Annotated in this window: 62 protein-coding genes (1 of these 62 cut by a window edge); 23 read left to right on the top strand and 39 right to left on the bottom strand. The window is 40.0% G+C overall.

Features of this window, described 5'->3' with window-relative positions; translation table 11 throughout:
• The 10 genes from HMAT_RS08055 to HMAT_RS08020 form a co-directional block, all read left to right on the top strand.
• Positions 1 to 424 carry the 3' portion of an aromatic alcohol reductase gene (locus HMAT_RS08055; protein ID WP_104382229.1) on the top strand. Its footprint begins 512 nt before the window's first position, so only the last 424 of its 936 coding nucleotides appear in the window; its start codon lies off the left edge, out of view; it ends in the stop codon at positions 422 to 424.
• Positions 425 to 453: 29 nt separating this feature from the next.
• Positions 454 to 798 carry a helix-turn-helix domain-containing protein gene (locus tag HMAT_RS08050; protein WP_233789142.1) on the top strand — a complete coding sequence of 115 codons (345 nt, stop codon included), beginning with the start codon at positions 454 to 456 and terminating at the stop codon, positions 796 to 798.
• A 3-nt stretch (positions 799 to 801) separates the two neighbouring features.
• The gene (locus HMAT_RS08045) at positions 802 to 1,491 is read left to right on the top strand and encodes a metal-dependent hydrolase (protein WP_104382228.1); all 690 of its coding nucleotides are present in this window, start codon (positions 802 to 804) and stop codon (positions 1,489 to 1,491) included.
• Between the two features lie 687 nt (positions 1,492 to 2,178).
• On the top strand, positions 2,179 to 2,823 hold the full coding sequence (locus tag HMAT_RS08040; protein ID WP_104382227.1) for a flavin reductase: 645 nt from the start codon (positions 2,179 to 2,181) through the stop codon (positions 2,821 to 2,823).
• Entirely contained in the window at positions 2,808 to 3,395 is a 588-nt protein-coding gene (locus HMAT_RS08035) for a PepSY-associated TM helix domain-containing protein (protein WP_104382226.1), read from the top strand. The genes HMAT_RS08040 and HMAT_RS08035 overlap by 16 nt, the downstream gene beginning before the upstream one ends.
• Positions 3,396 to 3,431: 36 nt before the next feature.
• Positions 3,432 to 4,853: an NADPH cytochrome P450 oxidoreductase family protein gene (locus HMAT_RS08030; RefSeq protein ID WP_104382225.1), complete on the top strand. Its 1,422-nt coding sequence runs from the start codon at positions 3,432 to 3,434 to the stop codon at positions 4,851 to 4,853.
• A 276-nt stretch (positions 4,854 to 5,129) separates the two neighbouring features.
• A complete protein-coding gene (locus HMAT_RS27020; protein WP_158655669.1) occupies positions 5,130 to 5,279 on the top strand; it encodes a hypothetical protein in 150 nt (49 codons plus the stop codon).
• A 4-nt stretch (positions 5,280 to 5,283) separates the two neighbouring features.
• A complete protein-coding gene (locus tag HMAT_RS08025) occupies positions 5,284 to 5,688 on the top strand; it encodes a DUF5675 family protein (protein WP_104382224.1) in 405 nt (134 codons plus the stop codon).
• A gap of 293 nt (positions 5,689 to 5,981) precedes the next feature.
• Positions 5,982 to 6,143 carry a hypothetical protein gene (locus HMAT_RS27015; RefSeq protein WP_158655668.1) on the top strand — a complete coding sequence of 54 codons (162 nt, stop codon included), beginning with the start codon at positions 5,982 to 5,984 and terminating at the stop codon, positions 6,141 to 6,143.
• Entirely contained in the window at positions 6,144 to 6,359 is a 216-nt protein-coding gene (locus HMAT_RS08020; RefSeq protein WP_104382223.1) for a hypothetical protein, read from the top strand.
• 53 nt (positions 6,360 to 6,412) lie between these two features.
• Here the strand turns inward: HMAT_RS08020 and HMAT_RS08015 are convergent, their stop codons facing one another.
• The gene (locus HMAT_RS08015; RefSeq protein ID WP_104382222.1) at positions 6,413 to 6,667 is read right to left on the bottom strand and encodes a hypothetical protein; all 255 of its coding nucleotides are present in this window, start codon (positions 6,665 to 6,667) and stop codon (positions 6,413 to 6,415) included.
• Positions 6,668 to 6,863: 196 nt separating this feature from the next.
• Here HMAT_RS08015 and HMAT_RS08010 point away from each other — a divergent pair, with 196 nt between their 5' ends.
• Positions 6,864 to 8,858 (top strand): glycosyl hydrolase family 28 protein, encoded by a 1,995-nt coding sequence (locus HMAT_RS08010; protein ID WP_104382221.1) that lies wholly within the window; start codon positions 6,864 to 6,866, stop codon positions 8,856 to 8,858.
• A gap of 47 nt (positions 8,859 to 8,905) precedes the next feature.
• On the opposite strand, the gene HMAT_RS08005 is transcribed toward HMAT_RS08010, so the two are convergent.
• A complete protein-coding gene (locus HMAT_RS08005; protein WP_104382220.1) occupies positions 8,906 to 12,844 on the bottom strand; it encodes a response regulator in 3,939 nt (1,312 codons plus the stop codon).
• A 240-nt stretch (positions 12,845 to 13,084) separates the two neighbouring features.
• On the opposite strand from HMAT_RS08005, the gene HMAT_RS08000 reads away from it, so the two are divergent.
• The 7 genes from HMAT_RS08000 (at position 13,085) to HMAT_RS07970 (ending at position 22,443) form a co-directional block, all read left to right on the top strand.
• Entirely contained in the window at positions 13,085 to 16,201 is a 3,117-nt protein-coding gene (locus tag HMAT_RS08000) for a TonB-dependent receptor (RefSeq protein WP_104382219.1), read from the top strand.
• 10 nt (positions 16,202 to 16,211) lie between these two features.
• Positions 16,212 to 17,810, top strand: a complete 1,599-nt coding sequence (locus HMAT_RS07995; RefSeq protein WP_104382218.1) for a RagB/SusD family nutrient uptake outer membrane protein — start codon at positions 16,212 to 16,214, stop codon at positions 17,808 to 17,810.
• Between the two features lie 26 nt (positions 17,811 to 17,836).
• Positions 17,837 to 18,916 (top strand): fibrobacter succinogenes major paralogous domain-containing protein, encoded by a 1,080-nt coding sequence (locus HMAT_RS07990; RefSeq protein WP_158655667.1) that lies wholly within the window; start codon positions 17,837 to 17,839, stop codon positions 18,914 to 18,916.
• Between the two features lie 16 nt (positions 18,917 to 18,932).
• Positions 18,933 to 19,367, top strand: coding sequence for a hypothetical protein (locus HMAT_RS07985; RefSeq protein ID WP_104382216.1), 435 nt, complete (start codon positions 18,933 to 18,935; stop codon positions 19,365 to 19,367).
• Between the two features lie 30 nt (positions 19,368 to 19,397).
• Positions 19,398 to 20,018, top strand: a complete 621-nt coding sequence (locus HMAT_RS07980; RefSeq protein WP_104382215.1) for a GDSL-type esterase/lipase family protein — start codon at positions 19,398 to 19,400, stop codon at positions 20,016 to 20,018.
• A 24-nt stretch (positions 20,019 to 20,042) separates the two neighbouring features.
• The gene (locus HMAT_RS07975; protein WP_104382214.1) at positions 20,043 to 21,794 is read left to right on the top strand and encodes a right-handed parallel beta-helix repeat-containing protein; all 1,752 of its coding nucleotides are present in this window, start codon (positions 20,043 to 20,045) and stop codon (positions 21,792 to 21,794) included.
• A 133-nt stretch (positions 21,795 to 21,927) separates the two neighbouring features.
• Positions 21,928 to 22,443, top strand: coding sequence for a GNAT family N-acetyltransferase (locus HMAT_RS07970; RefSeq protein ID WP_104382213.1), 516 nt, complete (start codon positions 21,928 to 21,930; stop codon positions 22,441 to 22,443).
• A 473-nt stretch (positions 22,444 to 22,916) separates the two neighbouring features.
• Here the strand turns inward: HMAT_RS07970 and HMAT_RS27400 are convergent, their stop codons facing one another.
• Together HMAT_RS27400 and HMAT_RS07960 are read right to left on the bottom strand one after the other, a co-directional pair.
• Positions 22,917 to 23,147, bottom strand: coding sequence for a hypothetical protein (locus HMAT_RS27400; RefSeq protein ID WP_233789141.1), 231 nt, complete (start codon positions 23,145 to 23,147; stop codon positions 22,917 to 22,919).
• A gap of 56 nt (positions 23,148 to 23,203) precedes the next feature.
• Complete coding sequence (locus HMAT_RS07960; RefSeq protein WP_104382212.1) at positions 23,204 to 23,497, bottom strand: hypothetical protein; 294 nt, start codon at positions 23,495 to 23,497, stop codon at positions 23,204 to 23,206.
• Positions 23,498 to 23,686: 189 nt separating this feature from the next.
• Between HMAT_RS07960 and HMAT_RS07955 the strand changes: the two genes are divergently transcribed.
• Positions 23,687 to 23,947 (top strand): hypothetical protein, encoded by a 261-nt coding sequence (locus tag HMAT_RS07955; protein ID WP_104382211.1) that lies wholly within the window; start codon positions 23,687 to 23,689, stop codon positions 23,945 to 23,947.
• 43 nt (positions 23,948 to 23,990) lie between these two features.
• On the opposite strand, the gene HMAT_RS07950 is transcribed toward HMAT_RS07955, so the two are convergent.
• The 35 genes from HMAT_RS07950 to HMAT_RS07795 all read right to left on the bottom strand — a co-directional run bounded on the left by HMAT_RS07950 (position 23,991) and on the right by HMAT_RS07795 (position 50,757).
• Positions 23,991 to 24,638, bottom strand: a complete 648-nt coding sequence (locus HMAT_RS07950) for a hypothetical protein (RefSeq protein ID WP_104382210.1) — start codon at positions 24,636 to 24,638, stop codon at positions 23,991 to 23,993.
• Positions 24,639 to 24,662: 24 nt separating this feature from the next.
• A complete protein-coding gene (locus HMAT_RS07945; protein WP_104382209.1) occupies positions 24,663 to 25,184 on the bottom strand; it encodes a hypothetical protein in 522 nt (173 codons plus the stop codon).
• A gap of 70 nt (positions 25,185 to 25,254) precedes the next feature.
• Positions 25,255 to 26,457 carry an ArdC family protein gene (locus HMAT_RS07940; RefSeq protein WP_104382208.1) on the bottom strand — a complete coding sequence of 401 codons (1,203 nt, stop codon included), beginning with the start codon at positions 26,455 to 26,457 and terminating at the stop codon, positions 25,255 to 25,257.
• Positions 26,450 to 26,620, bottom strand: coding sequence for a hypothetical protein (locus HMAT_RS27010; RefSeq protein WP_158655666.1), 171 nt, complete (start codon positions 26,618 to 26,620; stop codon positions 26,450 to 26,452). Before HMAT_RS27010 ends, HMAT_RS07940 begins: the two co-directional genes overlap by 8 nt.
• A gap of 241 nt (positions 26,621 to 26,861) precedes the next feature.
• Positions 26,862 to 27,062, bottom strand: coding sequence for a hypothetical protein (locus HMAT_RS27005; protein WP_158655665.1), 201 nt, complete (start codon positions 27,060 to 27,062; stop codon positions 26,862 to 26,864).
• A gap of 28 nt (positions 27,063 to 27,090) precedes the next feature.
• On the bottom strand, positions 27,091 to 27,351 hold the full coding sequence (locus HMAT_RS27000) for a hypothetical protein (protein WP_158655664.1): 261 nt from the start codon (positions 27,349 to 27,351) through the stop codon (positions 27,091 to 27,093).
• A gap of 26 nt (positions 27,352 to 27,377) precedes the next feature.
• The gene (locus HMAT_RS07935; RefSeq protein ID WP_104382207.1) at positions 27,378 to 27,620 is read right to left on the bottom strand and encodes a hypothetical protein; all 243 of its coding nucleotides are present in this window, start codon (positions 27,618 to 27,620) and stop codon (positions 27,378 to 27,380) included.
• Positions 27,621 to 27,956: 336 nt separating this feature from the next.
• A complete protein-coding gene (locus tag HMAT_RS07930) occupies positions 27,957 to 28,241 on the bottom strand; it encodes a hypothetical protein (protein WP_104382206.1) in 285 nt (94 codons plus the stop codon).
• A 68-nt stretch (positions 28,242 to 28,309) separates the two neighbouring features.
• Complete coding sequence (locus tag HMAT_RS07925; RefSeq protein WP_104382205.1) at positions 28,310 to 28,747, bottom strand: hypothetical protein; 438 nt, start codon at positions 28,745 to 28,747, stop codon at positions 28,310 to 28,312.
• Positions 28,748 to 28,852: 105 nt separating this feature from the next.
• Complete coding sequence (locus tag HMAT_RS07920; protein ID WP_104382204.1) at positions 28,853 to 29,632, bottom strand: DUF4099 domain-containing protein; 780 nt, start codon at positions 29,630 to 29,632, stop codon at positions 28,853 to 28,855.
• 24 nt (positions 29,633 to 29,656) lie between these two features.
• Positions 29,657 to 30,247, bottom strand: a complete 591-nt coding sequence (locus HMAT_RS07915) for a M23 family metallopeptidase (protein WP_104382203.1) — start codon at positions 30,245 to 30,247, stop codon at positions 29,657 to 29,659.
• Entirely contained in the window at positions 30,237 to 30,650 is a 414-nt protein-coding gene (locus tag HMAT_RS07910; protein WP_104382202.1) for a hypothetical protein, read from the bottom strand. The genes HMAT_RS07915 and HMAT_RS07910 overlap by 11 nt, the downstream gene beginning before the upstream one ends.
• A gap of 23 nt (positions 30,651 to 30,673) precedes the next feature.
• Entirely contained in the window at positions 30,674 to 32,713 is a 2,040-nt protein-coding gene (locus tag HMAT_RS07905) for a TraM recognition domain-containing protein (protein ID WP_104382201.1), read from the bottom strand.
• 72 nt (positions 32,714 to 32,785) lie between these two features.
• The gene (gene traN / locus HMAT_RS07900) at positions 32,786 to 33,625 is read right to left on the bottom strand and encodes a conjugative transposon protein TraN (RefSeq protein WP_104382200.1); all 840 of its coding nucleotides are present in this window, start codon (positions 33,623 to 33,625) and stop codon (positions 32,786 to 32,788) included.
• A gap of 12 nt (positions 33,626 to 33,637) precedes the next feature.
• Positions 33,638 to 34,828: a conjugative transposon protein TraM gene (gene traM, locus HMAT_RS07895; protein WP_104382199.1), complete on the bottom strand. Its 1,191-nt coding sequence runs from the start codon at positions 34,826 to 34,828 to the stop codon at positions 33,638 to 33,640.
• 117 nt (positions 34,829 to 34,945) lie between these two features.
• Positions 34,946 to 35,371, bottom strand: coding sequence for a hypothetical protein (locus HMAT_RS07890; protein ID WP_104382198.1), 426 nt, complete (start codon positions 35,369 to 35,371; stop codon positions 34,946 to 34,948).
• Positions 35,349 to 35,969, bottom strand: a complete 621-nt coding sequence (traK, locus tag HMAT_RS07885; protein WP_104382197.1) for a conjugative transposon protein TraK — start codon at positions 35,967 to 35,969, stop codon at positions 35,349 to 35,351. The genes HMAT_RS07890 and traK overlap by 23 nt, the downstream gene beginning before the upstream one ends.
• A gap of 14 nt (positions 35,970 to 35,983) precedes the next feature.
• Positions 35,984 to 37,120, bottom strand: coding sequence for a type IV secretion system protein (locus HMAT_RS07880; RefSeq protein WP_104382196.1), 1,137 nt, complete (start codon positions 37,118 to 37,120; stop codon positions 35,984 to 35,986).
• An 11-nt stretch (positions 37,121 to 37,131) separates the two neighbouring features.
• Positions 37,132 to 37,914, bottom strand: a complete 783-nt coding sequence (locus HMAT_RS07875) for a hypothetical protein (protein ID WP_104382195.1) — start codon at positions 37,912 to 37,914, stop codon at positions 37,132 to 37,134.
• A gap of 4 nt (positions 37,915 to 37,918) precedes the next feature.
• A complete protein-coding gene (locus HMAT_RS07870) occupies positions 37,919 to 38,599 on the bottom strand; it encodes a hypothetical protein (protein WP_104382194.1) in 681 nt (226 codons plus the stop codon).
• Entirely contained in the window at positions 38,596 to 39,255 is a 660-nt protein-coding gene (locus HMAT_RS07865) for a hypothetical protein (protein WP_104382193.1), read from the bottom strand. Before HMAT_RS07865 ends, HMAT_RS07870 begins: the two co-directional genes overlap by 4 nt.
• Positions 39,252 to 39,914 carry a hypothetical protein gene (locus HMAT_RS07860; RefSeq protein WP_104382192.1) on the bottom strand — a complete coding sequence of 221 codons (663 nt, stop codon included), beginning with the start codon at positions 39,912 to 39,914 and terminating at the stop codon, positions 39,252 to 39,254. The genes HMAT_RS07865 and HMAT_RS07860 overlap by 4 nt, the downstream gene beginning before the upstream one ends.
• Before the next feature lie 33 nt (positions 39,915 to 39,947).
• Positions 39,948 to 42,428, bottom strand: coding sequence for a TraG family conjugative transposon ATPase (locus tag HMAT_RS07855; RefSeq protein WP_104382191.1), 2,481 nt, complete (start codon positions 42,426 to 42,428; stop codon positions 39,948 to 39,950).
• A complete protein-coding gene (locus tag HMAT_RS07850) occupies positions 42,409 to 42,708 on the bottom strand; it encodes a DUF4133 domain-containing protein (protein WP_104382190.1) in 300 nt (99 codons plus the stop codon). Before HMAT_RS07850 ends, HMAT_RS07855 begins: the two co-directional genes overlap by 20 nt.
• Positions 42,708 to 43,022 (bottom strand): DUF4134 domain-containing protein, encoded by a 315-nt coding sequence (locus tag HMAT_RS07845; protein WP_104382189.1) that lies wholly within the window; start codon positions 43,020 to 43,022, stop codon positions 42,708 to 42,710. The genes HMAT_RS07850 and HMAT_RS07845 overlap by 1 nt, the downstream gene beginning before the upstream one ends.
• A gap of 28 nt (positions 43,023 to 43,050) precedes the next feature.
• Positions 43,051 to 43,365, bottom strand: a complete 315-nt coding sequence (locus tag HMAT_RS07840; RefSeq protein WP_104382188.1) for a DUF4134 family protein — start codon at positions 43,363 to 43,365, stop codon at positions 43,051 to 43,053.
• Positions 43,366 to 43,368: 3 nt separating this feature from the next.
• The gene (locus HMAT_RS07835; protein WP_104382187.1) at positions 43,369 to 43,716 is read right to left on the bottom strand and encodes a hypothetical protein; all 348 of its coding nucleotides are present in this window, start codon (positions 43,714 to 43,716) and stop codon (positions 43,369 to 43,371) included.
• Positions 43,713 to 44,081: a hypothetical protein gene (locus tag HMAT_RS07830; protein WP_104382186.1), complete on the bottom strand. Its 369-nt coding sequence runs from the start codon at positions 44,079 to 44,081 to the stop codon at positions 43,713 to 43,715. Before HMAT_RS07830 ends, HMAT_RS07835 begins: the two co-directional genes overlap by 4 nt.
• Positions 44,078 to 44,713 carry a ParA family protein gene (locus HMAT_RS07825; protein ID WP_104382185.1) on the bottom strand — a complete coding sequence of 212 codons (636 nt, stop codon included), beginning with the start codon at positions 44,711 to 44,713 and terminating at the stop codon, positions 44,078 to 44,080. The genes HMAT_RS07830 and HMAT_RS07825 overlap by 4 nt, the downstream gene beginning before the upstream one ends.
• Positions 44,714 to 44,740: 27 nt before the next feature.
• Positions 44,741 to 45,940, bottom strand: coding sequence for a relaxase/mobilization nuclease domain-containing protein (locus HMAT_RS07820; RefSeq protein ID WP_104382184.1), 1,200 nt, complete (start codon positions 45,938 to 45,940; stop codon positions 44,741 to 44,743).
• An 81-nt stretch (positions 45,941 to 46,021) separates the two neighbouring features.
• Entirely contained in the window at positions 46,022 to 46,435 is a 414-nt protein-coding gene (locus HMAT_RS07815) for a plasmid mobilization relaxosome protein MobC (RefSeq protein ID WP_158655663.1), read from the bottom strand.
• Between the two features lie 453 nt (positions 46,436 to 46,888).
• Complete coding sequence (locus HMAT_RS07810; protein ID WP_104382182.1) at positions 46,889 to 47,869, bottom strand: toprim domain-containing protein; 981 nt, start codon at positions 47,867 to 47,869, stop codon at positions 46,889 to 46,891.
• 576 nt (positions 47,870 to 48,445) lie between these two features.
• Positions 48,446 to 49,270, bottom strand: a complete 825-nt coding sequence (locus HMAT_RS07805) for an RteC domain-containing protein (protein ID WP_233789140.1) — start codon at positions 49,268 to 49,270, stop codon at positions 48,446 to 48,448.
• A gap of 163 nt (positions 49,271 to 49,433) precedes the next feature.
• On the bottom strand, positions 49,434 to 49,955 hold the full coding sequence (locus tag HMAT_RS27715) for a helix-turn-helix transcriptional regulator (protein ID WP_371412042.1): 522 nt from the start codon (positions 49,953 to 49,955) through the stop codon (positions 49,434 to 49,436).
• 454 nt (positions 49,956 to 50,409) lie between these two features.
• A complete protein-coding gene (locus tag HMAT_RS07795; protein WP_104382179.1) occupies positions 50,410 to 50,757 on the bottom strand; it encodes a hypothetical protein in 348 nt (115 codons plus the stop codon).
• 656 nt (positions 50,758 to 51,413) lie between these two features.
• On the opposite strand from HMAT_RS07795, the gene HMAT_RS07790 reads away from it, so the two are divergent.
• Genes HMAT_RS07790 through HMAT_RS07775 form a run of 4 tightly spaced genes read left to right on the top strand, consistent with a single transcriptional unit; the run spans position 51,414 to position 57,668 of the window.
• Entirely contained in the window at positions 51,414 to 51,782 is a 369-nt protein-coding gene (locus HMAT_RS07790) for a hypothetical protein (RefSeq protein WP_104382178.1), read from the top strand.
• 19 nt (positions 51,783 to 51,801) lie between these two features.
• The gene (locus HMAT_RS07785) at positions 51,802 to 53,019 is read left to right on the top strand and encodes a TlpA disulfide reductase family protein (protein ID WP_104382177.1); all 1,218 of its coding nucleotides are present in this window, start codon (positions 51,802 to 51,804) and stop codon (positions 53,017 to 53,019) included.
• A gap of 10 nt (positions 53,020 to 53,029) precedes the next feature.
• Positions 53,030 to 56,281, top strand: coding sequence for a SusC/RagA family TonB-linked outer membrane protein (locus HMAT_RS07780; RefSeq protein WP_104382176.1), 3,252 nt, complete (start codon positions 53,030 to 53,032; stop codon positions 56,279 to 56,281).
• A gap of 10 nt (positions 56,282 to 56,291) precedes the next feature.
• Positions 56,292 to 57,668, top strand: coding sequence for a RagB/SusD family nutrient uptake outer membrane protein (locus tag HMAT_RS07775; protein ID WP_104382175.1), 1,377 nt, complete (start codon positions 56,292 to 56,294; stop codon positions 57,666 to 57,668).
• The last annotated feature ends 3 nt before the right edge of the window (positions 57,669 to 57,671 follow it).

Below are 57,671 nucleotides of genomic sequence, written 5' to 3'. Positions count from 1 at the left end.
CGGTGTATTGGACCTGGAGAAAAAAGTGGTCAATGCGATCGGTGGCTGGGATGCCGTTGTTACTGTAACCACACCCGAAGATATCGGAATGCTAACAGCCGAAATATTTTTTTCAGAGCCGCTTTTTGAAGATACGATCGTTTACATAGGTGGAGACACTTTAACCTATGGACAGTTGGGAGATATCGCAGAATCATTATCGGGACAAAAGTACGAACGTATACTTTCTGATGTCAATGAATTACAGAATGACCTTCAAAATGACCCCACTAATTTTGTTAAAAAATACCGTTCAATTTTCGGCGCAGGTCGTGGAGTATCCTGGGATTTTGATAAGACATTTAATTTCAAAAATGGGATTGAGACAACCTCTGCAAAACAATGGGCAGAAAAAAATATCGACTGGGAATCTTATAATAGTTAAGAACTAATAATCATTCTTAATGAACTGTTATGACCGGTAAATCTGTTGGAATAGAGAAGTTTGAAATTGATATGACGTCATTGCAAAACTGCGTAACGTTATTGAACGGCAAGTGGAGGCTGCGTATTCTCTATTCTATATTATGTAATGGTCAAAGAAATTTCTCGAGTATAGAAAGAGATGTCAGTGGGATATCTGCCAAGATGCTGAGCAAGGAGCTGAAAGAACTGGAAATTAACCAGCTTATTACCAGGAGAATTTTAGGTTCGCGACCTATTGCTGTACAATATGAATTGACAGATTACGGAAATACTTTAAAAAAAGTAATCATCACACTCATAGACTGGGGTAAGATAAAGAATAGAATCAAATAAAAAATGAAAATAACATTTTACGGACACGCTTCATTGGGAATTGAAGTGGGAGGAAAACATATCATTGTCGATCCCTTTATAACAGGGAATCCACTAGCCTCTAAAATCGATATCACAAAACTCAAAGCGGATTATATATTGTTGACGCACGCTCATTTTGATCACGTTTTGGATGTTGAAGCCATTGCTAAAAATACCGATGCCGTGATCGTTTCAAATCCCGAGATCACGACATATTATGAGAAAAGAGGATTTAGGTATCATTTTATGAATCACGGCGGAAGCTGGAACTTTGATTTTGGTAAAGTAAGATACGTCAATTCAATCCACTCCAGCAGTTTTGCGGACGGTACCCACGGCGGAAATCCGGGTGGGTTCGTCATAGATACTGAAGATGGAAATATTTATATAGCGGGAGATACCGCTTTGACTTATGATATGAAATTGATTCCGCTGCGTACCAAATTGGACCTGGCAATTCTACCCATTGGCAGTAATTTTACAATGGATGTTGAAGATGCAGTAATAGCCTCCGACTTTTTAGATTGTGATAGGATTTTGGGTTATCATTTTGATACAAATCCTTTTATTGAGATCAATCATGAAGAATCAAAACGATTATTTTCCGAAAAAGGCAAGGAATTGCTGCTCTTAGATATTGGAGAGTCAATTGAGTTGTCAGGTAAGAATTAAATTCTTTAATAGAAAAAAGACCTTTTAAATGCGCTAGCTTTTGATCCTGAAGCGCCAATCGATTTTGAATTAGCATAAAGTAGAATCAAAAATAATATTCAAATCACATAATATGGGTTAATTAATTTTGAGTATGATTTTGGTACTCTTGTTTAAGATAATCCATATTATTACCAATTTATTTACTTCCGGAAATCCAATGGCTAAGGCAATTGATATCAATCGCTTCATTAGCAAATTACACCTTCAACATATATAGAATATGACTTAAATATCCAAATAATTGCGAAAAATACAGATGTAGCTATTGTTTCAAATGAGGATATTATTACTTGCAGTGTGCAGGGTTCAAATCTAAATTTATTGAACATGGAGGAAGCCGGAAATGGATGTATTAGCAAAACAATATTGATAAGGTCTTGTGATTATTTTTTATACCATATTTTCTACAATGTCATGCTTAAAATAAAAGACAACTTTAAAAATTCGCCTTAATTTTTACTGCAAAAAAAGTATGGTGTCCAACTATACAGAGATTAATAAGAGGAGATGTTTCCTTTTTTTTAAAAAATTAAAAAAAACACTTAAGGTACAGATAAAAAAACAGTGTATGCGGATAATTTCGTATCCAGCATTTCTATGTAAACAATTTAAATAACTACTATAGAGGGGTTTAGCCCATAAAAGATGAAAACAACAAGCATAAAGTGGCTCTGGGGATTTTTACCATTAGTCCTGGCATTATCAGGTTGTAGTAATGATCCAAAGCCACCTGTCAAGAAAACGCACAACATCACGCAAAATACTGGATGGCAGTCACAGTACGATCACATTGACCCAAAAGATCTACCTGACAATGCTATCGAGCTTGTCAGTGAGCAATGGATGGTGGTTACGGCAGGCAAAGAAAATGCATTTAACAGCATGGTGATCAGCTGGGGGGGACTAGGTTTTATATGGGAAAAACCAGTTGTTTTTACTTTCATAAACAGCAGCAGATATACTTATCAGTTTTTACAACAGGAGAGTGGCTACACATTGGCTGTCTTCCCAGAAAAATACCGAGGAGCATTACACATTTTAGGTAGTAAATCAGGAAAGTCTAACGACAAAGTGAAAGAAGCAGGTCTTACACCGATAAAGACGCCTTCCGGACTAATATCCTATAAGGAAGCAAGGATGATTATTGAATGTAAAAATATAATGATACAGGATTTAGACTATAATAAGACAGTTCCGTCCTATAAAATTGCCGATATGTACAAAAATGCACCGATGTCCCATCACAATATGTTTATATCTGAAATTACCAATATATGGCTAAAGAAATAATTAACAATCCAACCTGGGGTAATATTTTACGCAAGTACAGCCGCAATCTACATGGTCACTTATCCTTCTTTTTTTCAGGAGTGCTTTTCATTTACGTTGTTTCCGGGATTGCAATGAACCACCAAAGCATTTTTAACCCCCAGTATGACGTTTCCGTCCAACAGTACAAAGCTGAAGGACAATTTCCGCGCAGTGCAAATTTTACTAAAGACGAAATCGTAAACCTGCTGAAACCCGTGTCCGAAGACCAACATTACAAAAAACATTTTTATCCCAATCCCCAAACACTTAAAGTGTTCCTTTCTACCGGATCCTCCTTTAGCGTTAATACCGTAAACGGGCAGGTGGAATATCTAGGGATAAAAAGACGCCCGTTTTTCTTCCAATTATCTTTTCTGCACTATAATCCAGGTACATACTGGAAGTATTTTTCCGATGCATTTGCCATCAGTATCATCATCGTCATCATCACGGGGTTGATTATGAACAAAGGCGACCGCGGTTTCTTCGGTATCCGGGGTATTGAATTCGTTATCGGCATTATCATTCCTTTGTTGTTTCTGATTTTTTGATAAGAAGACGAATAGATAATAAAATTCTAAAATATAATGATTGAAACAGTTATGGCTGTTATACACATCGATAGCATTGCAACTATATCTCTGGAAAGATTGCTTGCTATCCCTATTTCGCTATTACAGATAGGTGGCCCCATTGACAAAACTGGGCCTATTATATTCCTAATTGGGGCGTTGGGACTTTTATTCTATATCTTGTTCGGTGTTATTTTAAAAAACAAGATGACATCCGTAGGTATAGACATGTCTGACAATCCCAATACTGGTGCAGATGCGGAATTCATTTTATTGGTTGGTTCTGAAACTGGTGGCACCCGTGTCTTTGCGAAGGAATTAATGAACCAATTGGCAAATAGAGGTTTAAAATCCTATTTGGCCGATCTGAATGACTATACGGAATATCCAAAAGCCAAGTATCTTATGGTGCTTACATCCACATATGGAGAAGGTGATGCTCCTTCAAGTGCTTCCCGTTTTTTAAATAGGCTACAGAAAATTCCGCAGGGACAGCAAATAAATGTTTCGATAGTTGGCCTAGGGTCGACGGATTACGCCGATTTTTGCGGTTATTCTGAACGGATATTCAGAGCTCTGAAAGAGCAAAGCTGGGCTGATATGCCAATGCCGCTGTACAAAGTAAACGATAATAATGTCGAAGAGTTCTGTGAATGGATAAAAGCACTAGTAAACTACTATTCCTTGCCATTAATAGCATCTCCAGCTCTATTTTCTGTCAAACCCAAACAATTAAGAACCTTTGTATTTATTGATAGGTATTTTTCCGAAGATGAACAATTGTTCAGGGTCCGCATCAAGCCAGATACTAATGTCAACTTTACAAGCGGTGACCTTTTATCCATTTATCCTGCCGACGATAATAGGGAACGTTTCTATTCTGTTAGCAGGATAGGCGATGCTATAGAATTAGTAGTTCGTGAATTTCCTGGCGGACTAGGAAGTACTTTCCTTAAAAATACAGTTTTAGGCAATTCAGTTAAGGCCAGGATAATGGAAAATCCTAAATTTCATTTTCCTGATAATAAACGCCCAGTAATCATGATAGCTAACGGAACGGGCATTGCACCTTTTAGAGGAATGATAAATGCGAACAGACGAGTTCCTGTTCATCTGTTTTATGGTTCAAGGCAAAAAGATGTATATGACAATTTTTTGAAACAGGAAATGGATTACTACTTGCAGAGCGGCAAACTTTCAGGGCAATATTTGGCTTTTTCCCGAGCTGAAGAAAAGCTATACGTTACAGACCTTATTAGGCAACAATCTGGTCTGGTGACACAGGTTTTGCAAGATAAAGGTACTATAATGATCTGTGGTTCGCTGGCTATGCAAAAAGATGTTTTGGAAGAGATTTCTCTGGCATGTCAGGAACTTTTACAGGTGGAAATACAGACATATTTGGACAGCGCTCAGATCGTATCGGACTGCTATTAACCGAATTGTTGTATTGCTAAAGGATATTGGGATAAAAGCTCATTAAAAGAAAAAAATCTTTTAAATTGGCAACTTGATTTCCGGGAAGAATGGTCTTACGCACAGACAACACTGCTTAATATTAACCTAAAGATAGATAATGTTATTTATATTTAAAACAGACAAATAATCCCATTTAACCCCATTTGGATACAAGTAAGCCCACATCAGCCCATTCTGGACAAGCCCTGATTTTTGTCTATGCACCTTTGTTTCGTAATCCAATTATAGACAATCATGGCAAGACAAGTAAGTTTAGTGAAATTTGAAGGAAAGATCCCCGATCTTGCCTTCTACAAGTTATTTCAATTCGTCAATGGCGGATACTACTTTTTATCCAACGGTATATACAATGCGTTGACCTTTGTTCAAGTGATCCAACCGTAAGCCTATGAAAACCAAGCACACCCTCAAGCTCGTACGGAAATACGGGGCTGAGGGAACAAATGGAACGATCACCTTTAATGGCGAGCATATCTGCCATACCATCAAACTGCCAGATAGCAACAACATCCAGCGGATCAGCTGTATTCCGATCGGTCAATATAAGCTCGAAAAAATCCGCTATCAGTGGCATGTGGAGCAGATCGGTATCCCGCATGTACTCAACCGTGAAGGTATTCTTATTCATGCGGCTAATAGCGCACTGGATGAACTGCAAGGTTGTATCGCTCCAGAGACAAAGCTCACAGGTGAAGACAGAGGCGATTACAGCGGCAATGCATTGGCAAAGCTTAAAGTGCTGGTGTATAGCCTGTGGGATATGGGGGATGAAGTGTATTTGAGTATTCGATAGCAATTTAGGAGGACATGAATTGGTAACTGCATTCCTTTGTGTCATCTTCTTCGCAAGCTGACGGCATAAATTAAACTCGCTACGCTCAGACAATGATTTATACTATAGTCATCTTGGCAGTCGGTATGCCATGCTTTCAATTCTTTGTCTTCCTTTATTGTACGAATAAAGGAAGTATGGAGGAGGCCGGGATAGTTGTTAGTAGCAATTGCACGAAGGAATATAGCATATGGCCATAATCCTGCCTATTTAGTGTAAAAGAAATGAAAAAAATCTTTAACAAAATAGGATAGGTGCTGCAGCTGGTGCTGGCGGCTCCTGTTAAACTACCGGAAAAGGTAGGCAATGTTTTGAAATACCTTACCCTGGGGCTGGGGATCATGGAGACAGTATTGGATGATGCTAAATCGCAACCGGAGGTGAAAGACGGAAAACCTCCATCGGGGCTGATTTAAATGAAGAAGACGGCACTGCCGAAACTAAGGCTGAGAGGAGTGCTAGGGATGAAATTGAATGATATCCGCGTCTCGGTCAGCGGTGGTACCATCTGCTCCATCTGGGCCAGTATCTCGCTGGGTGATGTATTGCAAACAGCCCTTACAGCTGCATTGGGGACATTGGTCAGTTTCGCAACGAGTAGGCTACTGGCCAAATGGGGCAAGCGGAAATGATGGGTGGGAATTAAGGCGCACGAGAGCGTGCGCCGTTTTGTAAGGCAAAATCTTTACTTTTTACTTTTTTTTATTTCCGAAAACTGTCGATCCACATCTTTTTTAGCGAATAGGTCAGTTCCTTCCGCCATCGTCGTTGCCGAGCCGCAGGCGATTCCCATCTGCAGTACCTGCGTGGAGATTTCGCCGATATTGACCACCTGATTTCGGAATAAAGTGACCACCTGTTCCGGCGGAAAATGAGGATGGTATTTCGGACGAAACTTACCTGTTGTCACCGTTAGTTTTAGAGCTGCAGCTGTAACCATATTTTTGGGGAAGTTTCCATTGCTAAAGTATAAACTTCCACCTCAAGGGGAAACCTTATTTTTTGTCTTCATCCATTTTATAATATTACTATTATAGTTTAAAGTGGTACACTTTCGTTCAATAATTGATTAACTCGGTGCAGTTTTTTTAGATGATTTCTATCTTGCTTGGTAGTTAACCACTTATAGATCAACTATGAAATTATTTATTTTGTCATTCGTATGGCTATGTTTTGTTGCATGCAACAAAATAACAGCTTCAAAAGAAGATGCGGCCTTTCTGAAATCAGAAAGCCACAGCACCAGTGCCAGTTTAAGCGCAGCAGTATCAACCTATCCTTTGCCAAGTGGCCTGCCAAATCAGTACAAGTCAACGGCCTTTACAGTTAGTGCAAGTGGAAATCCAGTCGGCCTATATAACGCCGGAAATAACGGCTGGGGAAATAGTGTTAGTTATGGTTACTTTGATTTCAGCGGTACTGTATCGATATCGATTACGCCCTCAAGCGGATTCAGCAGCTTCAAATTAGTGCCTTCATCATTGGGTATCACGGGAGTGAGATCCGGCAACACGATTACTTTCAGTCTCTCTCAGCCGACCAATATATCACTTGTATTGGACAACGATTACCAAGGAAAGGTGCTACATTTATTTGCGCAGGAGCCCGAAGCTGATATTCCATCTGCGACAGACCCCAATGTACTGTATTATGGTCCGGGATATTACGATTTGAGCGCACAGCCGCCATTAACCTTAAGTTCCGGAAAAACCTTATATATCGGCGGCGGAGCCGTTATCAGAGGAAGGGTAAAAATAGATAATGCGTCAAATGTGACAATAAGGGGTAGGGGCATTCTGCTCAATGATTACAATAGTCCCACGGATGATATTGCCCTGGCTTTGGGGACAGTAAACAACTCCACAGTAAAAGATATCATTGTCAATCGAAACATAGGAAGCTGGACTGCCGCCATGCACAATTGTTCATTCGTCAATGTAACTAATTATAAAGCTGTCAGCCCATATTTTGCTAGTTCCGATGGATTTAATATCAACAGTAGTCACGATATTACTTTTGATAAATCTTTTATCCACTCTGCAGATGATGCAGTCGCCATCAAAGGAATGTCGGATCAAATTCCCGCAAATTCACTGCCCGTTTATAATATAATCTACAAAAATGCACAATTATGGGCTGATGCAAATAACACAATCGGTATCGGTGCTGAGACACGCGCAGCCTATTTTCAGAATATTAAGTTTCAAAATATAGATATCCTATATAATTACGATGACAAAAATCATCCGGATGTTCTCCCTGATCGTTCCGCTATCAATATTTTTGCCTTACATGGCACCTATTTTAATGACATAACCTTTGAAGATATCCGTGTAGAAAGAGCAAAAAGACTAATAAATGTTCAGATGGATGAAACATTTTATTTTGGTTCGTTGACTGGAAACTGGAATTGGCCCGGAGCAATGACAAACATACTTTATAAGAATATTACATCCACATCTGGCGGTAGTAACGAAATCAAATTAATCGGTTGGAATGACAGCCATCGTATTGAAGGAGTGACACTGGAGAATGTTAAGATTAACGGTAACTATGTTAAAGATTTTAAGGATAGTCATCTGACGCTGAATCAGTATGCGAATTCGGTTAAGATTATCAGTCCATCGGGTACAGTTAATAGCGATGTATATAATGCATCGACCGATTTTTCGTCGGTACAGGGAACCCGCAGGTGGTACTATAAATACTGGCAGGCTGGAATAGGAACAAGTTTGATGAGCTGGAATCCGGACGGATCCAATCATTGGCGCGGTTCGGGTAGCTATGACGCCATATGGAACGGTAGCGGTAACATCTATATTCATCCCGATAATAGCCAGCCGATACTTGTTTGGAATGCGCCAAAATCGGGTACCGTAAAAATTACCGGATTGGTTCGTAAAAATGATACCGGGGGCGGGGATGGTGTAAACGTAAGCATTTGGAAAAATAATGTGATGATTTGGCCATCCAGCAGTTGGCAGACTGTCGTTTATAATAATACTACTGGATTTTGGCATGACATTAATGTACCTGTCACTTTTGGCGACGAATTATCCTTTCGTGTGGATCAGCGTTCCAATTCAGGCTGGGACACTACATACTGGAATCCAGAAATTGCATATCAATAAGCATTTTTGCTATCCATTTCAATCGTCAGGATTGAAATGGATAGTGACTATTTAGCCTTTCTATAGTGACTTGGCGTTATACCAAAGAAATCCTTAAACTGCTTGCTAAAATAGTTTGCATTGGAATAGCCTAACTTATATGCAATTTCAGAAATACTAAAAGATGGATCTTTTAGTAGTGTTTTAGCATAATCAAGCTTAACTTTGATAATGAAATCAGTGGGAGTGAGATCTGTTATCTTCTTCAGCAAAAGATACAGTTGGGTTCTACTGATTCGCATCTCTTGAGCGAGTTGAGGGACTGAAAAATTATTTTCCGCAATGTTTCTAACGATAATTTCCTGCACTTTTAAAATAAATGTCTCTTCCTGTGAGTTTGCTTCTTCTTTGATACGCAATGGTTCAGCCTGACTGTAGTAGTGGCGTAAAGTAGCTTTATTTTTTAATAAACTACCCATTTTAGCCAATAGCTCCTGTGTGCTGAACGGTTTATTGATATAACCATTAGCAGCTAGTTCATAACTTTTAATTTTATTGGCAATGGTGTCATAAGAAGTCATTAAGATTACCGGAATATGTTTGGTCTTCGGATTGCTTTTCAAATGCTTGCACAATTCATATCCATCCATGATAGGCATCATAATATCGCTGATCACCATGTCGATCGGATTATTTCTAATGTATTCCAAAGCTTCTTGTCCATTGTGAGCAATGACGACATGGTAGGATTCCAGTAGTTTATTTTTAAATAGTTCTGCCAGATCAGTGTGATCTTCCACCAAAAGAATTTTATGTGTATTGCTTTCCGGCGGAACATCAGATCTTATCTGGCTGTTATCCGTGTAGATCACGTCGTCTATGAGCTCCATTGTTGCATGCAATTCGAGATCTGGGTCATCTGGAAGCTTTGATTCAAAATTATCCACCGGTATTGTAAGCGTAAATTGTGTTCCAGCTTCTATACTGCTCTTCACATCAATCTGTGCGTTTATACGCTTTGTGAGTCCTACAACTAAAGCGAGTCCAATGCCATTATTGTCATAATAATTGCCGCTTGACTTTTGCCTGAAATAAGGTTCAAATATTTTTTCGATCTGATCTTGTGGTATATAGCTGCCCGTATTGCTCACATGAATAACAACTTCATTGGTATCTTTTGAAACGCATAGTACAAGAGCTATCTGGCCACCCACCTCACAGTTTTTGAACGCATTGCTCAGCAGGTTGCTGATTATTTTTTCCAGTTTGTCAAAATCGAGGTCGACATTTACTTCTGACGCTGGGTGTTCAAATCGATATGCAATGTTTTTACGGTCAAATAAAGGCGCAAACATCGAAAAGATATTTTGACAAAATGTGATCAGATCCCCATTAATGGTATTTAATGGCAAATTACTGCTTTCAATCTCCCTAAATTCCATTAATTGACTTATCAAGAACGTAAGCCGTTTAACATTTTTTTGGGAGATTTCATATTCCTTGATGTTTTCAATCTTATGATTGGAAAAAAGGTCTTCCTGTATCGCCATAATAATGGCTAAGGGAGTCTTGAGTTCATGGGACATGTAGGTGAAAAAATCAAGCTTACTTTTATTCAGTTCCTCTAATTTAGACTTTTCTACTTCAGCCAGTTTTATCTTCAAGATTTTCAAATGCCGTCTTTTTAAGAACTTTCTAAATAGGATGAGGGCTACAATCAGCAATGCTCCATATACACAGAGCATAATATTGCTCAGCAGGAAATGGGGTTTGATTTTGATCAGCAATTTTTTTGTTGCGATGATGTTATTGTTCAGATCTACTAACTTAACATGGAGTTCGTAATTTTTTGATTTTAAGGAAGTAAAAGTTATTGTTCCTGAAGCTTTCGAAAGTTCATACCAACGCTTGTCAATGTCTTTTAAAGTATAATATATGCGATAGTTTTCGCGGCTTTGCGGATCGAAATTTACTTGGTTCACCTCAATCGAAATCATATTTTGATCATAAGGCAGCACGATCTCATCCGTGTGATCAATACCTTTTTCAAAATACTTTTTGTTTCTGAGTTGGCTGATATTAAATATTTTAAAATCAGAAAAGTAGAGTAAAGGTTTATGTGCAGGAAGTGGGTCAAGCTGTGGCGCCTTAAAAAAACATATTCCGTCAACAGATCCAAAATATAAGGTATCATTGTAATAGTAGGCGGAACGCTCGTTAAACCAAGACGTGTTTAAACCCCAACTGACATTGAAGTTTTTAATGGACCGGTCGGTATCAATACAATATAAGCCACTTGTTGTTGATAGCCAATACCGCTTCGAATTGTCTTTCTTGATACCATGTATTTGAATATTTATTTTCCCTCTACCGGGATAAGGCAGTAGATGACCATTGCTATCAATAAAATAAAGATAGTTTTGCTTTGTTCCCAAAAGAACATTTTCTCCATCAAGGAGCATGGAAAGGAATTGTACCCTATTTCCCTTCTCAAGTTCTTTCTTATATATTTTAGTTGTCTTTTTGCTCCAGTCATAACATAAGATCTCATCGAGGCAGCAAATCCATACTAAATTATTTTTTACAGCGATGTCATTGATCGTCGAGGTCGTTTTAAGTAGGGTTGTAAAATTATCTTTATGGCGATCATATATGCTTACAAAACCATCTGTCCCCACAAGTAGATAATCCTGGTTGAAGTTTCGTATGGAGAATATTCTATTATTTGGCAGCGATGATGCTTTGTTCTTATCATATTGGTAATGCCTGATTTTGTTGCCTTGATCAGCTAGGCAGTACAGACCGTTTGATTCTGACCCAGCCCAAATATTGCCCTGCGCATCTTCTTCCAGTGATATGATATTATCACTGATGTTGCTGTTTTTCTGATTGAACCTTTTTATTATCTGCGATTGCCCATTGTATACATTTATCCCGATGGCGTTGGTTGCCACCCAAAGCTGCTTTTTAGACGACATGAGTATATTGTTGATCACAATTCCACGGGCTCTTTCCGGATTGGTGACGTGTAAAAAATCTAGCCAAGAGTCATTTTTTGAAAGACAGAATGCTCCATTAAAATAAGTCCCCAATATCATGTCATCGAGCTTACTTTTGTAGATCGCACAGACAGTTGAATTAAGCTCATTGTCAAAATTCTCTATTAACATCCGATACGCTGTATACTGGTTGATATAGTCAAATACGGCCACGCCTTTGTTGTGTCCTATCCAGAGTCTTCCCTCTGCGTCTTCGGCAATACTACATACATTTTGGATCTGTGTGGGCTGCGGTAGCTGTGCCTTAAATTTATTTTGGATGGGATCGAAGCGCAGGATACCATGCCTTTTAGTTCCTACCCAAGTCAGATTTTTACTATCACAGTACAGAGAGGTAATCAGGACATCCCTGTCATAGCTTTCCGCGAAATTAAAACTGGCTAAAACATTTCCTTTTTTGTCACATTTGGCAACTGTGGTGAAAGTAGCTCCCCACAGATTACCTTGATTATCCACCTGAATCCTATTAAAATATACATTTTTATTGAGCACAGTAATCTTTTGTTCAGCCCATTTATATAACGTATTGTTGCATAGTATTACAACGCCATCTATCGTCAAGGCCAAGGCTTTCGACGTATTATGCAATTCGGTTTTGATCAATAGTCTATATTTGTTGGTGCTGAAATCATATCCATATATGCCATTATCCGCAGCAATGATCATTTGCTGTTTGAATGATTTAATTTCGATGATTTTACCCGGTTGAAAGATTGAGTCACTAATGGACTTTGGATTGTCCATGACGTGGGCGCCATCATATAGGTTAATGCCATCGCTCGTTCCGATCCAGATACGGCCAATAGGATCTTCAGAAATTGCGGTTACCCGATTTGAGAGAAGGCCATTTTCTTGTGTGAGCTTATTATATTTTCTGATATGCTGTGCCTCCAGTGATAGACAGGTGAACAGCAGATAATAAAATATGAGAAACGTTTTTTGAGTCATTTTTCTTTAGGCTTTGCTTATTCATCAAATAAACAACTATGTATAGATTATTAAATATAATATCGTTTATTTAATTGTAATATCGTTCAGTGCCTCAAAAAAAATTGATAAAAAATTAAATTCATCCATATTTAAACCAGATTATCTTTTTTAGTTGGAATAACTCCTTATTTTCGGGACAACGTTGCGGATCACCTTATTCTGCGGCACAATATAACCAATAACCAAATTTAGGAAGAGATGAACCGAAAAAAGTTAAACCATAATGTGCTCTATTTTCTCTTTGTTTTTCTATTAGAGACACCTGTCGTTCATGCGGCGTGGAGAGCGAAAGCAATTTCTGTAGATCGCTATTGCGAACAGGAGATTCGCAGCGGACGTGTCATGGACCAGCAGGGAGTTCCACTTGCTGGTGCTAATATTAAAATAACGGGAACGCAGATAGGTACCAAGACCGATAGTGAGGGACGGTTTAGTATTAACGTTCGTTCTGGACAGAGTTTGCAAGTTTCATTTTTGGGTTATAAACAGACTGTTATTCAGGTCGAATCGGGCATGGGCGAACTGATGATCAAACTTGAGCAGGACAGTTTTGGACTACAGGATGTTGTTGTCGTAGGATTTGGAAAGCAAAAGAAAGTAAATCTCACGGGAGCAGTTACCTCCGTTTCCATGACTGATATAGAAAGCCGTCCCATTACAAACGCTTCCATGGCATTAGCTGGAAAAGTGGCCGGACTACAGGTTACGCAAAATTCAGGACAGCCAGGTGCTGATGGCGGTACCCTAACCATCCGTGGCATTGGTACATTAAACAATGCGTCGCCGCTGGTCATCATAGATGGGTTTGAAGCAGCAATTAACGATGTGGATCCAAAAGACATTGCCTCCATATCCGTACTAAAAGACGCAGCATCGGCATCGATATATGGCAATAAAGCCGCTAATGGTGTTATTTTGATTACGACAAAAAGGGGGCAGGAAGGAAAACTGAAAATCAAATATGATGGATATGCCGCAGTTCAACAGGTGACTCGTTACCCAAAATTGCTGAATTCCTATGTTTATCTTACACTACTAAACGAAGCGAAAACTAATTCAGGTTTCCAGCCACAATATGATGATGAATACATAAGCCATTATAAAGATATTAAGGATCCTGTACGCTATAGGGATTACAATTGGGCAGATTTTTATTTTAAGCCCGCATTACAGCAAAACCATTATTTGCAGCTTAGTGGCGGCAAGGAAAATATTGTATATGCTATTTCCGCAGGATACCTCAATCAAAAAGGTATTGTTGAGGGGACGAACTACGATAGATATAATTTCCGGTTCAATACACAACATTCATTTTTGAACAATAAAGCACGTCTGGGGCTTACTGTCTCGGGATATATCGGCAAGTCAAAGGACCTGATCGAAGGGGCTGGGGCGACGATTGCCCGAATTACCCAAATGGCGCCGTTTGTAGTTCCAAAGATAGAAGGGTATGGATGGACTGACTGGTTCTACAGCGATGCGATTAAAGAGGCAGGAGGAGGGCAGACCTTCGACAATAGCAATTTGAATACAATCGCAAATTTGACTGTTAACGTTACGCCTCGGCTCACATTTGAAAGTGCATTGAGCTATGTGACCAACAATGATCGGCAGCTGTCTTATGCGCCAAATGTAGATTTATTTCTGGTTACTCGAGCGGCCGACGGAACCAGCATCATTGGAAAAAACAATTCCAGAGAATCTTCCATTAGCAAAAGCTCAAATAAATACGGTACTATTTCCAGCTGGGCAAACCTTAATTATGCCTATGACTTAGCAAAAGATCATCATTTTAAAGCGCTGGCCGGTTTTCAGCAATTTCAATGGAAAGGCAATTATTTCCAAACATCAATCAGGCGACTGTCCGCCAATCTGCCTTACTTTAGCGTGGGTGACCCCTCCTCTGCCAAAAATAGTGATTGGGGAAGCAAGGAAACCTCCGTTGGATTTTTTGGAAGGTTAAACTATGATTATAAAGGCAAATATCTATTTGAGGGTAACTTGCGGTATGATGGCGCTTCCAAATTTGCACGGGGCCATAAATGGGGTACATTTCCTTCTTTTTCTGCAGGATGGCGCCTGTCGCAAGAGCGTTTTTTCAAGAATATTACCTTCGTTCAGGATCTAAAGATACGCGGCTCCTGGGGGATACTCGGCAATCAAAATATTGGCAATCCCTATGCTGGTGCAGATATATTAGCATTAGGGGGAAGGCAGAACAATTATATTTTTAACAACCTGGACAATGTAGGTGCTGCTGTTTCGGTCATAGCCAATAAAGGGCTTACCTGGGAACAGACGACACAGACTAATATCGGTGTTGACCTACAGATTTTTAAGGATTTTAGTGTAACAGCCGACTATTATATTAAAAATACTAGCGGCATCCTGCTGCAGCTGCCTATTTCCAGCACATTTGGTTTTACAGACGTCCCCTTCCAAAATGCAGGAAAAATGCGCAATAAAGGGCTTGAGCTGACACTGGGATACCATAAGAAAGTCAACGAATGGCTATTTAAGGCGAATGTTGCTGTGGCCCACAATCAAAATCGCGTCACTGATCTAAAGGGAATGAGTCCAATTATTTACGATGGTGCAATATTAAAAGAAGGGGTAGAGTCTACTTCATTATTTGGGTACGACATCGAGGGCATTTATCAGAGTGAAAGTGAGATACAGCAGCACCTCCGGACCTTCGACGATGATGGGTATTCCTTATTAAATTCATACGCAGGCCTGCGGGCCCTTCCTGGAGATGTTAGGTTGAAGGATCAGAATGGTGATCGGATTATTAATGATAAGGATAAGGTCGTACTGGGTCATACTGCTCCCGATTATGTATTTTCCGCAGACCTGAATGTTCAATACAAGGGGTTTGAGCTGCGTTCTCTTCTGGAGGGCACGTCTGGCGGAAAAGGATGGAGTGCAGGGCAGCTGGTTACACCATTCTTTAACGGAGGGTATAATGGAGCCAGCTGGCTTATAGATAGATGGACGCCTGAACGGCCCAATAATACCTATCAGCGTGTCTATTTTGACAATCAGCGCAGCAATCTAAAGTCCAGTTATTTCGTAGAAGACCTCTCATACCTTCGGGTTAAGAACATCGAATTTAGTTATAACCTGTCTGATCAGACACTTCGTAAGCTTTCGATCCAAGGCTGCAGATTTTTTATAAGCGGACAAAATCTGTTGACACTCACAAAGTATAAAGGCTTTGACCCGGAAGCTTCGGGCAATCCAAGAGAAGGGACAAGGATAGGAAACTATCCGCAAGTGAAAACCTACACCGTTGGCGTGAATTTGACATTCTAAACTAATCGACATGAACTCAAAACTATTGCTTTATACATTTATTATTTCAGGAATGCTATCTGCTTCCTGCCAAAGTTATCTGGATACGGTTCCCGAAGACAAAGTAACCCCCGAAAGCTTTCTGACAGGAGTAGAGCAAGCTAACACGCTATTAAACGGAGTATACAATCAATTGTATTATGATAGTCCTGATAAGATGGTTCCTTATGTCTACGACAATATGAGTGATAATTCCTTCAATTCGCATTCCTGGGATCCTGCGCCACAATTTGCATCCGGTACACAGACGGGTGACAGTGATTTCACATTGGTCAAATGGAAATATAACTTTAGAGGCATCTCACGTGCAAATTCATTGCTCAAAGGGCTCGCTGGCGCAGATGCGATCGCTAATTCGGAAAAGGCTAAAATCAGTGCAGAAGCCCGTTTTTTAAGGGCGTACTATTATTTTGACTTGGTCTGTTTTTATGGCGAGGTACCCATTTTGGACGAACAGACCGTACTAAACAATCCCGAACGGGGCAAATTGGATGCGGTACTATCGTTTATAAACAACGATCTTGATTATGCGATAGATCAGCTTCCGGTCGCATTAGGAGGAGAGCGTGCATCCAAAGGTGCAGCTTTGATGTTGAAACTTCGGGTAGCCGAATGGATGAATAAGCCCGAGCTTGTCATTTCCATGGCCCAGCAGATCCAAAAACTCGGTTATCAGCTGTATCCAAATTATTTTGAGCTTTTTCAACCCGCCGGTATTGAGCAAAACGATAACCCCGAGATTATCTTTAAAATAAACTACGCCAAAGATCTGCAGAGCAGCGAAGTCTCTAAAATTTTTGGGAATTGGAATAACTTTACGCCGACCCTGCAGATGGTTGATAGTTATTATACCGCAAATGGATATCCAATCCATGACATCCGTACCGCTGACGGCGCATTTATTGGCGGGGATCCAACTTATAACAAAGACCGGCCTTTTGACAATCGTGATCCGCGGTTGCAGCTATCCATCGTTGTTCCCGGTTCCGAGTTTAGATTGGATGGCCAAGGTTGGTATCAGGCACATTACGTACCGGCCAACTGGGATGTTGCCACATCATTTACAGTGCGCAAATTTGTTGATCCCTATCTCAAAACACTGACCAATGAAACCACAGATCGCATCGTGATGCGTTATGCAGAAGTGTTGCTCGCCTGGGCTGAAGCAGAGAATCAGCTCCATGGACCTTCTGCTCAAGTTTATGAATTGCTCGATAGAGTAAGATCACGTGTCGGGATGGTGAAGGTATCTCAGGCAATGCCCAATATTTCCCAGGCCGTTATGACAGAGGTAATTCGCAACGAGAGGCGTGTAGAGTTTTTTGCGGAGGGGAGGCGATGGTTTGATATCCGACGTTGGAAAATAGCCGAAACCGTTATGGTCGATGCATTGGGCTATGATAAATCCAAGCTTTCCTGGTATTCGGATGGCAATCTTACAGCCTACTGGCAGTATATTCCGATTGTCGTTGACCGTAGGTCTTTTAATCCCAACAGAGATTATCTGTGGCCGATACCGAATGAAGAGCTCAATGCTAATCCCAATATACAACAGAACCCAGGATATTAATGTTCAATTCCTTAAAACTGAAACGTATGAAGATAAAATCCATCTATTTATTCATGCTCCTATTGTTCATGTCCTGTACAGAAAAGATAGAGTATGTTAACCCTACATGGGTACAACAGCTGTTACCGATGAATAGCACACAAATAAAAATTGATTATTTTGACAATGAGACGATGCAGGAATTCAGCTGGGTACAGCGGGAGGGAGCTACCTATACCTTAATGCTGGGCATTGACGAGAATTTTGACAATACAATTCGATACGAAGTTGGAGCAAAAGCCAGCTATAAAATTCCCAATCAAGAATTTTTGGATGATCTTAAGAAACTAAATCCATCATTTAAGAATTCAGGTCGATTTTTTTGGAAACTAGAACAGCAAAATCACGGAAAGGTCGAAAGTGTATGGCGCTATTTTGATGCTTTGGTTTCAGTGTCCAGCTTTGTCGACCCCCGGGATCAAGAGCATTATAAGGCATTACAATTTGTCTTGCCTGGAGGGAAACTTGTCACCATGATGTCCGAGAATCTTAGGGCAACGGTTTACGCAGACGGTGCGGCACTGCCACTTTCCCGAAAACTAGCTCCACAAGACAACCCTGCAGCTCTACGAAGTATGGCCGGAGGATTTTATTCATGGGGAACGGTTGTCCGCGACGAAACCATGGCTCGGGAGAAAGCGTTAGCTAACGAAAATATTCAGGGCATTTGTCCGGATGGTTGGCATGTGCCTGCATTGCGCGAATGGAAAGAGGTCATTAATTATCTCGGGCCAAACTCAGGTAATAAAGTCAAAAATCCACAGTTCTGGATTCAAAATGGAGCCATTACCGATGAGGTTAAATTCAATATTGTGCCGGCGGGGTTTTATTGGAATGAAGGGCTTTCATTTCTCACGGATCCGGGGACAATGTGCGGATTCTGGACCTCGTCGCCAGCTTTAAAAGGCTATCAATATTCTTGGGAAACACTTTCAGCGGACCGTGCTGGGGAAGCATCAGCTGTGATTATTTACAACGATCCCGGTAATCCAGATATCAACACACAATCAAGGAGCAGTGCAGGTGGAGGTAACTTTCACTACAATGTACGTTGTATTATGAACTAAATTTAAGATAACCATTATGAAATATAAAATATATATCAGTTTCGTTTTCATTAGCGTAAATCTGTTTTTCTCCTGTAAGAATGATAATGAATTTTATGAGGTGGGCTTTCAGCCGACTACACTGCTCAAACCTGTGGCAGATTCCTTGGTGATACTGGATAAGAGTAATCCAAGTACCTTGGTTGGTTTCGAGTACTTTTCAAAAAGACCCTATATAGATTACAATCTTCTTCTTGCTGTAGACCCCACGTTGACCACTGAAAGAAAAGTGATATCTGCCGGAGTAGGTGAAAAATATTTTTTGACTCACTTTGTGCTGGATTCGCTGATGAATACAATGCATTTCAAATCTGGTGAACAAGGAGATATTTATTGGAAAGTTGAAGCCAAAAATCCCGAATTCAGTACGACCGATGAGGTAAGACGCTTAAAAGTGCAGCGGTTTAAATAACGATAAACCATAGGCTTAAAAATAGAAATTATGAATAGAAAGTATACTCCAAAGGCACTCTTGCTATTCCTGTGCTCAGTTTTGCTGGCCGGGATTCTAACAGGCTTTAAATGGATGTCTGATCAAAATGATGAAAAGATAACGATCGTTATGTTTGGTGATTCGATTACCAAGGGGGGAGATTGGGCAACATTATTAGGACGTAGCGACGTCAAAAATAGCGGTTTCCCTGGGTTTACCACCTCACATCTGGTCTGGCTATTGAAAGAAAACGTCATTGATCTATCCCCTCGCGTATGTTTTCTCGAGGGCGGTATCAATGACATAGGCGTAGGGATCCCTTTGGATCGCACCAAGAGCAATTACCGTTCGCTCATCAATGGGCTGCTGGAACATCAGATTACACCCGTCGTCCAGTCCATTCTCTACCAACAAGATAATCCGGAGAGTAAGGTTCAGGTCGATAGCCTCAACAGCTATTTGAAAGCCTATTGTCAAAGCAAAGGAATTTACTATTTGGATATCAATGGCAAACTTAGTTCATCGAAAGGTCTCAACGCACAATATACGACTGATGGCACACATATCAATCAGGATGCCTATGAGATCTGGGCGACCGAAGTCAGGAATCTTTTAAAATCTATATTATAGTATTGATCTTATAAGCCGTTTTTTATGACACGATTAACCTTTTTCAGGCTAGGAATATTGGTTCAATTACTGTTAGGTTGGACAGATTTAAGTGCAAAAATTATCAATGTTACCCAGTTTGGAGTGCTACCGGATGACGGGCAAGACGACCGTCAGGCTTTACAGTTGATTTTGGATCGTCTCCAAGATGGTGATAAAATATACTTTCCAGCGGGTACCTACGCGTTTTCATCGTCATTGAGACTCTCTGGTAAGATGGGAATTGAGATTTATGGTAGCGTCGGTAAGAATACATCTACGCTTATGGCTACCGGTTTCGATCCGTTCAGTTCCAATACCAGCTGGATAAGTTTATTGGAAGTCAGCGACTGTAAAGACCTCATTATACGCGACCTTTTTATTGATGTCGATCGGCCCGTGAGTATCAATGGAACAGTCGTAGGTACTGGCGAAAGCCCGGAGGGTACATTCTATGTACTCGATCTTTTACCTGAGTTTTCTGAATATGCGGATCGTTTAGCTGAGCTCAAGATTATGCATCAGCTCAGCTATAATGCCGATGGAACACCCAATTATCATATTTCCACGCATTGTGATCTTAAGAACGGAAATTGGCCACGCATCGAAAAGCTAAGCGCGTTACAATTGAAAATTTATAATGACCATGCTCATAAACTCAGTAAGGGCGAACAAATCAATCTGAGACTAAAGATTACGGGCAATCCCTGCTTTAGTTTTTTAGGTGTCAACACATTAACAATGCGCGATATCACCATTTGGCAATGGCCTGCATTTGCGATGTACGTATCAGACCTAGCAGATAGTCGTTATCGTTCCAGCAATATGACACTGCAACGTATTCAGATGAAACCAAAGCCCACATCCAGGCGTTTAATGTCCATTAGCGCAGATGGCATACATGTAGCCTCTATGTCGGGTACGTTTAAGGCCGAGCATTGTGAATTTGTTGGATTGGGCGATGACGCCATTAATATACATAGCCGTTTGTGCACTATCGGCAAGATCAGTGCTGACTCGGTTTTATTGATCAATGGCTGGACGAAAGCTCCTGTCGAAGATGATTGGGCTTTCAAACATGATATCATTGAGTTTCTGGACGGGAAGACAGGGTTATCTAAGGGCAAGGCAAAAGTAAGGTTCCGCGACAAAGGACAATACCAATTACAATCTATTCCAAAGAATATTAATGTAGGCGATTTTGCCGCAAAAGACACACGCACACCTTCGACCATTATACGGGATTGCATGGTTTCAAACAGCCGTGCTCGCGGATTTGTAGTTCAGTCCAAGAAAGTTGTTATCAGCAATAATAAAATATGGAATATTTCTGGTCCAGCGATCTTACTTTCCTGTGATATGGAGCGCTGGTTTGAAGCGACGACTGTGAAAAAGGCGGTTATAACGGGCAACAGAATAGATAACTGTGGCAAGTACCTCAGGTGGGACGATACACTGACAGGTTATGGCGCTATAGCCATTAAGACAGGGCATGAAATAGGAGGGATTGACAAGCCCGCGGGTGTACATCAAAATATAACCATCCAAGCAAATACGATTCGCGACTGTGCAAATTCAGCAATCTTTGTTTCTTCGACGGATGATATTAAAATAATAAAGAATCAAATCGAGAATTGCAGCAAAAGTCCCAGTATCCCATATTATGGGAAGTATGCGATATATCTAAAAAACTGTATCAACGATCAGGTTTTTGATAATAGCTTTAGCGACGTAAAGGAATTATTCGGACGAGATTAGGTTTATGAAGTTTCGTGAAATTGATAAAGGATATAAGTTTGCTTTTTGTAATTTTGGATTATCAATCGTCAGTAACTATTTAACGAATTTGTTATTCTATTTAATATTTTGCCGACATCTCAAAGAATAAAATATGAGTTTTAAAACATTTGATACTGAGAGGCTTTTCATCAGGCCGACTAACAAAGACGATGCACAATTTATCTTTGAACTTTTCAATACTCCTAATTGGCTTAAATATATAGGTAATCGAAATCTTCATTCGATAGAAGATACCGAGCGATATATTGAAATTAAAATGCTTCCGCAACTGGACAGATTGGGGTATTCCAGTTACACTTTGATAAGAAAAGAGGATGGAGAAAAGATAGGTACATGTGGATTGTATGATAGAGATGGGCTGGAAGGAATTGATATTGGATTCGCTTTTCTTCCCCGTTTTGAAAAACAAGGCTTTGCCTTTGAGGCATCTGATAGAATATTGAAGGCAGCATTTAACGATTTAGGGCTTAAGAGTGTCAATGCCATTACTCGGAAGGATAATTTATCATCCCAAAAGCTCTTAGAAAAGCTAGGCTTAAAATTAACTGGAGAAATCATGCTTCCAAATGAAAATGAAGAGCTGCTACATTATAGCATTTCGAAATAAATTGTAAAGAATAGCTTTTTAGGTCGTTATTCTGAATCGCCTAATGTAAATATTTCGATTATAGCTGTTATCAAACCTGTGGGAAATTTATGGTCTATTTTTTTTATAATACATTTGAAATTAGTTCTGTAATAAGATCACTAGCAGATCTACAAATTCTAATAGAACAAAAAAACAGATGAATTATTCGAAACCGAAAATTTGCGAAAATATGTTTTGATGGTTGAAATATTATAAAAAGCTTAAATTCACAAACAGGGTAGGCAGAATTGGGCAAACAAGTGTTAATATTCCTTAGAAATCTTTCCTGATAACTTTTTGTCGATGCTCCAATCCCCATTTTTTCATGGTTGCTATTACTTCAGCTAGAGCTTCGCTGTATGGGGTCAAGAATATTCAACACTCACGGGATTAGTTTCTAAAACGGTTCTACTCACTAATCCGTTAATCTCCAGTCCACGAAATTCTTTTGTTCAAATTCGTGGTGATATATCAGCCTCCCTCGATAATTCTCGAAGCTTTTTTTTGCCATGGGTTAAAATAGACATTAAAACCAATTTCCATTTTCCTTCCACTAAATCTAATGTCTCCTGAAGGGCCAATTTAGCTTTAATGCAAGCTTCCTCTGAATTTTTAAAAATGGTAGGGAATACGGTGTTATCAATGAAGCCATAAAAACGATAGAACTTAGAAATTATCTTCATAAGATTAAATTTTCTGATAAGAAACCTATACAGGGTATCATTTAATAGAAATGGGATTATCTAAAAGCTTTTAATATTGGTTTAATTTCAAAACCTGGCTTAAATGGAGTCAGTCCTGTAACCGATAGCCGTTGATTCAAAAAAGTTATCTGATCCGCGTTTTCAAACAATGCCGTTTCCCATTGCTTTTGGTACATCTTTGTGATGAGACATAACCTTCTCGTATGTATTTCGACGCCAAGTTTTTTCTTACTTTTTTTATTTGCGGGTAGCATCGTTTTTAAACGGTCTATTTCTGCTTGTTGAATGCTAATAAGTCTAGCCATTTCAATCAACATATTTTTATCCATAATATATATAAAGTTTTGTGTGCTTATTCAATTATAATTTAATTCAATATACCTATTTTCAGTAAGGTGAATATATAATTTAGGTGCTAAATGCTGACATATTGTTCTGCTATAAGATACCAATGCAGATCAAGTTTATTTATTTTTAACATTTAATGTTAAGCCATTTTATTAAATTTACGGTACAATATGGAAGAGGCAATTGATGTATTAGCACAAAATAATATACCTAGGCAATCCCTTAGAATCACTTATAAGGGCCAGGATTTCCAAATAAGGATTTTGGATAAGGAGTTATATAAAGGAATGATAGAAATATCTATTCTACTTGATGGAATGGTGCAAAAGCTCATAAGAAATAAGGATATATGGCATTTTGAAAATTCGGATAACGATAAGGATTTTGCTAACGATATCGGAAGATTAATTTCCTTAAGGTATCGCTTGTAGATTGTAATTATCGATTGATATAATTAAAGCTATTTATAATAGCTTATTGTCGTCTGCCCTGGTTTTTTTTATCTTCTTCATTATATGGGATGCTGCCGTAGCGGATATCCCGAATCGTTGGCTCTAGATATTGTTCTTTTTTTAAACCTGCTGCTTTTATTATGCTTTCTGGAATATTCGTATTGAGAAGTTTCAGTCCATCGTTTAAGTAAGGAAGCACTTTTTCGGTTAGATCTTTTAAGACGATTTCAGGACCTTTAGGAAAGGCAAGAAGTTTTACCATAGGTAGAGTATAGACAAAACCGCTGTAAGATTGATCTGGAATCCCATATACTATTCCTTTCAACATGATTTTGTTCATCTTAGAATTGAATTTTGCAATTTCCTTTTTCTCAATGTATTTATTGACCAGATCATCAATATATTGTTCAAGATCCATATCCCATGAAAGGCCGTTCATTAAATTATTGTTCGACCGATCAGCTGGAGGTAGGGCTGCGCAATATTTTTCCGCTTCCCTTATCAGAACTTTTCCCTGCTGGTCTTTAGGTGTGTAAAATGTAGCCCCACCGTGCCCATTATTTTTTACGTATCCAGCTTGGATTCCGTTTATGTATAGATTGGCGGTAAAGGCATGTGTTTCTTCACTGAACTGCTGGCTGTGCAGAATTCTTTTTAGTTCTATTTTCATTTTAATTTATTCAATTGAAATTCTTTATCGGGAACGACATATTAAATCCTGTCTTTGTATTGAAATAATTTCTATCTGGGAGCTGTGAAATGCGACGAATTCGGTCTGGTCATTTCCCAAACTTGATATGATGCCGTCGTAGCCAGCTTGTTCCAATAAGAGGTGGCAATCTTCACTATCCAAACTATCGTACATTTCTTCAATTTCTCCAAGTCCAATTTCTTTATTTAGTTTTCTGAGGGCTTTTTTTGCATCGAGCTGCTGACCTGATAGGATTTCCCAGATTAGGTGAGCCTGGTTTTCCAAGGAGAATATTGAATGGAGCCGAAAGTCAATGGGCTTTTTAATATCGAGGTATGCTGCGATGAGGATGTTTCCGAAAAGTAATGCATTTTCTTCTTTGTCAGCGAAGAAAAAACCATGTTTCGTATTATCCCATCCCGTATTGCTGCCTTTGAATATATCTTCAAATTTTTCAAAGGAAGCATCTGTTCCATGATAATAGGGGCGGAAATTGTCAAATAGGGGTGGCTCTTTGGGTTTCATGATCATTGGTTTAGAATTGCACATTAAGTTAGGAGCTAGCTTGGGTCTGATTTCTGGCAGGTGGGTTTGATTATCTTTTTTGCGCCGATGGTATTTTTGGTTCTTTTAAAGAGTTTGAGCCTAATTCAGCCTGTTCAAATTGCCATTTGCAGTTAATAAGGGAGGTATATAGACCATCACTTTTTGATAAGGGGAATGACCTGCCATTATTTAAGTCCTCTATCCTAAACCTGCCTTTTTTTAATTGTCCTGTAACTTTATAAACGTTATCGTTGTAGGCTATCTGATCCCCAATGAAGAGATCCGATTTTTTTGTCAATAAACTGCTTTGGTCTAAATTATTTTCTAGGGTACTTGACTTATTTATTTCAAGCTTCCTATTAAAAGTCAACAGATATTTTAATATTTTTTCAGCGTCAGCCGCAGCTGAATGAATTTCAAAAGGGTGATCAGTGAGGAGCTGTATCCAGCTTTTGACATAGGCGGCATGTTGGCCGGGATCATGACCTATCTTCAATTCCTGACCGATGAGCATGGATGCGATCTCGGCCCGTAATTCCTCACGGGCATAGGCCTCAGTACCGAATCTGTTAAATAAAGATCGGTCGAGTCTGGTATTGTGTCCTGTCCAGTGGGCCAGCTCATGTAATAAAGTTCCATAATAAAGTTCTGGTGCTGAAAACTGTTCTTTAAGCGGCATAGTGATCCTATCGGTTGTCAGATTATAAAATGCCCGATCTCCCATTTCATGAAAAATTGTTGCTTCTGTTGCTAAGACTAGTTCCTCTGCAGCTGTGATGGGGTGCCAGTTTGAATCGAGCCTTTCTATTTTTGCAAGCGGAGGAATGCCGTCTATCTGCTCTGCGTTGAATACCCATGCCGCTGTGACCATTGCTTTATCAAGCGGAACTGCTATTTTTATAGGCTTACCGTTTCCATCCAATATTTTCTTTCCTTTTTCATCCAACTGGTTTATAAGGTTATGTGTTTTTACATACTGTACCAAATGGGCCTTTTCTCCTTTTCGGACCTGCCATTCTTTGGAGGCGGCCTGTTTGAATGTCATCCATCTGGGATCATCTCTTTCGGCAGAAAGGAGTGAAAAAATATTTATGCCTTTATAACGCTTTCCAGTTATGGCATTATAAGGAAATTCAAAACCAGGGGTGCTGCTGTTCCAGGGTTTTTGCCAGGGGGCGGTGCCTTTTTTTAGTCTTTCTATAAGATCGGCGGCGACCTGTTCATGGAGCGATTTTATTTTATTGTTAGCCATTATAAACCTCCTGATCTTCAAAAGGACTGTCATCATCGAATGGCCATTCATCTGCATATTCGACGCCATAAATGATGGATTCTTCCAAGGATAACCCTATTTCTTTTCCGTGGGTATATAATTCACTAAGTTTGTTCCAAAGTGTGTCAAAGGTATTTTCCATATTGTTTCTATGCTATTTCGATTTTATCAAGAAAGGTTTTTGCTCTTTCTGTACCTTATTTAAGTTCGATATCTGAAGGACTTTCTGTGAAGGGAATTACCGCTTCGTAAAAAAATGTCTCACAATAGAATCTTTTCCAAGATATTGGTGAAAATATGAGCGAGTAGAGTTTTTATTACCCGACATAGTAACCGATTGGTGCATGTCTTGAAATACTATTCATCTAGTGGGATCAGAAAAGTTAAAGAATATCATCAATTGTAAATTCGAGTTCCATCCCTTCTACCAGTAGAGTTACCCTGCATTTGAGTTCAGGTTTTCCCATGCGGCATACTTTAAAGCGCCGGCCATCCAGATGGTAATATGGAGAGGAGGGGTTCAGATTAAGTGTAGCGAAACCGGAAGCACGGATTCTGTCTATTCGTTGGAATAATTTTTTCATGGTCAATGTTTTGAGCTTTGAATTTATCCTAGATGATTCTTTTGACAGGCGGTGCATGGTGGTCAGCTGCTGAGTTAGTAAAGGAATTTGTTGGGATCAGCTGCTGACCTCCATGTGTGGGTGTCCAAAGGTGTTTGGAAGGAGGATGCCGCAGGTACGCAGCCGGCAATCGCGTGCTGCGCCGGGGCAGAATCCGACCATTCTCCTTTGGACAATGGGATATCTTAGCTAGCAATGTCTTACTATATAGGAAGTAAAATGACTGATAACCATTTTTTAAGGTTTCCATCAGGCCATAAAACCGATCGGAGTGTTTTACCGTCCCCGTTTGCGGTCCGTTTGCTGTGCTTTATCCTGAGTCCAAGGTTGGACGATGTCCTGATTACTCGGGAGGCTATTTGCTGTTCCCTTTTCCTGCTGACTTTTTCTTCCTTGGGTCTGCTCTGGAAAGATTTTTTCCTGACGTATCTCGTTCATATTTTTATCGTACACATCAAGGGTTTTTATCTGGGGATTAGCCGCAATTGAAACTGGCACATTTTTATTTCCGATCATCATTTCGGTATGATAATAATTGCCATTGCGCAAAGTCGTCAGGACCTCCTGTAGTTTATCAGGTGATTCTATATCTTTAATAGGGTAAGTAGCAAGGGTCTTTACCAGGTCATATCCATATTCCGGACGGAAAGTCCGTAAAGGGTGATTCCCATAGGCATCGGTGATATCGAGATTAAGTTTGAGCCATATGGGAGTTTTCTGCCCTTGTTCGTTTGCCTGTGATATCTGGTCATTATTGCCTTTTAAGTATACTTCTTTTTCAAGTGATAGGCCAGATAATAATTTGTAGGCCTGTAATGCGGTGATACGATGATCCCTGGCAAGGTTAAAGGTCTGTTACCTGACAATTGGATCATTTTTTTTGTTTAAGGTGACCAGATAGCTATTGAGGAAATATTGATCACTTTCTCCGGAACGGTTGAAATTAATTTTGAACTGTAGTGTTTCAGTCCTTTCGGCATTTTGATTTTTACTTTCTAAAGGTCTCATTTTTGTTTCGATACCGAGACTAAATGTGGGGATTTCCTTACGGATGGCATTTTCCAGTACGTCATTGAGCTTTTTCCCGAATCCGAGATATTCTAAGCTTTTTTTCAGGTATTCAATGTTGTTTTCATTCATTTCAGTTATTTTAAATGTGAAAAAATGAGCTACTACCTAACAGTAGGAGCATTTTAAACTATTTGTGGTTACAGCTCGGGGATAGCGTGGGATAACATGGAGATAAAAGAAATATACTTTTTAGGTTTAATAGTCCGATAGGTTGACCGGATACCTATTAATGTTTTGAAACTGTTTACAGAAAACCTCGCAATAGGTACTTTATATTCTTCTCCGCTGTAACTGAAAAGAATATGATCTTGAAACAGGGTAAACTGAATGTCTTTTGACCTTTGCCAGAGTAGGATTTTACAATCGAGCGCGTTACCTAAAATGTCATTGTCAAAAACTCCCACAAAACGCGCATTAGGAAATCGTTTCATAAGATCCTGTAACTGATCTGTGGAAGGGGTAAGGCCTAGTGCTGTGAAGACATTGTTGCTCGGTCGGGCACTCCAGTGGGGATAAAGGTGGCAAAAGCAAAGCAGATCATGTTGGGTATGGAACAGGAAATGTTGTCTCGCCATACAGGGTTCGATAGTCCCGGTAGTATGTGTGGAGATATTCTTCAATATAATTCTACTAAATTATTAAATGCTGTTCCAGTTTATTTTTAAGGTCCTTGTCAGTTCTCATTTCAATTTGTGAACCTTTGTATGGCTGTCCTCCTGATCTCTACTGGATTCATCTTTGATCTTTGGTTTGTTCTGACCACGCATTTCGTTAATTGCTTGATTGTAACCTACTGTGTATGGATCCTGCTGTTGCTTTTTGCTGTTTAACAGATTGCCTGCTACCTTTAACACCAGATAGGACATACCACCATCCAAAAGGAGTGAGTAAATAAGTGCGGTTCTGTTTGATGTAACTCCGCCTCGGCTAGCAGCCCGACGTTGTACAACAGTACCATCTGACAGGTTTACAACAGCACCATTACGGTACTGATCTTTCTGCAGATCTGATAGGGTTTCATTGTTGATTTTTTCAGGCACTTCAACTTTATCTGGATCGGAGGAAATGAATTCTTTTGTTTCTGGGTCATATTCTATGATCCATGATTGCTTTCCCTGGGATGTCTGATAGGTTTTTTGAACATTTGTCAGTTGTCCAAGTTCCAACTGTTCTAATTCGATATCCAACAATAGCGAATGTCTCTTAGCTTCCCTATATATAGGATGCAGCTGAATGGACATATGCCCATTTTCGTCTTGATGGAGTGATAATTTAGCCTGCATCTCCTGTATATGGATGCCATCGCCATGCAGGTCCCGGAGCGTAATCAGGTCCGTTCTATTTCCTGAGATCAAGGCTTCGATATCTTCTTTGGAGAGATCGGGTTTGCCAGCCGTAATAAGACCAAGTTTTCGTAATTCCCCGATAGGAATATCGGTTTCTAAAAATTTATTGTCCATAAAAATCTGATTAATTTTAATCTTTCATCGATGAGTAAGCCCATGCAAAAACTTCCACGGGTCTATGTATATGTTTTTCCTGCGCATACTCAAGTGCAGATGCTCTCCCGTTGTTCTACCTGTATTTCCGGTAATACCAATAGGAAATCCTGCCTGAAGATATTCTCCGTTTATAACCGTTATTCTGGATAGATGGCCATAGATACTGAAAACAAAGCCATGGTCAACACATACAAATTTTCCCAGATTTTGGTGGTATCCTGTTGATTCAACTCTTCCTGGTAGGATGCAATACACAACCTGCGCAGTTGCGGCAAGGTCAATTCCATTGTGAAAGCTTTGTATTCCGGTTAAAGGATGAGTTCTCCAGCCGAAACCAGAAGAGATACTATAGTGAGCAAGGGGCATGGCTACAGTGGGCATCCCTAGTCCCTGTGGCCTTTCGAAGTTAAGTTTCTCCTTTGGGACTTCGGTACTGTCCTGCTGTTGGGCTACGCCTTCCGCTGAATATAGGGTGATCTGTTTTGGACTGTTATTTTGAGCAGTAGCTATTTTGCTTAAGAACACCAAGAGCAAAATAAAGTAGAGTCTGTATTTTCCATCCTTACCGCCCATATCCAAACTTTCTATGAGACTGCTGCGGGTAGCGGTTCAAAAGGTCTTGGACTGTTTCAGCGGCTATATCCAGTGTTTTTTTCCCATGTAAAAGTGACTCCAAATAATGGTACTGCATATTATGGACACCGTATTCTGCTGAGAATGTAATAGGAATGATAATTTTTTTATCTGTCCATTTGAGTTTATTCTCGGATAGACTGCGGTGGATCTCCACAAGTGGTTTAAGTGTCCATAAGGTTCTGGCTGCAAGTTTTTCTCTCCATCGTCCCATAAATTCCACCTCAATATCTTCTTGATGTGGATCAACAGCGGTAATTATGCCGATTTTTGCGGATCCATGTGTTCGAAAGTCGGCAATTGAGGGATCAACCATGACAATTGTTCCTATTAAATCGTTCATTTTGCGAATCTTTTGTTAGTCAATTATTTTTCTAAACCGGTTCTCCCCGTAAACTTGCCCTGGAACGTGGGATTGGGAGAAGAGGCTGGCTTGAACTTTAACACCAGCTGGTTAACTTCCTCTGTTATGCGGTAGAAATTCTCTAACAGGATTTCGTCTTTGCGTCCGGCAAAATCATAAAATATAGGTAGCTCGGGATACGATTCTTCCTCCTTCCTTATAGCTTTCAAATCAAGGTCGATGCGGCAATTGACTGCAGTAGTTTCAAACTGGCCAGTATATTTATCAACAGCGTCGGAGGCAAGGATTCCGACCATTTCGCCGGCTCTCAGTGAGGCGATCTTGCCTGCGGGAATAAGAGGTTCAAGCTTTTCATTGATGGAAAGGGATGTTTTCGTGCGGTCAATGGAGAGGCTTTCACCCATCTGTTTGACTTTTCCAAATAGGCGTTCCATCCATTCCAGCCCATCCTTGTCGCGGATCGAACCGCTGAGGATATTTCCGACAATGGAAGTGATCGTATCGGCAGTTTCCTTACCGTACTGTTGGCGGAACATGGTCAGCCCCTGGACCCCTAATATCGCTGAAACCCTATTACTTCGGGCCTGGGAAATGATGTCCTGGACTTTATATAGGTATAAAGTCGGTGCCTCATCGACGATGAGACCTACAGGAATATTTCCCCGGGTGTTGATCAGTTTGGTGATCCGGTTGATGACCACGGAATATGATGCTGAATTTGTGCTTTGTGTATTGGGATTACTTGCCAATATCAGTATAGCAGGTGCTCGGGGGTCGCTAATCTTGAGGTCGAAATCATCGCCTGAGAATACCCAAAAAGTTTCCTTGGTTGCTAGACGGCTGATAAAGATCTTTAAGGTGCCGACCTGTCCTTCGAGCTGATCAAATGCGCGCGACTTGAATGCCGTCATAAAAGGAGAAAGCAGCGATTCCAGCTCCTTATTGCTGAATAATACGGTGAATATTTCTTCATAGGAACGGTTTAGAAAAGCAAGAACATGGGGAAAACTTGAATATCTTCCGCCCTTGAATTTACTAAAAAAATAGATGCAGGCAGCGAGAAAGTTTACGGCTGATTGGGTGAAGAACTGATCACTTCCCGAAGCTTTATCCCCCTTTTTCATTGCTTCCACCAATGCTTCGGCGGTTTCTCCTGCTTCGGCAAGTGTTTGAAGATAGTCACTTCGCCATGGATTGATGCGCCTGCTTTTTTCGGGTTCCGTCAGATTGATGACATGGAATTCAAAATCTTTCAGCTTGCCCTGCTGTTTGCCTAACAAGTAATGGTAATAGGTTACTTGCCCAAGATCTGGAAATTTAAAATCGAAAACACAGAGCGTCCACTCCAGGGCAACTAGCTGGCGTATGATCGGCATGAAGATCGAGAAGCTCTTTCCTGATCCGGGTGTTCCAATGATCAAGCAGCCCCGAAATAGATTCTCGATCACGATAAACCCTTTGCGTACTTTTTTTCTGAAATAAAAGAGCATTGGAATATTTACTGCATAAGGGGTTATTTTGGGTTTTGTAGGCTGCATAAAAGATTCTTCTTCAACGTTCCATCTATCTTTACCTAACCGTGAGCTAATAATCTTAGAGATGTTGTCGAGCGCGATGTGAAGCAGGATGGTGCTAAGGAAACTGCATATAATATATCCCAGATCATACCAGCTGGTATAGGGTAAAAACCAGTGCCCCTGTTTTTCGTAACACCAGATACTTAGCGGCAAAAGTATAAGTCCCGCAATAAGGGGATAGAGGATCGTGTTCCTGGGATTTAGATCTTTTTCTTTTCTGCTCAGGGTACCAATAGAAACCAGACAGATCAAAATCAAGGTGAAAAGTTTGCTGTTGATCGGATAGTGGTAGATGAAAATCCTGCTCATACGTTCAAGAAAGTGGGAAAAACCATAACTTTCGCTAAGTGGGTGAACGATGATTTTCTCGGCATAAATGAACATGAGTATATCAATCCCAACAGAAAGATAGATGCCGAATTGCAGAAAACGATGTATCGCCTGCTGTTCTTTGGATTCTTCCATAGACTCCTAAAATTGAAAAAAACTAGTTAGGGAATTGCCTTTTTAAAGGTAGCGTTATTGTGACTGGAATAGTCAGAACCGGTCGGCTTTGAGAACGTCTTTATACTTGATTTTTAATGTGATTGTACGGCCGGAAATCTGCTTTTCGGAAAGTTCTACACTTAATATTTTGCTTGCGGGAAAGGTGATTTTTTTGAGCACGTATATATTTCGGTAGGTTCGTTTGAAAGCGGCATGCGGATATAGCTGCCAGACCGGCTTTATCTCAACAGACTGCACGTTTGTTGCCTTGGTCACTTTCCTGTCCTCAATTTTATAACGCATTTCATCAATGTCAAAAGATAGATTGCTCCCGTTGTGATAGGTTATATCCAGTAACACCAGGTCGCCTACCGTATATACATTATTCAGTTCAGCACGGATTCCATAATTTTCAGTTTTGCGGACAGGATAAGCGTTTCTTAAGGCCAGCATACTTAAGGCGTGGCTTCGCAGCTGCGGAGTAGTAATTTCCACTGGAATTTCCAGTGAACGAGTATGTTCTGGTAAGATGTTGAAGCTTGCGGGTAAACTGCTGTACGATATTCCTGCTGAGCGGTGGAGCTGGAATTGGGCAATATAACTTTCTCCAATAACTGTAATGATCCCTAAATAGGAGTTTCTTTCGGAATTATGGTCATTGGAATCAGTCACCCATTTTAATCGCAGTACATTTTCTTCAGGAAGGTCACCTATGACCGAATGGGAGGGGACATCGACATAGCGGATAGGTTCAGGAGAAATGATATGGAGGGAACTGTTACTGTCGATGATAATGTCCGGAAGCTGATCACGGTAGATGCCGGCATGCTGTTGCGCCTGTAGTTGGAGCGCGGCGAATAAGAGGGATAGTATTAAGATCAATGTTTTCATGTAAAATCAGGATTAATAGTTTTTTTGATTATTTTTCAGTTGCTGCGGATCGATCAGGTAGACCAGTGTATTGTACTTTATCTTTGCTTTGTTTTGGCGGATCACCTTGTTAAGAGCTGTACTTGTGGACTGGAACATTTTCTGTACCATACTCATGACCAGCTGACTATTGTTTTCTGCCATCTGTTGCAGTGTAATACCCTGACTGGCGTTTCCACCGAGTTCTTTTGTGAAATCACGGAATGCGGATGCCGGAACGTATAATCCCGGAAGACCATCCTGATCGTAAACGTCCAGTTTAACGGGAAGGATGTGCTGTCCGTTCATAATCGATGTTATGGACAGGTTAACCCGCTGTCCAGAAAATCCAGAGATGAGCGCATAAATATAGGTTCCCTTTTTTATCAGAAATCTGCCTGCCATCATGTCTTCAAGTAATCTTATCCTAAGCCGTGTTCCAGAATAACCTTTAATGTCCTGGTCGACGATAGCGGTTATAAACGTTTCTTCCACCTGCGGTTTTATGGTATTGAAGATGGCATGGGATGGGGAAGCCTTGTTGACTGAGAGAATATGTTCATGCTGGTTTTCTTTTTCAAACTCACGTGATTTTTTTAACTGTTGTTGCTGTTTGTATTCAGTATCATTGGCCTTTCCCATACTGTCGACTAGTTCCATCTGTTTTCGGAAGAGTTCCATGGGATCGGGTTCTTTTTTTTGCGGAACGCTAACAACCTGATGGTAGGGCTGTTTCACTGACGCTATTGCTTCTTCCAGAGCTTTGTCCTGTTCCTTTTGGTCATGAGAATAGTTTCTTTGTACTGCGTCCGGAAAATTTCGCTTTGAGCCGGTGCCGTATCTGTTCTTGATTTCATGGTCAATGGAGTCCAGCATTCTTTTTTCTCTATCGTTATAGAGTGTTCCCAACTTTTCTTCAGTAGGCTGTTCTTCATTGATATGGCCAATAGCGGTGTAGCCATCTGCCTGTTTATATTGATTGCGATAGGCTTCCAGCTTATCAGAAAGTGTACTTTTCCTTATCTGGTCGGAAACGCCTACTAGGTTGGTCTGCAGCGAATCCTTTCCAGCTAGTACAGGTTGTTCTTTTCCGAAGCTACTTTTGTAGGCATAAAAAAAAACGCATAAAAAAGGCAGCAGGATGAGCGGTATGACATACCGCGGTTTTCTGAAATCTATTTTCATCTCTAAGTATTGGTTAAATTTAGGATTGTAATATTGCGTGGCAGGGGGCCTATTATGTTGATCTACTAGTCATTTGGCTGCATTTATAAGCAAAGTTTAGATCTGGGCAGTTTGTTCTTATTTCTTATTTCCCGGTTTATAGATTGAGCGCTGCAACTGCTCGAAACGTTTTAATGCTTCCACTAGGCGAAGGCTGTCTGTTTTGTCCAGGCTATCTTTATTTATTATGGCAGCTATGGTATCCTGAATTGACAGGACATTCTGTAGTGTCCCATAAGTCCCGATTGCCTCACTGATTCCATCCATTGAACCCACTAGGGGCAGTTTTGGATAAATAGGCAGAGTCCGTGTAGAACCGCTACGCATGACAGTAAAAGCGAGAATTCCTGAAATGATGATGCAGGTCAGCATTCCGCAGAGAACATGTGCAGGATAACGTTTAAAAATTTGAAGGATCAGAATTACCACCCTGCCCAGACGCCTTAAAATGGCCGTGTTGCCACCAGGGGGATTAATATGTTCAGAAGGTGTTTTTTTGGACATTTTGCAGGTCTTTGTTTTCAAGGGTTTTCCATCTTGTTATCAAGACAGCATGAGGGTTATTTTCTGAACGGAATTCCAGGTCATTTAGATAGCCTTCTGTAATCAGCGAGCGGGTAATGGTAGAACTGCGACGGTCAATTTTTTGTGTTCCATAGTAACGGAAGTAATGTTTTGGCATATCGAGATAAATGCTATCAGTCCGTATGGTGAGTACGGCACTGGAGGAGAGGATGGAACTAAAAAAACCTTTTTCCTTTAGGTTATTGTATTGGAGGGCTCCGCTCTCATCTATCAGGTACATAGCCTGCTTCATCTGATATTCTATAAACCTATCATCCGGTGTCATGGAGAAAAATAGACTATGAAACCTTCCGATATGCGATCGGTATTCTGCTTCCCGGTTCATCTGTACGTCAGTCTGTCTGGCTGACATGGGAACATTTGCAGCGTCCAAGATATAGATACTTTTGCGTGCGTTAACAACCTGGCGGTAGGAAAAGAACGAGACGGCCAGTACCATCAATACAGCTGCGATAAGGCATCCTGCGGAGAGAAAAGTTGCCAGTCGTACTTTGGATTCAATATTTTTGATAATCATTTTTGTTTCATTTGTTAAAGTTTGGTCAATACTTTTCTTGCTGTTCTGGCCATTGAGGAGGCACCCCGCCCCATAGAGGATGCGGCGGATGAAATTCCGCTGGTAGAGATGATCCATGTCGAAATACTCGGAACTGTAAGCATGGTCAGTGCACCGATGACAAATGCGCCGATGACCATTCCAAATGAAAGGACACCAAAAGTCGCAAATGAAACGAGTTTCCCTAGATCAGGACCAGAGGCTCCAAGGAGTGATTGATATCTGCTGATCTCTGCCTCCATCGCATAATGCTGAAAAAGGGAAGATATGTACATGACCAAATAAGCGATTCCCGAATATAGATTGACTGACACAAAGCGGGCTATCCATGTTGAAAATGAATCACGGAATGCAGGCAGTATGCTTACTGCTACAGCAAATGGTCCAAGTATAATGAGAATGGTAGAAAATATAATCTGGACAATGAAGATAACATATACACAGATACGCAGAAGCCATACCGCTAGTGTTTCCAATATTGAAGAGAGCAATAAAAGTAGGTTAGCCTGTAGACGGTTGCGCATTTCTACAATCGGATTCCATACTTCTGCAAACCCCTCTTTAACGGTAGATTTAACAGAATCCCAAGCTTTTCCATACCAGGTGTCTGCTTCAGCTTTTGCTGTTTCTGTTTCGGCCTGTACGGTTAGGAGCTGATCGGAAACGTCTACCATCAGTTTTGCACGCTGGAGCCTCAGGTTATTTACCTCAGTCTGACTCCCGTCAAACATAGCCTCTGTCCTGCTTTCGACAATTTCTGTAGGGAAGGCGATGACGCGGGTAAATGTGGGCCACCAGAGGATAACCATGACCAGACCGAAGGGCCGGAGCAGCGGCATAATTTCGAGCTGTTTATCGCCGGCCATCATCTCATAGATTTTGATACTGAAGAAGATGAGCATAAAAATTGCGCAGAGTGCCTGTGCATCGGCGATGAAGGCGTCGTAATGTGTCCAGATGGTATCCTTCATCTGCTTTAAAAAGTGCATCATTCCTTCTTCGTAGACGCCATTCCCCTGTAGGAAATTGAAGGTATCTTTAAAGCTGTCCGGAACAGGCACGGACTGTACCTGAGTGATGAAATTGCCTGTGAACGTTGTAATAAAGTTCATGTCTTTGGTTTTTAGAGTTTTGATTTTCGCAGCACGTCCTGTGCGATCTGAATGTCTGTTCTTCCCTGAGGTACGATTGGAGCTTTGGCTGACTGCTTTTGTTCGGCATTCTTTTTTGCCAGGGAAAGGAAAAGTTTAGCGCGCTGTTTCTTGGCTTCCCAGACGGAACGGAGTTTTCTGTATTCATCAAGCATTCGGTGATAGCTCATAATGCGCGATCCCCGGTCAAGGTTTGTTGACCGGGCTCCATCTAGCCGTTCGGACAGCGCTGCGCTTTCATCGATGTACCACTGAAGTATACCTGTCCGGATGAGATAGCTGCTAACCTCGGAAGCGGCCCCTTGAAGCGCAGAAGCGTGGTTTATCTGGTATAGAGATTGAAATTCATGGCCATAATAGAGCTGCCATAAGGGATCGACCTGGGACACGGCGCCCGTATAATTCAGCATTTCGGTAAGTGCGGTATTTCGGAGCGTATCGGCATGTCTACTGTAGGCTTCTTCGGTATTTTTCATGGCAGCCACCAATAAGAGACGCTGTGTCTGTGCACCGCCGCTGCTGAGCGGGCGGAGGTCATTTTTGGGATAGTTTGAATGCCATGCCCAGGTTAACCAGTAGTTCGGGTTGAGCCCAAGAAAGCCTTTTGTGGGGGTAAATTTCTTTTTGTCCCACTGTTTGAAAACCATACGTTCCTGTTGGTTGACTATGTGCTGGTCGGTAAGCCTGCGCACGCTTTGTGCCTTTCCGTTTATTACCATCAACAGGCCAATACCAAGAATAAGAAGATTTTTCATGTGATTATTTCTTAATGATTTTGATCTTATATATAATGTCATCCACTAGGCGGAAGTCACGGTTGATGAAATTCTGATAGGGATTTAATGACCTGAAGACGCCAATTATTTTTGCCCTGTACATAGAACTTTGCAGGCTATAGGTAAGGGCGCGCATCACCTGTAGTTCAAGCACAATTTTACGTAGCAGGGCATCCCGCTTCTCATAATCCATCAGTACATTCTGTCCTTCCCTGAGGATGAATCCGGATACTTCGGAAACGAGGTTCACGCCACGGCTTTTCATGTTTCCTGCGACATCTTCGGCAAAGAGCAAAAGATGCGGCGAGTCTTTCGCTGTCTGGAGTATCTGGTCACATTCACGGATAATATCCGTGCTGATCTCTGCAATCTGTCTGATAGTGAGCCCGGAACGTAATACCCCGTTGACTTCTGTCAGAGACCTGTGAATGATATCCTGGACGAGAACTACGGAGCTAATATTGACGTTAATGTCATCCAGTTTTTGCCTGATCGAGTTGAGATAGCCATTGTGCGTTGCTTCTGAGGAATAGCGTACAGCACCGTTCTCGTTGACAATAGCCAGATGTTTCGTATCACTGATAACAGCGTAACCTTGACCGCTTGCTTTTTTTACGTTCAGTAGGAGGCTGAGGAATAGGAAAACTAAAATGCTTGCTCTCATTTTTTCATCTGTTTGACTTTTGCCAGAATGTCGTTCACCAGTTCCCGGTCACGGTTTATAAAACCATCAAAGGGATTCATAGCGGAGACCATCTTTTTCCTGCTCGAATAAAACATATTTACCGCAAGACCGTGGGAGCTGCCTTCTATAATCCTCAGTTCCCGGATCACGTGCCCGAACAGCAATTTTCGGTCACTGGATTTCATCTGGTTAAGATCCCCGAGGCTCAATGCAAGTGCATAGAGATACCTGCTGAGCATGTAAGCTCTACCTGATATATCGATCTCCGTTTGGAATGCCAGGGCAATGAGCAGAGGATCATCGGATGCAAGCCTGATAATTCTGTCCTGATTTTCGATGATCTTAGAAATCAGGGGACTGGCCTGCAGCGCTATCTGGGAAGCATCTATCGCAAGGCTTAGCATGTGAAAACGGTCTTGCAGGTTTCGGTATTTTTGTTTCAGTTCATCCATTTTGGAACGGTTGACCTGTTCATTGGCCGAGGTAACAGCCTGTCTGCTGCGCGCGGTCGTCTGCCGACCATATTCGTCCTTGCTATGCTGGACCAATTGATGGAGCAGTTCCACATTGAGCTGCGCATGCCCGTAGGCAGAAAAACACAGTATAGCTATGATTAGGATCAGTAGTTTCTTCATGGCTTGAGATATTTGGCATTTCGGATAATATCATCAGCGATCCGTTTATCCGTGTTGATAAAACCGGCATATGGATTGAGGGAATTCAAGATTCCCCGCTGTTTTGCCCAGTACATGGTCCGGTACATGCCATATGCGATGCCCCGAAGAATAATCATCTCATTAACGATCCTGTTGAGCAGTTTGGCGCGTTCGCCAGAATCCATAAGATTATCTTTTCCTCCCTTGGTGACAAAAGATGCTACTTCTGTGACCAATGCTGTGGCACGCGTTTTAAACTCACGGACTCCCTGCTCGGCAAATAAAAGTAGGATAGGATTTGATCCGGCGATATCCATGGCCCTGTTTGCGTCATGGACGATATCAGAACTGATTTCGGTAATATCCTTTATGGCAAGTAGATTGCGTACGACCGCCGAAACTTCACTGAGACCTTTATATATTTTGTCCTGGAGGTCATTGACAATGACCAACTGTCCGGTAACTGCAAGCTGTCCACGCTGGATGAGGGTTAGGTTATTGTTCGTGTTATCCAGCTGTCGGTTCATTATGGACGCGTGGGCCGCAGTGGCTGCCGCTACCGCCGGATCAACATAAATCTGTGCCCGAGACCAACTGGAAAACAGGAAAAGGAGCAGGATAAAATAGATTTTTTTCATGTTTAAGAGGAGTTGTTTAGAATCATGGTTTCATTACTGTATAGAAGGAAAGGGAATTCCGGCCTGGTTGACTTTGGACACGAATGCAGGCAGTGCAAGCCCACTGGTCTGCATATCCGAAACAAATGCCTGCAATGCTTCCTGATAGGTTCCATACAGTTTTACATAGATCTGTACCGCATTTTTCTCGGGTTTTTCTGTTGTATAGCACAGATATTGGTAGATGGACACCTCTACACCATAGACCTCACCGCTATTTCCGCGGCGGATATAAACTTCTTTAAAGCGTTCACGGCCATCTTTATTATCGAGCTGGTTTATGGTAAAGATCTTTCGTTTTTCGGTATCAGTAATAGAGAGCAGTTTGGCGATCTCGTCATAATTTTCCCTGAATTTTCCCTGGTCAAGCAGGCAGATCGTATCAGAGTTTGCTATGATACTATCTTTGACAATCGGATTGCCCAGAATGTCGCCAAGCTCCTGGGTGACAACGGTGAGCTCGCCCCAAAATTTACGGACCGTTTTATAGAGGTAGAGGATATAGCCCGCCATAATGGGGCTTGCGATTGCTTTCCAGGCTTCTTCCACAATGAGGGCTTTACGGCGGTCTGTCCGGTGTCGCATTTTTTGGAGGAAAACAGACATGATCGATAGGGTAACGATGGGGAAAATGATCTTGTTCTCCTTAATATTGTCTATTTCGAAGACAATAAAAGGTGCGGTGAACAGCGATTGGTCGGTCGCTTCGTTCAATAATGTACCAAACTCCTGGCCCGAATAAAACTTACGGAGTACGTAGCGGTATTCGTCCAGATCAAAACTGACGGACTCCTGCTCGGTGATTTCTTTAATCCTTTCGACCGAGTAGATATAGAAAGAATCGAAATCCAGTTTTTCAGGTCTTCGTGGATGCTGTGGACCTGGATCCAGCCAAAAATATTCATAGTAATATGAGGATAAGACATTTGAGATAACGCTGTCCTCAATTTGGGTAAGCTCGCCCTCAGATCCTTTCCATAATAACGCTACGAGCGTTTTAAGGAAGTCTTTCTGTTCCAGATTAAATTCTTTTTGGGTCATGGCAAAAGGGTTCATGGAAAGCGGGTTTTCTTCAGTATAAGTGATATACTTACCCCCGTAATAGCTGCATAGTCCCTGATAACTGTCTCCGGTGTCGATTATCACAACGTCCATGTTATAAAGGCAGTATTGTTCGACGAGCGCATTCATAAAAAAAGATTTCCCGGACCCACTGGGACCCAACGTAAATTTTGAGCGGTTATTGAGCCTTCCGGTCTGCAGGTTTGCCAGATCAATACCGACCGGTAGACCTTGACGGTCTGTAAATCGGACAAGGAAGTCAGAGTCTTCATCCTTTTGTAGGGATTCTTTAAAAAAAAGGCACAGGGCCGCTTCCGAGGTGGTGAGAAACCAGTCGTATTTTTTGAGTTCAATACCATTTCCCGGAAGGGCGGTACGGAAAAGTTCCAGCTGGTTGTAGGCATTTCGAGAGGGGATGATGCCCTGCTGGAAGAGGGAAGCTTCGATATAATTAGCTGCCTTGCCGAGCTTATCGTTATCTGCGCAGAGTACAATGTTGTAATGCGCATTTACGAGAAGCTGGTTTTCCCGTGCTACATCCACCAGTAACTGGTCGATGTCTTCGACGCAGATCAGGTTGGCCGGATCCGGAATACCTGAATGGCGTTTACGCTTGAGTTCGAGTTTGTTCAAAGTCAGTTGCTGCGCTGGGATCTCTATAAGCTGGTTATAAATAATGCAACGATATTCTGGTACATGGTGTAAAAAAAAGAGATTATCAATGGGAAATTCCCGAAGGTTTCCGCCATCCTGTTTATGTGCATAGGTACCAATGGATTCAGGAAGGTCGATGGAATCTGTATTGATAAGGGTGATATTCCGCAAGGCGCGGTCTCCCAAACCCAGTTCGCTGTCCCCAGAACGTATATTTTCCAGAGTAATGTTTTCTGAGGAGAAATCGACGGCAAGGATGCGGGATATGAAACAGTTAATCTCCGCCTCTTTTAACTGTTTGGGATTAAGCTCTACACCCAGCAGCAGATCGTGAACCTTTTCCATCTGGTGGGCGAAATCAGCGAGTATCTTCTTGTCGTAAACGTAGAATGCGCCCTTTTTCACCTGTTTTGTTATGGTTAGATAGGTAGTGATCTCCGTGTATTCCCGGCCTTGAAAATGATCATCGTACTTCTGTTGGAGGAACTCACTTTTTCTGTTTCCCTGAAAGGTTTTTCTGGAGAATATATCCTGTTTTTGGATGATATATCCCTCACCGAGGATCTTTACCAGATTAAGGAGCAGGGAATGATAGGTCATGTAAGGAGCTGGATCGGCCCCGTATTGCATCACTGGATTTTGCAGGCTGAAAATGGCGGAAAAATCGCCTCTTTCACCAAATAGAAGTGCATGGCCATTATAATGGTCAATTCCCGCATAGGGCAGTTTAAAAATAGATTTATAAGAATGGGTCTGCATATTTTTTCTTGAGGCGTATGGGATGGATAGAAATACCTTTGTTCCGTGTTTTATCGTGCAGGCCGTCTTTCTGTCTGGAGAAGGTGAACGTAAGTCCTGCTGCTATGGTCAGTATGGTTATTATCCCGCCGAGATACATATTTGTCAACGCTCCGGTCAGGCCACCACCAACCAGTCCCAGAACTAGGAAACCGATTCCCCAGCCGATAAACCTGCCTTTGAAGCCACGATAAACAAGGGGCTTTTGGAGCCCCTTGTAGATGGAGTACTTTGTCATCATCAAACGCCAAAGAAGGCTTTGATGACGACGGAAACGAGCACAAGAAAGAGACAGGAACCGCCCCATCCCATCAGTTCTTTGTTGATGTCGTTATCGCCGGAGTTCCACTTGATGTAAACCCTTACACCGCCCACAATACCTACCACTGCACCAATTGCCAGTGTTAAAGTCGATACAGGATCAACATAAGATGTCAGCGAGGAGGTTGCTGCATCAATACCTAGCGTGCCACCCGCAGTTTGGGCAAATAGCGTGTTTGCTGCGCCGAGGAAAAGCGCTGCGAAAACGAACAGTTTTTTTGTTTTTACTGTCATCTGAAATTATTAAAGGATTAGAAAAGGATTAATAGATCCCGTAGAGGGCTTTGATGAAGGCACCGACAATGATCAGGAACAGGCAGGAAAAGAACCAACCCATAACCTGGGCGTCGATGTGGTGGGTTTTACCGGATTGCCAGTTGCTGTAGATGCGCAATCCACCGAGTATTCCAGATATGGCGCCGATCACTAAAATCAGGTCGGAAAGGCTAAAGTACCATCGGTGCATTTCGCCGGAAACCTGATAGAATTCACTGATACCGGGTTGTGCTGCCGCTGTTTCTGCCGCCATAAAAAAAAGGACGGCAGTTGCCGTCCATAACATGTGCTTTTGCCACATATTTTAATAAGGTATAGTACTGGTATGTTCGATGAGATTGTTTTTGGCCAGGTTAAAGAGTTCTTTGATACTTACCGCTCCGGTGGACATCAGTTTGTCGGTAGCCTGTCTTGCAATTTTTGGGGAATTTATTGGTTGGACAGCTTCTTTTTCGGTTGTATCGTCCGTTGTTAAGGAAGGTTTTTGGTATTCGATAAGCTGAGGCTGGATATGTTCTTCGAAAATTAGGGTTTCATCGTTAGTGCCGGAGGGGGATCCTTTATGTGAAATAAAGAGATCATAGAGGAGGTTAATTCCGTAATAAGCCAGATAGGAGAATGTCAGGATTACCAGAAAATTTGTCCAGTTCATAGTTCTGTGTTTTTAAGGGTTTCATTAATGTAATCGGATAGCCAGGGATTCTGGGAGAGATATTGATGGAGCGCATAGATGATAAATCGGTTCATATCCACTCCTTGGGTGAGTTTAATACGTTTGAGCAGATTCAGTGTTTTTTTGTCAACCCTGATGAGGCTTTTTTCTGTCAGTTCAACCTGAAAATTCAACATTTCGTTAAAGAAGGCTGTAGCATTCTCCTGATTGGGAAGAGGATCTTTTTTTTCTCTTTTTGAATCTGTAGGGGGTTCTTTTTTTGATTTCGCTTGGCTTTTCGGGTCGGCATCTCCGGTGCGGAGCTGGTCACGGAGCCTGTCGGCAAGGGATTTGATATCGTTCATTCGGATTTTTGCTTCTTGATATAGTTGTCATAGATCTGACTCAGTATGGGTAAAATGACTGGTAGTACAATTGTTGGTGTCTGGAGTGTGTTTACACGCTGGAAATCTATCCTGTCAGCAATAATGGGGGTTATGGTACCAAATTTAGTCATCACTCTGTCCACTTCCATTTGGGTATCGTATCTTACGTTTGATTTGATCCGGTTTGGAATAAATATCATCGGCGCCTTAGTATTTATTTTCTTGACGACCATGGCGAAAAGCAGGGTAGAGTCGACCGAAAATTCATCGTAATTAAATGGGCAGAGGATAATGTTACCGGAGAGAATGACCGGTATCAGCAAATCATCATCCATTTTTCCGGGCAGGTCGATTAGAACCATTTCCTTTGTGTTTTTCGTCAGAACTTTGATTAATGCCGGAAACTGAGAGAGATCAACTGCGAGGATTTCGTAGGGCGCTTCGTTCTCCAGAACCTTAGCTTTTTCGTATTTTGATGACACCGACTGTTGGTAATCCATATCTAGGACAGTGACTTTTTCTTCATGTACAGAAGTGAGGTAATTGGCAAGAAGCAGGGTAAGTGTACTTTTTCCTGCTCCACCTTTTTGGTTTCCTATGAGAATGACCATAATTCAGAAATTTTGAGATGGTTAGAGTTATCTGTTATTTGTCCTGGACTTACGCTTGCGCCGGCGGTTTCTTCCCAGGATAGCTTCGTCATCAATATCGTCGGAAATATTGATTTCAGGAACAGGGACATAGAATTCCAGTTCGGACGGAGCGAGCATTGCGAATGGAATATCATTTGATAGAGTATGGTCTAATTCATTATCAGAGTTTCCAAGTTGAATTTTCTCTTCACTTTCTCTGTTAAGATTCCCTTTGTTATCGACATAAGCCAGTTGAATCCCTGTTTTTATCGTTTCATTCTTTGATTCATTGGTCTGATCAGGTTTTACATTGGCAATGTCTTTAAGAGCCATAATTTCACTGCCTTTATAGACTGCTCGTTTCGCATGATCGATGAGCGTATAACCATAGGACTGCTTTCCCTCTTTTCTGTGGAAGAAGATTTCCAGACCAAAATTTTTACGAAGAAATTCGGCAAAGTCAGAGCTGTAGCCATGTTCAGTGTTATTTATTGAGGTGTCATAGATGGATCTGTATTTTTCAAGGATCGCCCGGATCTGCATCACTCTTGCGCTGTCTTTCCTTCGTTCGGCTATTTTCCGGTCGATTTCGGTTAGATCAATTGAACCAATATGTTGACCATTTTTATTTATAGTGTAAGCTTTTGGAGTCAGATCAAGAAGATAACCTTTTGATTCGAGAAGCATCATAAATTGGGCGCGAGTTGGGAAATTATAGGACAAAGCTTTTTCTAGTTGATCCTTTAGTACCTGGTTTTCGTTAATATTCATAATATGGTCCAAAACCTTATATGCACGCAGTTTCTCAAATCTATCGGAGATTTTTTTTCCGTCCCTTCCTACACGTGTGGACACCAGATGTACATGGTTGTTGTTTGTGTCTTTGTGAAAGATCAGTAAATACGGCTGCCCTCCGTAACCCATTCCTTCCATCCATTTCTGTGCGATAGCCGAAAGTTCTTCTTTGCTGTGCTGTCGTCCTTTGGTGGATATGGCTACATGGAACTGGGGATATTTGATACGTGTGCTAGAAGAAGAAACAGTTTCGAGATAATTGATATAATCTTGTGGACGTAGATTTTCAATTCCCTGAAGCATACCAAAATTTTTCACCAGAAGCAATTCTCCTTTGTTTTTGTCGACTTTGCCTGTATTGTAATTTACTGCTTTGAAAGTTGTCGATTTTTTGAGAATCTTGACAATCATTTTGGATTAGAAATTAAATTTGATATGCTAAATAGAATCATGGATTAAGAATAAGGGGAAAGAAGCATAAATGATTTGGTATTAACGTAATCTCATTGCCCTGAGAATATGACGGAGTTGCTTTTCGAGTTCTTGCTGCCGTTGGATATAGGCAGAAAATAGATTGTTAAAATCTTTCACAATCTGGTCATTTAGCTGGCCTTGTTTGTTGAGTATATTGGCATGTCGAGCCAGTTGATTGATATTATTTCCTGCTCTTCCCAGTTTCGTGCCGATCGCATCAAGAGTGTGAAGCAGTTCATTAACGTTGATAATGATTGGCGCTCCTTTGCTGAGCACACGTCTGCGTATGAGCTCCATCCGGTTTAAACCGGATGTTTTTTGGATTTCGATCAATGCCTTTAATTCTTCGTCGGTGAGTTTGGCTTTGATAATATTTGTCCGTTTTCCGGTTAGCATCGGTGGTCTACCTGGCTTTTTTTGAGCTTTTTTCATGTCCTTTAAGAGGCTATTCCCAGCAAAAAGAAAGAAAAACCGAGTTGCGAAGGTTTTTCTCCCTTTGGCCAGCAGCTCCCCAATAGGGGCGCCGCAGGGTAAAGGCAAGGTGGTTTTCAGGGTACCCGAAAACACAACTTGCAGGTTGCAAAACAAGAATGTTTTTTTTACCTGAGCTTATCTAAGCAAGCATAGCATTAGATAAGCATGATAGTGTAGGGGGGAGTTTAGCATAATCATTTTTATGGTTTTATGCGATTAGCTGTTTAGCTATATAGCAATTTAGCCTGATTAATAGCACATCAGCAACAACATAGTCAAGCCTATTTGACCGATAGGTTCATAGCCTATTATATATAATGCTTACTGTATAAATAGTATAGTTGCTATTTTGCTGTATTGCATAATGGCCAATTTAATAAAAGCCCTATGGCCTAATTCGAAAAAGTATATTTAACGTTTATAGGTTGCTAAGATTTTTTCAAATATATTATCTTCTTCCCACGGCATACGGGTATTTTTTCGGGCAAGCAACATCTCGTTGTAATCTTTGAAATTGCCGTAAATATGCGAGCAATCAATTGCATGAGGAATCTCTTTTTTAATCAGTTTGAAGGCTGTATCACCGGCGTTGTCGTGATCAAAGTATACATCAATATTTAAAAAATCACGTGCTTTTTTCACAGCAATATCCAGTAGATTGACAGAATTGAGGACAATAATAGAATCGGTAGCATTGGGATTATCTTTTTTCCAGCTTAAATAATCCAGAAAGCCTTCGAACATCGACAGTTTATTTGTGTCCCCATCGATAACTGAAATTCCCTTTCGACCAAGACAGGATTTGAAATCGAAAACACCTACTTTATTTCGGAGCTCCCAACCTTCATTTTCATTCGGCCATCCAGCGGAGAAGTAAGTTTTACCTTTTTTTGGTCCAGTTTCAATACTATAATAGATTTCTTTAATCTTTCCTTGTGCCTGCTCCCAAATACCACGTTTTTTAAGATACTGTTCGATCGAATGATTGTTGCCAAGTTCTTTAATCTCCTGAATTTTGTAATTGGCGAGACGAGTCGCCTTCATGCGTGGCCGGATTTTTCTATCTGTATTTAGGGAGACAATTTTAGTTGGAAGGAGCATGATTTGATTTATTTTATCAAGGGCTTCCTTAAAAGTTGTAGGATGCCAAAATGCTAATGCAAAATCAATAACATTACCACCCTTTATACCAGAGGTATTGGCACCTCCGTGGTCGAACCAAACGTCTAATTGTTCATTTACGCATAGCGACGGTGTATTTTCTTTACGGAGCATACTACTATAAAATAGTTCTTTACCTGATTTACGAGATGGGTGATGACCCAAGCGGGCGAGAAAGTCAACCAAAGAAACTTCATCTTTGATCTGTTTTGCGTTTCTGATTGTTTCCATAGAGTTGCAGGATTAAAATGTTTTCAGAAATAAAAAAGGGGCAAATCTTTTGCCCCTTACTATATGTAGAATGATGTAATCACAGTTGGATTTATTGATACGTATCGCTACGAGAGTGGACACTCTATTTTTTTATATGTTCGGGAATACACACGTTGGTAAATACTTACCCGCCGAAACCGGCTGCCTATGGTTCATCAAAAATATCTTTTTGACTGCACGATAATTTCCGTTTGTTAAGTGGAAATGCTTTTTCCCCCAATGTCAAAGAACGAGTCCTTATGGGGCAAAATTGGCAAGTGTAGGCATGGGGAATTCCCAAGTTGAATAACTTGGTATAGATTTTTTTCGGCTATTTTTTTTCTAAAATTGAAAGGGAGAAAATGTGAGAAGGGATATATTTTGATTAGAAATATGAGTGCAAACTTAATTTTGTTGAAATTTAGGAGTTTTAAGCTTTATGGCTAAAAATAGTGTTATAATACGTGAATTATAATGGATATAATTTACCAATATCAGTATGTTGGGATCGCAGGAAAATCTTTAATATTTTCAAAATAATAATCATTTACCACCTCATTTTGATCTAAATTTAAATGAGTTTTCTATTTGTGCATTAATATTATTACGCATCTCATCTAGATATTTGGTGTAACTAACCGTTTTTCTCCGGCGTATATCGACGAACATTCTGTACGCCTGACTTAGATCTACGTTAAAACTATCTTCAAGCCAATGAATAATATCTGAAATTTCAGCTTTCCCGTTATTCACACGGGCGGTGTAGTAAATTCCATATGCAATTTCAACTAAATCTACTTTGTCGCCGGACCATGAACGTTGTCTTTTTTTTAAAAGTGTGTTTATGAAAATATCGCTTGTTTCCTTAATCAGTAATTTGATCCTTCGAATTATAAAATCTTTTAGCATTTCATAAGCTCTAAACATACTAAATAAGTGATCCAATTCAGTGGAAAATTCTGTCTCAAGAGATGAGTTTTCTGCGGATGGGGGGAATAGGGATCTATAGCGCCTTAGGAAATAGATATTGTCTTTTGAATTTTCATCTTTTAAATAATACTGGTAAAAGAAGGCATGAATTTTAAAGAATCGGTCTATTACATTGATTTCATTCACGTAATAATTTCTTATCATATCTTCTGTACCAACTGGAGTAGACGATATGATATTATATAATTCTATATAATAGTGTTGCCAAGCTTGAAAGGCTGGTTTTGTATACTTAAAAAAGTCAATCTCATCCTGATCGCTTAAAAATGATTTCGTGCGGATATGATCTCTTAAAGAAGAGAGATTTTCCTTAATTATAATCAATGTGTCGTTCAGATTTACAACTGAATCATTAAGAGATCCATTAATAACAGCAAATCGTGCTGTCATGACTGAATATCGGCTATCGAATTCCTTTGGTATCATATTCTATCTCTGATTAACTAACTTGTTGGTTTTTTAATCGAAAATATGATCAAAAGAAGAAATTACATAGCGTATGTTTTACGTAATTGTGTACGTAAAACATGCGTAATGAAGAAAAATGAAAGTTTTATAGCTTATTTATAAACCTCAGCTTTTCCATTAGGCGTTCTCTGGAAGAAACGCCTGTTTTTAGGAATATCCTTTCGATATGTTTATCTACGGTACGTATTGAAATGAATAGCTTTTCAGCGATCTGTTGCCTCTTGAGTCCATGAAAGAGTAAGGTGACTATTTCCGTTTCTCTTTCAGACAGCGCAAAGTATTGACAATTATTAATGATCAGCTTCTGATCGAATATCGAGGAGTAACAATTTTGTAATTGTTCATATTCTAGCCGCTTACTTTTTATCCAATTAGATAGCAAGAAAATATTCAGAATTATTGGGCCCAGATTTATGAAAATAGTTTCAACACTTATTCCCAAATTAAAATGGGTGATTGAGTATAGAAGACATCCAATTATAATTGTTGTAATTGATAAAGATTCTTCTTGAGTATATTCTTTATTGGAGTTATCTATGGAATTTTTTCCTTTCAGCTTTTTTAGCAGAAAAAGAAGGCTTAAATTATTTAAGCTTAATAACAACATTGTATATCGGTGCACGGATTCTAAATCTTTAAAGATGCCAGATAGGGCAATGAAATAAAAAGGAAAGGGCAGTGTAAATGAAATAAGAATTTCTTTTTTCCACTTACTATTTTCGTTAAGTAAATAAACGATAGGAAAATAATAAGCAACAATATAATTAAAGCTAGTTCGCAAGATGTTTGTAATAAACAAGGGAGTCTCAATATAATGATTTGGAAGAGATCCAATGATTATATTGAATAGGACTACTAATGCGAAATATATAAGTTTCCCTAGCCGGTCTCTTTCTTTAGGGCGTTCTAAGTAGTATAGACCCTGAGCTCCGAGCAACATAAATTGAATAACAACTACTCCCAGTAAACCGGGATGTATTTCTGTACAACCTATTTGCATAACATGTGAATTGGGGTCGAGACATGCTTAGGTACGGGTTGTAAAGCAAATAAATTTCTACTTATTTATTTTTAAGCTTTTCTTCTAGCTCTTTTATATATTTTACTTGATTTTCAATTATTAAATCATTTTTCTTTAATAGTATCTCGGCAAAGTCAAGTTTCTGACTTATATCATTAATTTCTCCTTGTATAAATGCTTTTAGAGGCTCTTTATCTTGATAATATTTTATAAAATTAATTTCTGCAAATTGTGAAAGTTTGAATAGTCTGCTAACCAAAATGTCATCTTTAGTCAGGAATTTTTCAAAAGCAGACTCAGAAAGTCCAATAGATTCACCTGCGTCTTTATTTGAAATACCCTTGAATCTTAAATTTTTCTGAATATATTTTCCAATTGTTTCTTCCATATATACAAAAGAGGTAGGAAAAATTATTGATACGCAATTTACAGCCTCCAAATAAATGTTTTAAACCTCCAAAATTTGGAGGTTTAAAATCTTATTTTTATATTTGAATAAATAGTTTATTAAAAATTATATGAACTAAATAGAATTAAATAATTCAAGTATAGTCAGTTCTAGATATTATTCTAGGTGGCAGCAATATTTAATGCATCCGACTCTCCCCAGCCAAAATTCGGAAATAGGATGCAGCGAGTGGCGCTCCTATAGTCGTGCAATTATATTTTTAATATATTTGATTTGCGGCATAGGTAGCTCGCTCGTCTTTCCGATCCTGGCTGGGGAGGGGGCGAGTAGAGAACTATGCCGTTCTTCTTTTCTCCTCGCTTTATTTCATTTAAATAAAGCAAGATATGTACCTAAAAAAATCACTTCTAAAAAATCTTTTCAAAGCTCCTGAATAGATGATTATTCTTGCCACAATGTGGCTCCTTATCGATTGCATGTCCCAATGTTGACCTTTTATTTTCCGTTTAATGCAATCATACATTGATGAATTGAATTTATTGTTTTTGGCTCGATTAATTCAGCAAATTTTTTGAATCTGATATCAGTTCGATAGAGATTTGAAATGAGCTATTTGAGCATTATCAATCAAAAATATGCATCCTCTTTACGCCAATTTGCTCGCTGCCGATTTACTATTTTATAATATTCATAAGGAAGATTATGATCCTATTTCTGATATACTAAATTTCTGGGATAATTATGATTTGGAAAGTATCCATCAATATTTACTAGATCTTTCCATTTTAATTGCTGAAGATGTTAAAAATTTAAAATTTGGTTTGGAAAGAGAGCGTATTCAAGAATTCCTCCTTGCGTTAATTCGTACTGCTATAGCTTACTACGTCGCCCATTTGAGGAAATTGGAATTAAAAGACATTGAATTATCAATTGCGAACAATGTAGCAAGTGAGGTGGAATTCAAGCGGAGCAGAATAATCTTTGATTTTTTTAAATCTATTTAACTGACCTAACAATTATACAATGAAAATTGTGAACCTTAATATTTCCTTCTGGGAACAGTTTCTGAGAACCTTCCTCTTAAAGAGATTGACTAATAACAGTTTAATTTTAAAATTACAACAGTTACCTTATTTGATAAAACCTTTGAAAAATAATGTTGATCAAATATTTATACGTTTCCTTTGTTTATTTTTTATTTTAATTTTTCCTTTCTGTGAAGCTATTTCAGTTACAAAATCAACAACACATGTTAAACCTTTAGAGGTAGGCGATTTAATTCCTGAAGAATTGTGGGATCTACCATTAAAAGTTGTGAATTATCCTTCGAAAAGAGAAGTTATAAAACTGAAAAATTATAAGAATAAAAAGTTGATAATACTCGATTTCTGGGCTACTTGGTGCGGTTCCTGTATAGTTAATATGCCTAGAACTCATAAGTTGGAACTAGAAAATGCAGGAATTGTATTTGTACCTGTCACCTATGAATCTTCTGAGAAAACTGTAAGTTTTATAAAGTCAAACTATATTACAGATTCATTGGATATATTCTCAATTGTGGGGGATGTTAAGATGAAAGAGTATTTTCCCCATAATTCTTTACCCCATTACGTATGGATCTCATCGGATGGAAGAGTCCGTTCGATAACTGGTGCCCGCCAGGTCACATCTGCTAACATAAACCGTATGCTGGACAGTTCTAATACTACAAATTTAGTAATGGCGAGGGATGTGATTCGCACTAGCGCACTTCTATTATCTAACGATTTAGATGATCTGGGACTTAAGCAGTATTCAGTATTTATCAAAGGGGTACGGCCCGAATATACACATCGTTTTTTTGAAAGAACCCTTAACGGAAGGGTTTATGGACGATGCTATACGAACGCAACACTAAAAGCTATCTACGCTACAATCGTCACTGAAATTCTAAGGCAGAAAGGAGTAATGTTCAATATGACGACCGATATAGTTCTTGATGTTAAAAATCCTCAACTGCTGGATTTTGAGCAAATGGGTGTGAATATTAAAAATCCGAATAGGCAGGCATTGAAATATGAGTGGGAAGAGGCGAATCTCTATAGTTATGATGTGATTATGCCCCTTAATAAATCTTCAGAGCTATATGATCATATTTTATCACTCATTAATGACTCTACACCATATGAAGGTATAATAGAGAAGTTGAAGGAGGGAGATCGTGAAAAATTTATTTTAATAATCAAGGACGACCAAAAATAGAATTATCATTATGAAAAGTAGCATTTTAATATACCTCGTATTGTTAGTTTTCTTTTCCATTTTTTTCTGTGCATTTGAAGTTAAAGCACAAGACGCTATAATTGGAAGGATACTTAATGCAAGTACAGGAAAACCAATGGAGTCTATTAACGTCGATGTTCGGAATGGGAAAAAAAGTATTTTTTTAAACTCAGACAACGAAGGTAGATTTCTTTTAAAGATCAATAAGTCTGATGATATTGTAATAAAAGTTTCTGCGGTAGGTTTTGCCAAATTGGATACGATTATTGGTGTCTCTAATTTGAAAGATAAACAGATTATCCTTCGTTTACAGGAAGCTAATACAAAGCTTGATGTGGTTGATGTAAATGTTTCAACAGGGTATCAAACTTTACCGAAGGAAAGAATTACAGGGTCTTTTTCTTGGATAGATAGTAAGAAGCTTGATGAGCAGATTTCCACTGATATTATAAGGAAATTAGATGGTACGGTAAATGGGCTGGTATTTGATAGGAGTACAAGCTCAACTCCAAGACTGAGCATTCGTGGGCTCAGTACCTTACAGCCATCGATGAATTCTCCTCTTATTGTGCTAGATAATTTTCCTTACGAAGGAGATATTAATAATCTGAATCCCAATGATATTGAGAATATTACAGTTCTTAAAGATGCAGCAGCTGCCTCAATATGGGGAGCAAAGGCTGCAAATGGTGTTATTGTAATTACTACAAAAAAAAGGAAATTAAATCAGCCGTTGAAGATCGATTTGATGCTAAACACATCGGTAATAGATAAGCCAGACTTGTACAATAAACAACAGATGAGCTCTTCTGATTTTATTGATGTGGAAAAAATGCTTTTTTCCAACGGTTATTATGAGAATGATATTAGCTCGAGCAACAAACCAGTGCTATCTCCGGTCATTGAATTATTGATTAAAAGGGGTGCGGCCAGTCCAACGGAAATACAGGAAATTGATAATACGATAGAGCTATTAAAACAGCATGATGTAAGGGATGACTTTGATAAATACATTTATAAAAAAGGTGTAAACCAGCAATATGCTATTAGCATGAATGGAGGGACGTCTAAAATGGGATGGAAGTCCTTTATCGGTAACGACATCAATTTGGACAATCTTGGAAATAAGTATAAGCGTATTAATTTAAGGCTTCAGAATACTATCATCCTTACGGACAATCTGAGCTTAAGCTCTAACTTAACTCTTACAAAAAGCGAAAACCATAGCGGACGGCAAGGAATAGGACAAATTAGTTCCAAAGGAGGGTTTTTGTATCCTTATGCTATGTTGGCAGATGCTCAGGGCAATTCTCTTGCTATTCCTAAAGATTGGCGTTACAGCTATATTGATACATTCGGAAATGGCAAATTATTGGACTGGAAATATTATCCATTAGAAGATTACAAATCAAACGAACAGAAGGGCGAAGTTTTGGATATTCTTGCAAATGTTTCATTAAATTATAAATTTCTGAAATGGTTCAAAGCTGATCTTTTGTATCAATACCAAAGGCAGGGGAGTTCGATGAATTACTATCGGAGTGACGAAAGCTATTTTGTTCGAGATTTTATTAATGGTTTTACTCAATTTGATGCTCAGGGAAATATGTTAAGAAAAGTCCCTGAAGGCGGTATTGTTGACTATCAGGATGGTACTATGGTTTTCCATAATACCAGAGGGCAGGTGAGTTTTGACAAGAAATCCGGGAATCACCTTATAAATGCAATATTGGGTACTGAATTAAGGCAATCAACGTCTTCAGGGCATGGGAGCAGAAGTTATGGCTTTGATTCCAATACAATGACATCTGGAGTTGTGGACTTTACTACAGCCTATCCCAACCTGATAACAGGAGCATCCCTTTTCATTGATAATGGTATCTCCTCGAATGAAAAGGTTACTCGGTTTTTGTCTGTGTATGGGAATGCTGCTTATACCTTTAAGAATAAGTATACACTTTCAGCCAGTGCCCGAAGAGATGCTTCAAATCTTTTTGGTTTTAAAACCAATGACCGCTGGAATCCACTTTGGTCATCAGGTGTGAGCTGGTTGATCTCTGATGAACGGATGTATAGAGAAAGCTTTATTGGGAAGACTATTCCTTACCTAAAGGCACGGTTAACATATGGTCGTAGCGGAAATATTCACCCGTCGCTCGCTGCTGTTACAACAATTCGATATCGAGGTAATTCCGTTTATACTCAATCACCGTATGCTAGTTTTGATAGATATGCGAATCCCGAATTAAAGTGGGAAACGACGGCTATGCTGAATATAGGATTAGATTTCGGTTCAAAAAATAATCGATTATCAGGATCAGTAGAATATTATCGGAAAAACTCCAATGATCTTTTTGCCAATGTTCCAATAGATTACTCAGGTGGAATTGGAACATCAGTAGTCAAAAATGCAGCAGAAATAAAAGGATCCGGATGGGATTTCGTTCTAAATACTATCAATATTGACAAATCTTTTAAATGGAGGACAGAGTTTAATTTTAGTACAAATCGAGATGAAGTAGTCAGCTATTATCTCCCTTCTGATAGAGGAAGTAATTTTATGTTGGTCATTCCTACTGTTACCGGCATAGTTGGAAAACCTGTCTACTCAATGTTATCTTATAAATGGGCTGGACTCGATCCTCTGACTGGTGCGCCAAGAGGTTATCTCAAAGGCGAAGTTAGTACAGCATACAGTGAAATCACCGGATCTGGAACTGCTGCAAGTGACCTTATTTATCATGGGGCTGTTAACCCAACAATGTTTGGCTCAGTTGGAAACAGCTTTTATTTTAAGGGCTTTTCCCTAGCGGTGAGGATTCAATATAAATTAAAGTACTTCTTTAGAAAACCGACGATCTCATATAATTCTTTGTACACAAATTGGAATGGACACTCCGATTATTCAAAAAGATGGAAAGAACCTGGTGATGAGATGAGGACCGATATCCCAGCTTTAACCTATCCAGCTTCCGTTCAATCCGAAGCCTTTTATCAATTTGCTGAACCATTCGTTTTAAAGGGAGATCATATCAGGCTTCAATATCTGAATTTCGCTTACGATTTCTCTAAGGGAAGATCCCGAATGCCTTTTGAGAGGTTCAAAGTTTTTTTGTCGGCAAGTAACTTAGGAATATTATGGCGTGCAAACAAAGAAGGATTGGATCCAGATTATTCCTATGATAATTTAATGATGGTGCCTTCTAAAACATGGAGTTTAGGTGCACAAATTACATTTTAAAACATCAGTTATGAAAGCAAATAAATCGTTTCGAGGAATATATTTCTCAATTTTCATGCTAGTTATAGCAATCTTCATCAACGGATGCGATAAATTTTTGTCCGAGAAACCCGATAAAAGTTTAGCTATCCCAAGTACATTAAAAGATCTTCAAGCGCTTTTAGATAATAAAGGTGCCCTTACCTCAGAACCGAATACGGGTGAGATCAGTTCGGGAGATTTTTACCTTCAAAACTCGGATTGGACATCTTTATCTTCTGAGGCAAACCGACGTGCATATATTTGGGAAAAAGACTATCTCTTTCTGACAAATGCAGTGGAATGGCAAACATATTCTACCGCTGTTTACTATTGTAATTCGGTTTTGGAGGGGCTGGAAGGAGTTGCTCGTACGGGTAGCAATTCGGTATTATATGATAATATCAAAGGGCAGGCTCTCTTTTTTCGTGCTAAAAATATGCTTGCGGCGAGTGGCATTTGGTGTTTAGCTTACGATGAGTCAACAGCCTCCAGTGATCTTGGCCTTCCTTTAAGAGTGAATACCAATTTTAATGAGCCGTCGGTCAGATCAAGTTTAAGACAGACATATGAACATATTATATCTGATTTAAAGAACGCAGTACTTTTATTACCAGTAATTCCAGTAAGTTATGTTCGTCCTTCAAAACCCGGGGCCTTTGCATGTCTTTCAAGAACATTTTTAGCCATGCGAAGATATGAAGAGGCGAATGTATATGCGGATTCATGCCTACAGCATTTTGACGCACTTATTGACTATAATACGTTAGCCAGTAGCAAGGCAACATATCCTTTTGTAAGTTTAAATAATGAGGTTCTTTCAGAGGCTGGAATGGCCGTGGGGCAGATTTTAAATCTAACAAGGGCCCGGGTTGTGGATGAATTGTATAATCAATATGACAATGATGACCTTCGTAAAACTCTATTTTTTACCAATAATTCAGATGGATCGCATGGATTTAAAGGTCGATATAGCGGGGGAACAAGTTTGTTTTCGGGATTTGCAACCGACGAGGTGATTCTGACTAGGGCAGAGTGTCTTGTAAGAACTGGTAATAGGGCTGAGGCATTAAAATTATTAAACAGACTTTTGATTACGAGATGGAAAAAGGGGACATTTTCAGCTATAACAGCTGCAAGTGATAATGAAGCTTTAGAAATTATTCTATCCGAACGTAGAAAAGAATTGTTATTTAGAGGATTGCGATGGATTGACCTTAAAAGGCTAAATAAAGAAGGTAGAAATATAACCATCAGACGGCAATTGAATGGTCAAGAATATATGCTTCCGTCTAATGATCTCAGGTATGCGTTACCAATTCCCGAAGATGTCGTTGAGCTTTCGGGTATGCAACAAAATCCTAGATAAAAT

Source organism: Sphingobacterium sp. HMA12, assembly GCF_002933815.1.
Taxonomy (GTDB): Bacteria; Bacteroidota; Bacteroidia; order Sphingobacteriales; family Sphingobacteriaceae; genus Sphingobacterium.
The sequence above is the reverse complement of the archived record's forward strand: the minus strand, read 5'-3'. Positions and strand labels throughout refer to the sequence as shown.

Bases quoted from the DNA above. Each gene is read 5' to 3' on its own strand.
- HMAT_RS08050 (WP_233789142.1), top strand. From the start codon at position 454: ATGACCGGTAAATCTGTTGGAATAGAGAAGTTTGAAATTGATATGACG.
- HMAT_RS08045 (WP_104382228.1), top strand. From the start codon at position 802: ATGAAAATAACATTTTACGGACACGCTTCATTGGGAATTGAAGTGGGA.
- HMAT_RS08040 (WP_104382227.1), top strand. From the start codon at position 2,179: ATGAAAACAACAAGCATAAAGTGGCTCTGGGGATTTTTACCATTAGTC.
- HMAT_RS08035 (WP_104382226.1), top strand. From the start codon at position 2,808: ATGGCTAAAGAAATAATTAACAATCCAACCTGGGGTAATATTTTACGC.
- HMAT_RS08030 (WP_104382225.1), top strand. From the start codon at position 3,432: ATGATTGAAACAGTTATGGCTGTTATACACATCGATAGCATTGCAACT.
- HMAT_RS27020 (WP_158655669.1), top strand. From the start codon at position 5,130: ATGGCAAGACAAGTAAGTTTAGTGAAATTTGAAGGAAAGATCCCCGAT.
- HMAT_RS08025 (WP_104382224.1), top strand. From the start codon at position 5,284: ATGAAAACCAAGCACACCCTCAAGCTCGTACGGAAATACGGGGCTGAG.
- HMAT_RS08020 (WP_104382223.1), top strand. From the start codon at position 6,144: ATGAAGAAGACGGCACTGCCGAAACTAAGGCTGAGAGGAGTGCTAGGG.
- HMAT_RS08015 (WP_104382222.1), bottom strand. From the start codon at position 6,667: ATGGTTACAGCTGCAGCTCTAAAACTAACGGTGACAACAGGTAAGTTT.
- HMAT_RS08010 (WP_104382221.1), top strand. From the start codon at position 6,864: ATGAAATTATTTATTTTGTCATTCGTATGGCTATGTTTTGTTGCATGC.
- HMAT_RS08005 (WP_104382220.1), bottom strand. From the start codon at position 12,844: ATGACTCAAAAAACGTTTCTCATATTTTATTATCTGCTGTTCACCTGT.
- HMAT_RS08000 (WP_104382219.1), top strand. From the start codon at position 13,085: ATGAACCGAAAAAAGTTAAACCATAATGTGCTCTATTTTCTCTTTGTT.
- HMAT_RS07995 (WP_104382218.1), top strand. From the start codon at position 16,212: ATGAACTCAAAACTATTGCTTTATACATTTATTATTTCAGGAATGCTA.
- HMAT_RS07990 (WP_158655667.1), top strand. From the start codon at position 17,837: ATGAAGATAAAATCCATCTATTTATTCATGCTCCTATTGTTCATGTCC.
- HMAT_RS07985 (WP_104382216.1), top strand. From the start codon at position 18,933: ATGAAATATAAAATATATATCAGTTTCGTTTTCATTAGCGTAAATCTG.
- HMAT_RS07980 (WP_104382215.1), top strand. From the start codon at position 19,398: ATGAATAGAAAGTATACTCCAAAGGCACTCTTGCTATTCCTGTGCTCA.
- HMAT_RS07975 (WP_104382214.1), top strand. From the start codon at position 20,043: ATGACACGATTAACCTTTTTCAGGCTAGGAATATTGGTTCAATTACTG.
- HMAT_RS07970 (WP_104382213.1), top strand. From the start codon at position 21,928: ATGAGTTTTAAAACATTTGATACTGAGAGGCTTTTCATCAGGCCGACT.
- HMAT_RS27400 (WP_233789141.1), bottom strand. From the start codon at position 23,147: ATGAAGATAATTTCTAAGTTCTATCGTTTTTATGGCTTCATTGATAAC.
- HMAT_RS07960 (WP_104382212.1), bottom strand. From the start codon at position 23,497: ATGGATAAAAATATGTTGATTGAAATGGCTAGACTTATTAGCATTCAA.
- HMAT_RS07955 (WP_104382211.1), top strand. From the start codon at position 23,687: ATGGAAGAGGCAATTGATGTATTAGCACAAAATAATATACCTAGGCAA.
- HMAT_RS07950 (WP_104382210.1), bottom strand. From the start codon at position 24,638: ATGAAAATAGAACTAAAAAGAATTCTGCACAGCCAGCAGTTCAGTGAA.
- HMAT_RS07945 (WP_104382209.1), bottom strand. From the start codon at position 25,184: ATGAAACCCAAAGAGCCACCCCTATTTGACAATTTCCGCCCCTATTAT.
- HMAT_RS07940 (WP_104382208.1), bottom strand. From the start codon at position 26,457: ATGGCTAACAATAAAATAAAATCGCTCCATGAACAGGTCGCCGCCGAT.
- HMAT_RS27010 (WP_158655666.1), bottom strand. From the start codon at position 26,620: ATGGAAAATACCTTTGACACACTTTGGAACAAACTTAGTGAATTATAT.
- HMAT_RS27005 (WP_158655665.1), bottom strand. From the start codon at position 27,062: ATGAAAAAATTATTCCAACGAATAGACAGAATCCGTGCTTCCGGTTTC.
- HMAT_RS27000 (WP_158655664.1), bottom strand. From the start codon at position 27,351: ATGGAAACCTTAAAAAATGGTTATCAGTCATTTTACTTCCTATATAGT.
- HMAT_RS07935 (WP_104382207.1), bottom strand. From the start codon at position 27,620: ATGATGATCGGAAATAAAAATGTGCCAGTTTCAATTGCGGCTAATCCC.
- HMAT_RS07930 (WP_104382206.1), bottom strand. From the start codon at position 28,241: ATGAATGAAAACAACATTGAATACCTGAAAAAAAGCTTAGAATATCTC.
- HMAT_RS07925 (WP_104382205.1), bottom strand. From the start codon at position 28,747: ATGGCGAGACAACATTTCCTGTTCCATACCCAACATGATCTGCTTTGC.
- HMAT_RS07920 (WP_104382204.1), bottom strand. From the start codon at position 29,632: ATGGACAATAAATTTTTAGAAACCGATATTCCTATCGGGGAATTACGA.
- HMAT_RS07915 (WP_104382203.1), bottom strand. From the start codon at position 30,247: ATGGGCGGTAAGGATGGAAAATACAGACTCTACTTTATTTTGCTCTTG.
- HMAT_RS07910 (WP_104382202.1), bottom strand. From the start codon at position 30,650: ATGAACGATTTAATAGGAACAATTGTCATGGTTGATCCCTCAATTGCC.
- HMAT_RS07905 (WP_104382201.1), bottom strand. From the start codon at position 32,713: ATGGAAGAATCCAAAGAACAGCAGGCGATACATCGTTTTCTGCAATTC.
- traN (WP_104382200.1), bottom strand. From the start codon at position 33,625: ATGAAAACATTGATCTTAATACTATCCCTCTTATTCGCCGCGCTCCAA.
- traM (WP_104382199.1), bottom strand. From the start codon at position 34,828: ATGAAAATAGATTTCAGAAAACCGCGGTATGTCATACCGCTCATCCTG.
- HMAT_RS07890 (WP_104382198.1), bottom strand. From the start codon at position 35,371: ATGTCCAAAAAAACACCTTCTGAACATATTAATCCCCCTGGTGGCAAC.
- traK (WP_104382197.1), bottom strand. From the start codon at position 35,969: ATGATTATCAAAAATATTGAATCCAAAGTACGACTGGCAACTTTTCTC.
- HMAT_RS07880 (WP_104382196.1), bottom strand. From the start codon at position 37,120: ATGAACTTTATTACAACGTTCACAGGCAATTTCATCACTCAGGTACAG.
- HMAT_RS07875 (WP_104382195.1), bottom strand. From the start codon at position 37,914: ATGAAAAATCTTCTTATTCTTGGTATTGGCCTGTTGATGGTAATAAAC.
- HMAT_RS07870 (WP_104382194.1), bottom strand. From the start codon at position 38,599: ATGAGAGCAAGCATTTTAGTTTTCCTATTCCTCAGCCTCCTACTGAAC.
- HMAT_RS07865 (WP_104382193.1), bottom strand. From the start codon at position 39,255: ATGAAGAAACTACTGATCCTAATCATAGCTATACTGTGTTTTTCTGCC.
- HMAT_RS07860 (WP_104382192.1), bottom strand. From the start codon at position 39,914: ATGAAAAAAATCTATTTTATCCTGCTCCTTTTCCTGTTTTCCAGTTGG.
- HMAT_RS07855 (WP_104382191.1), bottom strand. From the start codon at position 42,428: ATGCAGACCCATTCTTATAAATCTATTTTTAAACTGCCCTATGCGGGA.
- HMAT_RS07850 (WP_104382190.1), bottom strand. From the start codon at position 42,708: ATGATGACAAAGTACTCCATCTACAAGGGGCTCCAAAAGCCCCTTGTT.
- HMAT_RS07845 (WP_104382189.1), bottom strand. From the start codon at position 43,022: ATGACAGTAAAAACAAAAAAACTGTTCGTTTTCGCAGCGCTTTTCCTC.
- HMAT_RS07840 (WP_104382188.1), bottom strand. From the start codon at position 43,365: ATGTGGCAAAAGCACATGTTATGGACGGCAACTGCCGTCCTTTTTTTT.
- HMAT_RS07835 (WP_104382187.1), bottom strand. From the start codon at position 43,716: ATGAACTGGACAAATTTTCTGGTAATCCTGACATTCTCCTATCTGGCT.
- HMAT_RS07830 (WP_104382186.1), bottom strand. From the start codon at position 44,081: ATGAACGATATCAAATCCCTTGCCGACAGGCTCCGTGACCAGCTCCGC.
- HMAT_RS07825 (WP_104382185.1), bottom strand. From the start codon at position 44,713: ATGGTCATTCTCATAGGAAACCAAAAAGGTGGAGCAGGAAAAAGTACA.
- HMAT_RS07820 (WP_104382184.1), bottom strand. From the start codon at position 45,940: ATGATTGTCAAGATTCTCAAAAAATCGACAACTTTCAAAGCAGTAAAT.
- HMAT_RS07815 (WP_158655663.1), bottom strand. From the start codon at position 46,435: ATGAAAAAAGCTCAAAAAAAGCCAGGTAGACCACCGATGCTAACCGGA.
- HMAT_RS07810 (WP_104382182.1), bottom strand. From the start codon at position 47,869: ATGGAAACAATCAGAAACGCAAAACAGATCAAAGATGAAGTTTCTTTG.
- HMAT_RS07805 (WP_233789140.1), bottom strand. From the start codon at position 49,270: ATGACAGCACGATTTGCTGTTATTAATGGATCTCTTAATGATTCAGTT.
- HMAT_RS27715 (WP_371412042.1), bottom strand. From the start codon at position 49,955: ATGTTGTTATTAAGCTTAAATAATTTAAGCCTTCTTTTTCTGCTAAAA.
- HMAT_RS07795 (WP_104382179.1), bottom strand. From the start codon at position 50,757: ATGGAAGAAACAATTGGAAAATATATTCAGAAAAATTTAAGATTCAAG.
- HMAT_RS07790 (WP_104382178.1), top strand. From the start codon at position 51,414: ATGCATCCTCTTTACGCCAATTTGCTCGCTGCCGATTTACTATTTTAT.
- HMAT_RS07785 (WP_104382177.1), top strand. From the start codon at position 51,802: ATGAAAATTGTGAACCTTAATATTTCCTTCTGGGAACAGTTTCTGAGA.
- HMAT_RS07780 (WP_104382176.1), top strand. From the start codon at position 53,030: ATGAAAAGTAGCATTTTAATATACCTCGTATTGTTAGTTTTCTTTTCC.
- HMAT_RS07775 (WP_104382175.1), top strand. From the start codon at position 56,292: ATGAAAGCAAATAAATCGTTTCGAGGAATATATTTCTCAATTTTCATG.